This is a genomic window from Rhodococcus sp. AQ5-07, assembly GCF_009707305.1.
GTDB lineage: Bacteria > Actinomycetota > Actinomycetes > Mycobacteriales > Mycobacteriaceae > Rhodococcus_F > Rhodococcus_F erythropolis.
On the sequence record NZ_CP046099.1, the window covers coordinates 3435700 to 3492744 of the forward strand.

The window sequence follows — 57045 nt, forward strand, 5'->3', positions numbered from 1 at the left end:
AGCGCCCGACTCGGTGGCCCTGCGAGACATCGGCGATGCGCGAACACTGACGTGGCGCGAGTACGCCGAACAGGTCCGCGAGGTTGCCGCGGGATTGGCCGGAATCGGCGTGGGACACGGCGATACGGTTGCCCTGATGATGAGTAACCGCATCGAGTTCTATCCGATCGACGTCGGTGCCCAACATCTCGGCGCGACGTCCTTCTCCATCTACAACACGTCGGCACCCGAAGCCATCCGTTACATCCTCGCCAATTCGGGTGCACGGGTTCTCGTCTGCGAAGACCGGTACGTGGATACGGTCCGCCGCTCGGGCGCCACACTCGAGACGATCGTCGTCGTCGACGCGCAATCGCATGTCCACCAGCCCGGCACTGTGACCCTGGAGCAGATGAAGGATTCTGCCGCATCGGATTTCGATTTCGAGGGCACCTGGCGTGCGGTGAAACCGAACGACGTCGCCACGTTGATCTACACCTCCGGCACGACCGGCAACCCCAAGGGCGTCGAGACGACTCATGCATGCCTGTTGTTCGAAACCAACGCCGTAAGCGCTGTACTCCCCGTCGAATTCGGTGACCGCATCACCTCGTACATGCCGTCGGCGCACATAGCCGATCGGCTCACCTGCCTGTACATGCAAATGGTGTTCGGCACCCAGATCACTGTCGTGCCGGATCCGAGCCAGGTAGCGGCCGCGCTTCCGGACTGTCGCCCCACGATCTGGGGCAGCGTCCCCCGTGTGTGGGAAAAGCTGAAAGTTGCAGTCGAATCGGCTGTCGCCAACGAACCGGACGACGCGCGGCGAGCGGCGTTGCAGTGGGCACTCGACGTCGGTCGCACTCGTCTCGCACACTTGCGAGCCGGTGAAACAGTCCCCGCCGAACTGGAAGCGGACTACGCCCGAGCCGATACGATGGTCCTGTCCGCTCTGCGTGCGAAACTCGGCTTTGCCGAACTGAAGTGGGCCATCTCTGGCGCCGCACCGATTCCGCCGGAAACCTTGGCATTCTTTGCGGCCCTGGGAGTTCCGATCTCGGAGATCTGGGGAATGTCCGAGCTGACATGCATCGCGAGCACCGCGCCGGCCGAGCCGACCAAGCTCGGAACGGTCGGAAAGTTGCTCCCAGGCATGGAAATGCGCATCGAGGCGGACGGCGAGCTACTGGTTCGAGGACCGTTGGTCATGAAGGGGTACCGCGGCGAACCCGCAAAAACGGCCGAAGCGATCAGTGCAGACGGGTGGCTCTCGACCGGAGATGTCGTCACCGCCGACGCCGACGGCTACCTCACGGTGATCGATCGCAAGAAGGAGTTGATCATCAACGCGTCGGGAAAGAACATGTCACCGGCTGCCATCGAGACGGCAGTGAAGACGTCGTCGTCGTTGATCGGTGAGGTCGTGACGATCGGAGACGGCCGAAAGTTCAACACAGCGTTGATCACTCTCAGCGCCGACGCCGCGGTCGGAGCGGCACGCTCACTGGGACTTGCGGCCGAGGCCGCGGTACTCGCCAAGGACGCTCGGATCGTCGACGTCGTTGCAACTGCTGTCGCCGAGGGAAACTCGCGTCTGTCGAGGGCCGAGCAGATCAAGCGGTTTCACGTACTCACCATGTTCTGGGAGCCAGGCGGCGACGAGCTGACACCGACGATGAAGCTCAGGCGCAAGCCGATAGCCGAGAAGTACGCGTCCGAAATTGCAGCCCTCTATGCGGATTCGGTCGTTGAGGACGTCTACGAGCCTGCACCCTGCGCATAGATCAGCGTCTCGGTGGCCTTGACCACAAACGTAGCGGCCGATCCCGGAACCAGATCGAGTTCGGCCGCTGCGCTCGCCGTGATGTCGGCAGACAAGCCGGGCTGGCCGGCTTCGTCCTCCGCTCGCACTCGGACGACATCGCCTCGGTTTTCGATCTCCGCGATCGTAACCGCAAACGCATTTCGTGGGCTGCCGTGCGGCGGATCCAGGAAGACCGACACTGCTCGCGGCTCGAAGACCGCCACGGCGGCACTGCCGGCCGGTAGGTCGGTCTCCGTCTGGCCCGCGATATCCACCCCGACCGGACTTCTGAGCACTCCGTCTCCGGCCATCGTGCCGCTGCGCAAGTTGATTCCGGCGATGCGTGCTGCGAATGCACTACGCGGGCGGGTCAGAACTGTTCGTACGTCACCACGTTCGACGACCCGGCCACCGTCCATGACGACAACCGTGTCGGCCAGCGCCAGTGCGTCCAGAGCGTCGTGCGTGACGAGTACGGCAGTGCGATCGCCGGTCCTGAGCACTCGGCGCAGTAACGACCGCAGCGCGGGGGCGGAGGCGACATCGAGCGCGGACATCGGTTCGTCGAGTAGAAGCAGTTCGGGTTCAGCAGCCAATGCCCTCGCCACTGCAACCCGTTGCGCTTGGCCACCGGAGAGTTGTGAAGGCTTGCGGTCAGCCAAATCGCCGGCGTCGACTGCGTCCAGCCAATGGCGCGCGGACTCGGCGGAATCGCGACGCGACCGCCCTGCACTGCGCGGCGCGAACGCCACGTTCGCAGCCGCACTGAGATGGGGAAAGAGAAGTGCCTCTTGCGCGAGTAGGGCAGTGCCGCGCCGATGGGGTGCCAACACGACTCCCCTACGGGTATCGGTGAGAACGCGGGAATTGAGTTCGATCAACCCGCGCTGCGGATGATGCAGTCCGGCAACCGCCGCCAGTACCGTCGACTTGCCGGCGCCGTTCGGCCCGAGGATGGCGGTCACCTCGCCCGCCGCTACGTCGAACGTCGCAACGACGTCGCGCTCCGGAATCTCGATGTCGACGTGGAGGCCACTCACAACGAACCCGCCGATCCGCGTCCACGCACCGCAACCACGATGACCACCGCGACTACGACCAGCACCAGCGAAAGCGCCACCGCTGCATCCGGATCGGTCTCACGCTGGAGATAGATTTCCAGCGGCAGGGTACGCGTCACCCCTTGCAGACTTCCCGCGAAGGTCAGCGTCGCACCGAATTCCCCCAGCGCTCGAGCGAAAGCCAGAACTGCCCCTGACACCAGACCGGGAAGCACCAGCGGCAGAGTCACCCGGCGAAGCACAGTGGTCGGGCGGGCTCCGAGCGTCGAGGCAACGGCCTCGTATCTTGTACCCGCAGTGCGTAGTGCACCTTCGAGGCTGACGACGAGGAACGGTAGCGCAACAAACGTCTGCGCCAGGACCACCGCGGTTGTCGAGAATGCTATCTGGATGCCGAGCACTTCCAACTGCTCACCGATCAACCCTTTGCGCCCGAACGTGTACAGCAACGCGATACCGCCCACCACGGGCGGCAGAACCAGCGGGAGCAGAATCAAGGATCGAAGAACGGACAGTCCCCGAAAATGACTGCGCGCCAACACCGCGGCCATCGGTACCCCGAACAGGATGCACAGCAGCGTGCTCATTGCCGCTGTCTTCAAACTCAGTTTCAACGCGGCAACCGACGATTCGGAAGTCACGAGTTCCCAGAACTGCGACCACTGCACGGTGGCCAGCATCGCCGCCAAGGGCGCGATGACAAACGCTCCGCCGATCAGCGCCGGAAGGTAAATCCATACCGGCAACCCGAGCGGAGCCCGGACTGCCGGTCTTAGGTGTGTCACGGGGCAGCGAATCCCGCGTCACTCAGAACTGCCAGGCCCTTGGGCCCCTTGACGAGATCGACGAACTTGGTTGCCGTTTCCGAATTCTTCGAATCCTTCAGCACCGCAATCCGGTACAGGTTGACCACCGTGGTGGCTTCCGGGAACGCGACCGTCTGCACCTTGTCACCCGCGGACTTCGCGTCGGTGACGTAAACGATGCCGGCATCGGCCTGCCCGGACGTCACCTTGTTGAGAACGTCGGTCACCGACGATTCCTCACTGACGGGCGAGAGGGTCTCACCTGTGGCCGTCTCGACCTTCTTCGTAGCCGCGCCACACGGGACCTGCGGAGCGCAGATCACCAGTTGTGTCCCCTCCTTTGCCAGATCGGCGAAGGACGCGATGCCCTTCGGATTGCCAGGCGGTACAACGATCGTCAAGGTATTGCTCGCGAAATCCGAGGGCGACCCCGCGACGACACCGGCATCGGTGGCCTTGGTCATGTTGGCGGCGTCAGCCGAGGCGAACACGTCAGCCGGTGCGCCCTGGGTGATCTGGGCGACGAGATCCGAGGACCCGGCAAAGCTGAATGTGACCGATGAACCGGGGTTCTCGGACTCGAACTCCTTGCCGAGTTCGGTGAAGCTGTTCTTGAGTGACGCCGCCGCGAAGACGGTGATGCTTCCCGTGGCACTGTCACTGGAAGTGGTCGTGGTCGGAGCGGCCGACGACGTCTCCGACGACGAATTGTCGGAGGAACTACAACCGGTCACCAGGGCAAGCGAAAAGGCACCTGCTGCAACAAGTCCGACTACACGCTTCACGAATTTCCTCCAGTATGTTCAGAACTACGGCGTTTCCACGATGACCGTGGTGGCCTTCACGATTGCGACTCCGATACTCCCGACCTCGAGTCCGAGCTCCCGAACCGCGTCGGTACTCATCAACGAGACGACAGTGAAGGGCCCACACTGCATTTCGACCTGGGCCATCACCTTGTCGGTGACGACCTTGGTGACGAGGCCGGCGAACCGGTTGCGGGCCGAACTCGCACCCGCGAGCGGATCGGCCGGTGCGGGTCCGGCGTTGGACCGGGCGAAGCCCGCCAACTCGGCACCGTCGATGACCTTGCGGCCGGAGTCGTCCGTCCTCGCGGTGAGAAGCCCACCGTCGACCCACCGTCGAACGGTGTCGTCACTGACACCGAGCAGACCGGCAGCTTCGCGGATTCGAATGTTGGGCACCAGGTGATCGTAGGTCGCAAGTGCGGACCTAACAAGCCGAAATACTCCGCAGATGCGTGAACTAGTCAATCATGATCACGTATCTGCGGAGCATTGTCGATAGTTGCCGTAGACGAGTCAGCGCATCATTCTTCGGCCCAGGGCACGCGGCAGGAGTCGGTGCTGAACCCTTGCTCGGTGATCCCCAACGCCGAATACATCCGGGCGCGCATGTTTTCGAGCCCGATCTGATAGGTCAGTTCCACGACGCCCGCTCGCCCGAACCTGCGCTCGAGATCCGCGACCTGCTCGTCCGTCACCCCGTTCTCCCCGTGCGGGTCACCGGTCATGGCATCGGCGTAGGCGATCGCGGCCCGCTCGTCCTCGCTGTACTTCGGTGAATCCCGGTAATTCGCGATCCCTTTCAGCTTGTCGATGTCCAAACCGTCCAGGCGCGAGAGCATCGTCCCGAAGTCGACACACCACGAGCAGCCGACAGTCCAGGCGACGCGATAGACGGCCAGTTCACGAATGTTCGACGGCAGCACCTTCGACGCCTTCTGCACGGCCATCTCGTGACGGGCAGCCGCGACGAACAATTTCCGATGGTTGGCCAGGACGGCAAAGGGCTCGGGGACTTCGTCGTACTGCCTGGCGGCGAATTTGTATGCCACTTTGATCAACGGACTGGCTTCTGACGGTGTCACTGCGGGAATGCGAGTCATGGCAAGCCTCCGTATGTTCTGGGGCACCGGATTCGATGCTCTCTACAGAGTTGGACGATGGCGGCGATTCAAACGTGACAAGCACCGCGTCCGAGCGGATGTGAGGATGCGGTGTCAGCCGACTAAGCTGCAAAGATGCCTTCGACGCCCCGCAACCGCACCGTCTCGCGTCTGCAGCCGTTCGCATCCACGATCTTCGCCGAGATGACAGCGTTGGCCACACTTCACGACGCGGTCAACCTCGGTCAGGGCTTTCCGGATACCGACGGTCCTGCGGCCATGCTCGAAGTAGCGCGCCGAGCCATCGCCGAGGGCGTCAATCAATACCCGCCCGGTCCGGGCATGCCCGTCTTGCGTCAGGCCATCGCGGAGGATCGGCGCGTCCGTTACGGACTCGACAGTGATCCCGACTCCGAAGTTCTAGTCACCGTCGGCGCCACCGAGGCGATCAGTGCTGCGATTCTCGGACTGGTCGAACCCGGCGAAGAAGTAGTGCTGATCGAGCCGTACTACGACTCCTACGCTGCATCCGTCGCATTGGCAGGCGCTGTGCGTCGCACAGTTCCGCTGGTTGCCGCGGGAGACGGATTCGCGGTCGATCTCGATGCATTGCGCGGCGCGATCACCGCCAAGACGAAGATGCTGATCGTCAACAGTCCTCACAACCCCACCGGCACCGTATTCACCGATCACGAACTTCGAGCGATCGCCGAACTCGCGTGCGAACGCGACCTGATCGTGTTGAGTGACGAGGTCTACGAGCACTTGGTCTTCGACGGCCTCACCCACACACCGATGGCGTCGCTCCCGGGCATGCGTGAGCGCACCGTCACTGTGTCCAGTGCCGCAAAGACTTTCAATGTCACCGGCTGGAAGACCGGCTGGGCGATCGCCCCCCGAGAACTCATCGACGGAGTCCGTGCCGCCAAGCAGTTCATGTCATTTGTTGCCGGTGCACCATTCCAACCGGCCGTTGCCTACGCGCTGACCAACGAACAGCCGTGGGTCGTCGAACTTCGACAGAGCTTGCAGGGCAAACGGGACGTACTCGGAAAAGCTCTGACCGAGGCCGGTTTCACGGTGCATTCCGGCGGCGGCACGTACTTCCTCCTTGCCGACATCAGACCGTTGGGTGAAACCGACGCGGGAGATTTCTGTCGCGCCCTACCCGAGCGTATCGGCGTCGCGGCCGTACCGGTCGACGTGTTCGCGGACAACCGCGACGATTGGAAGCACCTGGTGCGCTTCGCCTTCTGCAAGCAGGACCACATTCTTTCCAAAGCTGCACGCCGTCTCCACCTGCTCCAAGGAACAGCGCACCCATGACAGCGCGGACCATCCCGACCGCATTCGTCCACCGCTACCTCGCGTTCTCGCCGGACAACGACGTCGATTTGTCTGGTGCACTGCGAGCTGCTGGGATCGACCTGGAGACATTGTCGGACGCTCGCGCGCGGCTGACCCCAACTCAGGTCACCACCTTCATTCAAACCACCTGGCAGATCACCGACGACGAATTGTTCGGCCTCGGATCCGCCCCGGTCCCCCGTGGCACTTTCCGATTGATCTGCCTGACGTTGATCCATTGCCCTGACCTCGGATCAGCGTTCGCTCGAATGTCCGACGTGATCCGTGCGCTACCGGCTCTGGCCCCACTGGCGATCGAAAAGGGCGAGGAAAGCACGCGGGTGAGCTTCGCAGTCCGCGCTCGCGAAGGCGTCGCCGAACCTGATGTCGCAGAACGTGTCACAACCGATTTTGTCCTGATCTTGCTGCACCGATTTTCCGCGTGGTTGATCGGAAAGCGCGTCCGACTTCGGGCAGTCGAATTTCCGTACTCGGCACCGGATGCGCGGTTGGCGCAGGACTACGACTACATCTTCGGAGCGCCGGTCACCTTCGGCACGCAGCGAGCGGCACTGGAGTTCGACAACTCGGCCATGCGCGCACCGATCATCCAAACCGAGGAGACGTTGGAGGAGTACCTCCGAGAATCTCCGATTCAGCTCATGTCCGAACGCGATTACGACAGCACTGCGTCGGCGCAGGTGCGACGGGTCCTGGAACTCGGGGTGAAGGGGCGAACCTCCACGGCCGAGGAGATCGCCGAGATGCTCTCGATCAGCGTTCCCCATCTGCGTCGACTGCTGCGGCGTGACGGAACATCACTGAATCAACTACGCGAGGAAGTGCTCCGCGACGTAGCCATCGCTGGTTTGCGGCGCGGAGAATCCGTCGAAGTACTCTCGGCGCGATTGGGGTTCTCCGAGCCCAGCGCGTTCCGTCGGGCCTTCAAACGATGGACCGGCGACACTCCGAGTTCGTACCGCTAGCTGACGCAGAACTCGTTTCCTTCGGGATCGGTCATCGTGATCCACACGCTCGGCCCCTGCGCTCCCCGGTGCAGGATCGTCGCCCCCACCGTCTCGAGGTGCGCTGCGACATCCTCGCGCTTGTCGCCCACTCGTATGTCGAAATGGAGCCGGTTCTTCACCGTCTTCGATTCCGGAACCAGTTGGAACAGAACGCGGGGACGTTCGGGATGCTCCGGATCGCTGATGGCTGCACCTTCGCGCCAGACGAGAACTCCCTCGAAGGTCGTGGTGTCAGATTCCTTGGCGTGACCAGCAGCGACGAGGCCCCTGATGAAGTCTTCGTCGCTGGGCTCCGCTGCCCACCCGAGTGCTGCGGCCCACCACTTCGCCTGTTCGTGCGGGTGTGCCGAATCTACTGTGACTTGAAATTCGTATCCCATGTTCCGACGTTAACGCCGACCACCGACACCTAGTGAAGGTTCAGCCGAGCCCGGGCATCAGTCGACACTCTTGATGGTCTTCATGGTGATCAGCGATGTCACCCGCGAGACAGCCGGAAGCCCGCTGAGCTTGGTGACCATGAAGTTCTCGTACGTCGCGAGATCTTTCACCGCGACCCGAATGAAGTAGTCGGGAATTCCGAACAACCGCCGACATTCGATCACTTCGTCGAAGGCGGCGACCTGGGATTCGAAGTCCTCGATGGTCGCCTGGTCGTTGACTCCGATCTCGGCGGTGACGATCACTTGAAATCCTCGGCCAAGCGCTTCCTGACTGACGATCGCGCGGTACCCGGTGATGATTCCGTCGGCTTCGAGCTTTTTCACGCGGCGCAGGCAAGGGGACGGTGTCAGACCCACCAGATCCGCCAATTCCGTGTTCGTCAGACTCGAGTCCTGACGGAGGTGAAACAAAATTGCGTCATCCATGGCATCCATCGCACTATTATTGCGCACTGTTCAATATGTGGGCATTCTGAGCAATCGATCACCTCGATCTTTGTTATAGATTTGCGTCGTGATCGAACCAGCATCGTCGACGGCCGCGCCTGCCGTCGAACTCTCGCCGCGAACCCCGGCGTGGCGGCATGCCTTCCAACTGTCGCTGCCGGTCGGATTCGGCCTGCTCCCACTCGGGATAGCCCTGGGCGTTCTTGTGGTCCAACAGGGCCTCAACCCTTGGTGGGCAGTCGCTTTCACCTCGCTGATCTACGCCGGATCGCTGGAGTTTCTCGCCGTCGGAATGGTCGCGGCCATGACACCACTGCCGTACGTCGCTCTGACCGCACTGCTGGTCAACTTTCGACATGTGTTCTACGCCTTGAGTTTTCCGCTGGAAAAGATTCGCAACCCCTTCGCCCGCTTCTACAGCATGTTCGCGCTGACCGACGAGGCCTATGCGATGTCGGTAACTGCCGATCCCAAGGCACTCACCGGACGCGTCATCGTCTACTCCCAGCTGTACCTCCACGGCTACTGGATCGGTGGCGCGATCCTGGGCGCGACGGCAGGACAGTGGATTCCAGATTCGATAGTCGGTCTCGACTTCGCTCTGACCGCACTGTTCGTCGTCCTCTCGATCGAGGCAATTCGCGCACAAAACGGATTCGCGGTGCCGGTCGCTGCGGTCACCTGCGCTCTGGTCGCCCGGCTCGCAGCCCCGGATCACATGCTGCCAATTGCAATGGGCGCCTTCGTGCTCTTCCTGATCGGCCGCTTTGTCTACGACTCACGAAAGGCGAAGATCGATGCCTGACACCTCGTACATCTTTGCGGCGGTCGCAGTCATGGCCGTGGTCACCTTCGCGCTGCGCGCAATCCCCTTCGCCGCGCTCATGCCGCTGCGCTCCTCCGCCCTGGTCGGCTACCTCGGCATCTACATGCCGGCCGGCGTCATGCTGATCCTCGTGATGTATTCACTCAAAGGGGTGTCGATCACCGCCCCGTCTCACGGCCTCCCCGAACTGATTGCAGTGTGTGCCACAATCGCCGCGCACCTGTGGCGAAAGAATGCCGTCCTGAGCATCGTTGTCGGAACGACGATCTACGTCGCGCTGGTCAATACCGTGTTTGCCTGAGCGTTTCCCATCCGGGAGCAAAGCAGTTTTACTACCGGATGGGTGATTTGTAACCTCCAGGCGCTTATCTGAACAGTTGAACACTTATACGATTTCAGTAGGGTGGCCGCCGGCCGCGACTGAAAGATCGGTGAGGTTCGATGTCCACGACAATGACCACGACGGGCACCCGAATCGCCGGCGCTTGGCACAGTCTGGATCGAGGCCAGCGTCGAAGCATCATCGGAATGACCGTCACCGTCGTAGCACTCAACGTCGTCGGGTGGGCAGTTCTGCTCGGTCTGGTTGTCCCCGGCCACTACACGATCGAAGGCAGTGTCTTCGGCATCGGACTCGGTGTCACGGCGTACACGCTCGGCATGCGCCATGCTTTCGACGCCGATCACATCGCCGCCATCGACAACACCACTCGGAAGTTGGTGGCGGACGGCAAGAAACCGATGTCCGTCGGTTTCTGGTTTTCACTCGGGCACTCCACCATCGTCTTTGTTCTCGTCGCACTTCTGGCGTTGGGTGTGCGGCAACTTGCCACCAGCCTTTCCGACGACAACTCCGATCTGGAAAAGTGGACCGGCTTGTTCGGCACAACCATTTCCGGAACGTTCCTGATCTTGATCGGCCTCCTGAATCTTTTCTCTCTCATCGGGATTCATCGGGTGTACACGAAGTACAAGGCCGGAACCTTCGACGAGGAGCAACTCGAGAAGGAACTCGACAGCCGCGGCGCCCTCAACAAGATCCTGGGCCCGGTGATGAAGATGGTTCGCAAGCCCTGGCACGTGTACCCGGTCGGCCTACTGTTCGGACTGGGATTCGACACCGTCACCGAAGTGGGACTGTTGGTGATCGCCGGCGGCGCGGCAGCGACAGGGCTCCCGTGGTATTCGATCCTCGTTCTACCGATACTCTTCTGCGCCGGGATGTCTCTGTTCGACTCGATCGACGGATCGTTCATGAACTTCGCTTACGGTTGGGCATTTGCCCAGCCGGTACGAAAGATCTACTACAACATGGTGATTACCGGACTCTCGGTGGCAGTGGCACTGCTGATCGGGACCCAAGAAATCATCTCGATCTTCACCGACAAACTCGACATCCACGACGGGATTCTCGGCGCCATCGGGAACTTGGATCTCGGCGCGATGGGCTTCATCATCGTCGGACTCTTCGTTGTCACCTGGCTGATCGCCCTCCTCGTGTGGCGGTACGGCCGCATCGAGGAACGGTGGCAGGCACAATCCGTTGCCGCCGCACCTCGATCGACCGCTGAATAGTTTGGCAATCCGAGTCTTCTACGCACATTCAGTGCGTTTCCCACATTTATCGAAAGACGCATCCCGCGGAGTTGGCGAGATGCAATAGTGGAGTTCGAACGGGGTCAGCCCAGGCTAGGAGAAAACAGTGCGGATACGTCATGCGGTAGTGGGTGTGGCAATCACGGGACTTGTTCTTGCAGTGGCAGGCTGCGGTAGCGGCGACGGCGAAGCTGCCGAAGGACCAGGCATCGCCGTGGCGGCGGAAACCAAGCAAGTTCCCGACCGGGTGACCGTGCATCGACCTGGCCTCATCGACACCAGCATTTCCCCGTTCGACGTGCCTGAATGGCCAGGGCCGCACCCCTCCGAATTCCTCGAGCCCAACCCGCCGTCGGGCGAGAGCGGTGAGATCGCCGGCGACCAAGCTGCGGCAACGTACGCGGCCTCGCTCGACAACCCCGATGCACTATGGAATGTCGGTGGCACGGTGCAGTGGCTGGTTGTCGATCCGTTCCGTGAAGGTCTTCCACCGAAGTCTCCGCACTGACCGGATCCAAACGATCGTTGCGAATTCAGTTCGGCCCCAATGCATCACAGAACTCGCCGGGTTGATCGACATGCAAACGCAGCCCACCGATCGTGGTGGGACTGGCCTTCGAGAGCCGTTTCGGGAGCGTGACCGAGAGCGGCTGATCGAAGTCGACATCCACGACAGTGCCGTCGGGCCCCGGCAGAACCAAGCGATCGTCGACAATCACATTTGCTGTCTCACCGAACCTTCGGACCATGCTCGCCCGCGAAATCCGTGATCGGTCCACTTCGACTCGAATGCCCCTGCCGGATCGAAACACTACCGTTCGAGCCGAGACGAGGTGCGGGTGCACGACGCGTCCGGCAAGCCAACCGCCAATCGCAATCAGCGACAACACCGTTGCAACGAGCAGCACGACGCGAAGCCACTGCCACGGCACCAGGAAGTGAATCGCTACGGCCTCGATCACACTCGCCGCAACAAATGCCACCGGTATCGACATGGTCCCCCGCGCGTAGCCGAAAGTCGCTGTATCACTGGAACCTCCGTCTCTCCGACCCGTCGAGAGCAACCACAGTGATCGGATCACGCCGTACCGCCTGACATGAGACGTGTTGAGACGCGCGCGACCACTTCACGTTGCGCTGGATCGGGCACCAGGTCCGCGATCCCTACCGAGAATCCCACACCTGCGGAGTCTCCGTCTGAGTACACATCGCCGAGCACCCCGCCCAGTGATTCCTCCAGTTCGTCCGACAAGTACGCGATCTCGTCTGCAACCTCGGCTACCTCGCGCCCAGCCAGAGCGGCGAAACGACGGTACAGATCCACAATTCTCTTCCGGTCGCCCTCGTCGGACAGCAATCGCGCAGCCGTGGAGAACAGTTCGTGTGGCGCTGCTCCCGAGATCGCCACCAATTCCCACATGTCGCGTTCGCGCTCGAACAGACGCCGAACCGAATCCGTCGGGGACGACGCGATCAACTCGTCGAACGCAGACAGCAACTCCACCGGAAGCGGCGAGACCACCCGGCCAGCACCTCGCGCCGTGAGCATTTCCTGGAGGCGCACTCGCTGGTCTGCGAGGACGCGCTGTTTCCGGTCTATCTCCGCGATCAGGGAGGAAAGATCTTCGGCGAAGTCGTCCGGTTCTCGTGCATCGATCGGCGTCGGTTCGATCATCGCGGCAATGGATCCGAGTGGAATGCCGGCGGCGGTGACCAACGAATGCGCATCAGCCTGACCAGATCGGGAAGTTCGTAAGTTCTGTAACCGTTGGACAGTCGTCTCGGCTCGGCCAGCAGCCCCAGTCGGTGATAGTGCCGAACGGTCCGCGGAGTGGTGCCTGCCGCACTGGCCACGTCGCTGATTCGCATACGAACAGCATCAACTATGACGCTACGTCATAGTCAAGGCCGGCATGCCGGCCTTGAGGCCTAAGGTCCTGTTCTGCCTGCCAATAGTTTCGCAGACGAATTTCGCGGGTATTGATCACTTGCGGCGGCGATTTCCAGAGCGAGGGGTCAGCCGCGCAAGGTCTGCCCCCGGCTGTCACTCGCCGGGTGGCGGGCCGCCAAAACCAGCGGGCCGCCGAAAACAATCTGTGCCAGGCGATGATTTCGATGCAAACGACACGACTCGACACCATCCTGATTCTGATCGTCGGGACGGCAATCGGACTGAGCGTCTGGCTGGCCACGCAGGAACCATTCGCGTCGATCGGACTCGGAATCGCAACGGTGGTGATCTGCTGGATCTCTTGCTCGATGATCCACGGCTTCCCACACCGATCGACGAAGGACATGCGTCCGCGCGAAAACCAGGATCGCGAGTCACCGAAACGGCGCTGACGCCGCGTAGGGATGAGGCCAACCGTGGAGGCCCGGACACAGCGAAGTGAGTGGTTCACCTGTCGCAGGTGAACCACTCACTTCGGTCAGAGGATCACACCTCGTCAGGTCGCCAGGTCGCGACGGCCCAGATCACGGCGACGTCGAGGGCGATGATCACGATCGACCACAGCGGGTAGTACGGCATCCACAGGAAATTCGCCACGATCGAGAGCGCCGCGATCACAAAGGCCATGCCGCGGGCCCACGTCATGCCGACGAACAATCCCAGCGACACCGCGATGCCGATGATTCCGAGCACGATGTGGATCCAACCCCATGTCGTGACATCGAATTCGAAGGTGTAGTTGACTCCGACGATCAGCAGGTCGTTGTCTGCGAGAGCCGCGATGCCCTGGAGCAACGCGACGATTCCCGCGACGAAGAGCAGGCAGGCTGCCGCCACCGTGGTCCCGATGGCAAAGCCTTGTCGGACAGGATGGTTCGCATGAGATTGGTGCGGAGCAGTCATGACGTCCCCTTCTTCGGCGAAATAGCGTGAGAACAGTATTCAAAGGTTCACGCCGACGGACATCACCCAGCAAGGATGAACAGCCGTCCAGCACTGCAATCAAAATTCATGGGAACATATGTTCGATTTCGGTGTACGGTGGAGCCTATGACCGCCACGATGCAACCGTCTCTGTTCGACAACGGTGACCTCGGCGTTTCTTTGGCCGATCTCGACGGCACGGTGCAGCGACGTATTCTCACCGCCGGCGCATGGGTCGACCATCGCCCGGCCTGGCTGACCGGATCGGAGGCCGTGTTCGACAATCTGGAGGCTACGGTGCCGTGGCGTTCCGAACGGCGTCAGATGTACGACCGCGTTGTCGACGTCCCTCGTCTGGTGTGTTTCTACGCAGAGAATCAACCACTGCCGGACGCGCTTCTCACCGAAGCCAAAGACGCGCTGAGCAGTCACTACTTCGACGAACTCGGTGAACCATTCGCCACGTCGGGTCTGTGTTTCTATCGCGACGGTTCCGACAGCGTTGCCTGGCACGGGGACGACACGGGACGAAGTCGCACCGAGGACACGATGGTGGCCATCCTGTCTCTCGGTGCGGCTCGCCCGCTCCTACTGCGCCCTCGTGGGGGCGGCGAATCCATCCGCTTCAATCTCGGACACGGAGATCTACTCGTCATGGGCGGATCCTGCCAACGCACGTGGGAACACTGTGTCCCGAAGAGTGCGCGGGCCCTCGGGCCGAGAATCAGCGTTCAATTCCGCACTCGCGGAGTTAGATAGCGTCGCGGAGTTCGTCTCGCAGCGCCTTCCGATTGAGCTTGCCGACGGCCGTCTTCGGTATGGATTCTGCGAAAACAACCCGACGCGGCTTCTTGTACGACGCCAGTCGCTCGCCGACGTGCGCGACCAATGATCCTTGGAGCGCGTCATTTTCGACGGTCCCGTCCTCGAGTACCACCACAGCCGTGACCGCCTCCACCCACTTGGCGTCGGCGGTACCCACCACGGCGACCTCACGGACAGACGGATGCGTCAGGAGTGCATCCTCGACTTCACGGGGGTAGACGTTGTATCCGCCGCTGATGATCATGTCCGAAGCTCGGTCCTTCAAGAACAAGAATCCTTCGGCGTCGAACTGACCGATGTCACGGGTGTGAACCCAGCCGTCTTCGGTGAAGGTGTCCGCATTCAGTTCCGGTGCATTGAAGTATCCGGCGATCGCCGATGGCGAGCGGATCACGATTTCACCCGGTTCTCCCTCGGGCACTTCGTTTCCCTCGCCGTCGAGCAGCCTGATCTCGACGTCGATGGCGGGCTGACCACAGGACAGCAGGCGATCTTCCGTGTGATCTTCGGGCCGTAAGACTGCGATACACAGCGGTGCCTCGGTCTGCCCGTAGTACTGGAGAAAACGGTGTTGCCCCCACGCCTGCATTGCACGTTCGATGGTGGCCAGCGGCATCGGCGACGCACCGTAGATCACGGATTTCAGACTCGAGATGTCTGCGCTCGCAAAATCAGGGCGTTCGAGGAGCATCTGAATCATCGTCGGCACCAGATTGATTGCCGTAGCCCGATGCTCGGTTATCGAGTCCAAGAAGGTCGACGGGTCGAATCCGGGAAGGATGACGGTCTTGCCGCCACGCAGCCAGAACGGAAGCACGAAGACACCGCTGGCATGAATCAGTGATGCCGCGTGCAGCATCGTGTCGTCCTGAGTCGCCGGAAGCAGATTGAGCAGAACATTGCGGCAGATGCCGGCGTAGCTGCGCTGAGTGTGCTGCGCGGCCTTCAATGTTCCCGTGGTCCCGGAGGTGAACAGCGTCAGGATCACATCGTCGGGAGCTAACTCGACGTCCGGAGTGTCCGAAGGCATGCTCTGTGCTTGGTCGAGCAGCGAACGCTGCCGCGCCGAACCTGTTTCCAGCCCGATGAACGTACGTTCGGGGAACCTGGCGGACAGTTCAGCGGCGCGGTCCGCGAGGTCACTACCGAAGACGACGTGCGAGGTGTCGGTATCCTCGAGCATTCTCGCGTGCTCGTCGAGCGAGAGACGCGAGTTGAGCGGAACCCTGTTGATGCCGGCTTTGACACAGGCAAAATCGACGGGGACGCTGGCAAGAGAGTTGTTGACCAGCAACGCAACCCGTACACCACGCCCGATACCGAGGGCGATGAATGTGTGCGCCAATCGGCTGCTGAGTTCGTCCACTTCCGTGAACGTCATCGATCGATCGCCGAAAACGACGGCTGTTCGCGATCCGTGCTGTCGCGCACCACGGGCGATCAGGTCTCTGGTTATGGGCATCATGGTTCAGTTTCCTCGTTCGAATTCGGGTTGTTCTCGAACCGGCCGTGCCGACCGGCGCCCGCGGCGAACGCAGCAGCGCCGCGCACACCTTCAGCGATGACAATGGGATTTCCCGCGACGCCCTCGGCCCGCAGTGCTTCGGCAAGTGGTAGATCAAAAGATCGGTAGGCCGACGCGCGATCCGCGACCACGCAGAGTTGAGGGAAAGCGGACAACTGGTGCGCAAGCTCCTTGGCTGCCTGGAGTGACTGCCCCACTCGAACAACACGATTGGCCAGTCCGAAGGCCAGCGCCTCCGGAGCGTCGACCGGGCGACCGGTCAAGATCATGTCGAGCGCTCGCCCCTGCCCGACGATTCGCGGCAGTCGCACGGTCCCACCATCGATGAGAGGAACTCCCCAGCGCCGGCAGAAGACTCCGAACACGGAATCCTCCTCGCAGATCCTCAGGTCCGCGAGCAATGAAAGCTCGAGCCCTCCTGCAACCGCGTATCCGCTGACGGCGGCGATCAATGGCTTGGACAACACCAACCGACTCGGCCCCATCGGGCCGGTGCCGCCGCCTTCCGGATGCAACTCATGCACGCGGGCGGGGTCGGAGACTGCGGTCAAATCCGCACCGGCACAAAATGTGCCGCCCGCGCCCCACAGAATCGCCACCTTCTGACTCTCGTCCGATTCGAACTCCAGGAAGGCATCACGCAACTGCGCCGCCATCGGCCCGTCCACCGCATTCTTGCGATCAGGGCGATTCATCACGATGACGGTGACGCCACCGTCACGCTCCACATAGACATCGCCACCTGGTCGATCGGAGTCGGTCACGATATTTCCTCACTGCTCGCGGATAAGGTTTCCCGGTACCCACCATGCCACTTGTAACAGAATTTGTCAGGAGTTGTTCAAAAGTTGTTACAAACTGATCGAGGAATGTCCGCAACCCGAGTTGTGCTGGACCTCGCAACGGCGAGTCCGGACACCGAGTTCAGCACTGCAGTGCTGACCCGGGCCGGCGAGATCGTCGGTGTCAGCGCATCGAGCGTTCGCGTGGCAACGGGCCGCCTGTGCCGCGAGAACAAACTGCGTCGCACCGCTCGTGGAACGTACGTCCTCAACCCGGACGGTATCCCCACCTACAGCGAGGTCGAGGGGTGGCGAACTCGTACCGATCGCATACGCCCCTGGGACGGCACGTGGATAGCCGTCGAGCACTCAGCGCTCAAACGAAGCGACCGCACTGCCGCCCGAAGACACGATCAGGCGCTGCGCCTGGCGGGCTACGAGGAGTGGAAGCCCACACTCGCCGTCCGCCCGAACAATCTGCTCGGCGGCACGGACAGCGCCCGCCGCACTCTCCGCCGACTCGGCGCCGCCCCCGAATCGGCTGTCATGGAAATCGCTCACCTTGCCCCCGAGGATGATTCGACAATCCGCACACTCTGGAACTCGGAAGCACTGTTGGTCGACATCGCCGAGGCCCGTGAAGCACTCACACAGGCGCAAACACGCCTGGCGACAATCAGCCGCGAGGAGGCTGCCCGTGAATCACTTGCCTTGGGCAGCGCGGTGATCGCGGTCATCGTGCGCAATCCGCTCCTTCCGGAAGAACTCGAACCGACGCAGCCACTGCGTGAACTGATCTCGCACATGCTCGAGTACCAGGACGCATCTCGCGAACTGTGGCAGTCACTGCTCCAGTTCTGATCGACTTCTTCCAGAAGGTAATTCAGTACGTTGCGCGGCCACCGCTGGCGTCGTACACAGCACCCGTCGAGTAACTCACCGCCGACGACGACAGCCAGGAGATCAGTTCGGCGATCTCGTCGGCCCGCCCCATCCGTGCCATCGGCGTCAAAGACTGCGAACGAGCGAGGATGGCCGGATCGGTGCCGGCATTCATAGGACTTTCCACGGCCGCGGGAGCAATCGCGTTGACCAGCACACCGGTGGTGGCGACCTCTTTGCCGAGCGACTTCGTCAGCGCGACGACTGCCGCTTTGGACGCGGAATATGCACTCTGATTCGGGTTTCCGTCCTTGGCCGCAATACTCGCGAGATTGACGACCCTCCCCCACCCCGACGCAACCATCCCCGGCACGAACGCCCGGCACATCAGGAATGTTCCTTCGACGTTGATGCGGAACGTACGCCGCCAAGCCGTGAGGTCGACGTCGACGAGTGGCGCTGATGGTCCGACGATTCCCGCACTGTTGATCAAGATGTCGACCCTGCCGAGTCTGGTCCGAAGCGCATCGACTGCTGTCGGATCACTCACGTCGAGTTGTTCGTCCGCACCCTGGGCAAGATCTGCCGTTACCACCCGAACTCCCCTCTCCGTCAACATCTTTGCACTGGCGGCGCCGATTCCGCTCGCACCGCCGGTAACGAGCGCGGTGACACCCTCTGGATAGCCCTGCATCATCTTCACTCCCGAGTTTCTGTGCGCTACGCACTCAATTTATGTTGCAAACAGGCATAATTGCCGTCACACTGTGTAGAAATTCTGAATATATGGCGCTTGTTGTCAACGTCAAATACCTGGAGGCCTTGGCGATGGAAACCCGCTGGTTGCACGCGTTTGTCGCGGTTGCGGAAGAACTTCACTTCGGGCGGGCCGCATCACGGCTCCAGATGGCCCAGTCGCCGCTCAGCCAGATGATCCGAAAGCTCGAAAAGGACATCGGCGTCAAGTTGTTCGAACGAAGCACTCGCAGCGTCGCACTCACGTCCGGCGGACATGCCTTTCTCCCCCACGCCTATCGCGTCATCGAGAACATGGAGACGGCACGACACGCTACGCGTGCGTCGTCGGGAGGCGTCTACGGACGAGTCACGATCGGGTTCACCGGAGTGCTCAACTATCAAGCACTTCCGCCGCTCACCCGCGCGTTGCGTCAGCGCTATCCGGAAGTCGAACTGACACTCCTCGGCCGGATCATGACGCGCGACGCGGTCATTCAACTCGAGAGCGGCGCCCTCGACCTCGCCTTCGTCGGACTACCGGTGGAATCCGCATCACTGTCTACCCGGCTGATCCGACGGGAGGCGTTCGGCGCCGTACTTCCGATCGACCATCCCCTTGCCGAGAGGGACGCGATCGATCTCCGCGAATTGGCCGACGACGGATTCGTGACCACCCCGCTCTCAGCCGGCTCGGCCCTCCAGGAAACCGCGATGCGCGCCTGCATGAACGCAGACTTCAGGCCTCGCGTCGTCCAGGAGATCACCGATCCGTACATGATCCTCATGCTCGTTGCCGCCGGCGTCGGCGTAGCGCTGATGACGTCGGGCATGGCTGCGATCACCCCACCTGGCAGTGTGTTCGTCCCACTCACCGGCGAGCCGACGTTCATGAACCACGGAATTGCCTGGTCACCCCGGCATATGACCGATGCACTCGCCGTCGCACTGGAGACATCCGAGGAGATTCTGCCGACGCCGGAGATTGAGACCAAAAACGTCATTATCTGAGACTCATTTAGTGTTGGACGCGCCATAGTCCTTCGTGGCACTGTCGTCTCAGCCGCCGAAAGGTGAGGGACGTCACCGATGCGTGGTGCATCACCAAACGTGCCGCCACGGCCGGCCCATCGGGACGAAAGGACTTCACATGGCACCACCGATCACCTCCACCGGTTCCACACACTCCACCGAAGAGCATCCGAATTCGAACGCGCGCCGCGCCGCCGTTTCGGGCTTCCTCGGCAGCACCCTCGAGTACTACGACTTCTTCATCTACGGCTCCGCAGCCGCGCTCGTGTTCCCCAAGATCTTCTTTCCTGGCGGCGGCTCGACGGCAACGCTGCTCTCGATCAGCACCCTGGGCGTGGCCTACGTCGCCCGCCCACTCGGCGCAGTGCTGTGGGGACACCTCGGCGATCGGTACGGACGCAAGAACGCGCTTCTCGCCTGCCTGCTCCTCATGGGTGTTGCGACGGTCATCGTCGGTTGCCTGCCGACCTACGACCAGATCGGCATCGCCGCGCCGATCATTCTCGTCTTGCTTCGCCTTCTTCAAGGGCTCTCTGCCGGCGGTGAATCACCCGGCTCTTCGGCACTGACTCTCGAACACGCACCTGATCACCGTCGTTCGTTCTTCACCTCGTTCACCATGAGCGGGATCATGTTCGGCATCGTCGTCTCCAGCCTGGTATTCATCCCAGTGGCGAGCCTGCCCGACGAAGACCTCTACTCGTGGGGTTGGCGAGTTCCCTTCTGGCTCAGCATCATCGTGACCGTCGTTGCGCTGTGGCTACGTCGCGCCCTGGATGAGCCCGAGGTATTCGAAGAACTCAAGGAACAGGACGAGACGGCCGGAATTCCCGTCGTCGAGATGTTCCGCTCGCACTGGCGCACCGTGATCCGTATCAGCATGAGCTCGACCTTCGCGATGATCAACACCATCGTCAACGTCTTCGCCCTGGCGTACGCCGTCGAATCCGGCTTCGAACGCTCCACGATGCTGTGGGCCATCGCGACCGCCAATTTTGTTGCCGTACTGACTCAGCCGCTGTTCGGCATTCTCTCGGATCGCTACGGACGTAAGCCCATCTTCGTCGTCGGCGCCATCGGAGCCGGCCTGATGATCTTCGTGTTCTTCCATTCGATCGGAACCCAAAGCGTCCCCATGGTCTTCGCTTCGGGAATCGTCATGATCGGAATCTTCTACGCGATGCCCAACGGCACGTACCCGGCATACTTCCCGGAGCAGTTCCCCGCGAAGGTCCGATACACCGGAATGGCCGTCAGCCTCATGCTCGGACTCCTTGTCGCCGGCTTCACGCCGGCTATCGCCCAGGCGATCTCGGCCGGAGACAAGAGCAACTGGACACCGGTTGCATGGATGTGCCTGGGCTTCGCCGTCATCTCCGCCATCGCGGCAATGACCGGACCGGAAACGTACCGCACGCCCACAGCAGAACTGGGCCAACCGAAGCCGAGCCTGCCGATCAAGCAGGACTCAGAGCTCACCAGCAACAACGCTTGACCGGACCGGCCCCTCGCGATGAATTGCCGCGAGGGGCCGTCCCCACTTATGCAGGAGAATGTCATGACTTCCGAATACACACGTCACCGTATCGGCCTTGTCGGGTCGGGTATCGCCACCTCACTCTCGCCCGCGTTGCACGCACACGAAGCAGCAGCACTCGGACTCGACGATTACAGCTACGAACTGATCGATCTCGAGAACCTGAACATCTCGGTCGAGAAAACCGGTGAGGTGGTGCGTGGCGCCGTCGCGGGCGATTTCACCGGACTGAACATCACCCACCCGTGCAAGCAGGTTGTCGTGGACGCGCTCGACGAGCTGTCCGGCAACGCGCGGTTGCTCGGTGCCGTCAACACGGTTGTGGTCGACAACGGCCGTTTGATCGGCCACAACACTGACCACAGCGGATTCCTCACAGCACTGCAGCGCGGTTTGCCCGACGCCGCCTTGGACCGAGTGGTGCTTGCCGGGGCAGGAGGGGCGGGTTCCGCTGTGGCATACGCACTCGCCGCCGCCGGCACCACGGATCTTCGCATCGCAGATATTGATCCCGATCGCGCTGCCGATGTGTGTTCTCGCGTCACCTCGGCCTTCCCTGGCACGCGCACAACGGCTTTGGCGATCGGTGAGATCGCCGTCAACCTGACGACGTGCGACGGCGTCGTCAACGCATCTCCGATCGGCATGGTGGGTCACCCCGGAACTCCCTTCGACCCTGCGGCGTTGCATTCCGGATTGTGGGTCGCTGACATCGTTTATCGACCGATGCACACCGAATTGCTCGACGCTGCAGCTGCTCTCGGATGCGCGGTTCTCGACGGTGGGCAGATGCTGGTGGCTCAAGCCTCTGACACCTTCACACTCCTGACCGGTGTCGAAGCCGATACGGATCGCATGCGCAGCCATCTGAGCGAGCTGCTCTCCGAGACGGCATGCGCATGAGCACAACCGAACACCTACTTTCTCGCGAAGTACCAGGAGCACTGATGAATGTGACTGCGCCTTTCGCCGAACCTCTCGACATGGGCAGCGTCCGCCTCCGGAACCGGTTCGTGTCCGCCCCGATGGAACGCAACTACTGCGAAGTCGACGGCACCATGACGGACGAGTACATTGCGTACCTCGCCCGCCGCGCCGAAGGTGGTGCTGCACTGATCTTCACCGAAGCGAGCTACGTGCGTGCCGACGGCAAGGGACGCATCCGGCAGATGGGCGTCGACGTCGACGAACGGATTCCCGGCATCAAGAAGATGGCCGACGCGATCCACGCTCACGGCGCCCTCGTCGGAGTCGAACTCAACCACGGTGGACGCACGGCGCAGGGGTCGGTCAGTGGATTTGTTCCCGTTGCCCCGACACCGATTCCGTGTTTGGTTGTCGGCGGCGAAATGCCAGAACAACTCGACGGCGACGACATCGAGCACATCATCGAATGCTTCGGTGAAGCTGCGGCGCGCTGCCAGCAGGCCGGCGTCGACGTCATCTCCCTGCACGGTGGCCACGGGTACTTGATCCACCAGTTCCTCTCCCCTGCTTACAATCACCGCGACGACGAGTGGGCCGACCCCACCTTGTTCGTCAACAAGGTCATCGCCTCCGTCCACGAGCATGCTCCGGGAATCACTCTGGGACTTCGATTCTCAGCCTTCGAAGGCATTGACGGCGGACTCGACGCCGAGACGACCCGCTCTCGCATCGACGCCATCGACACTGACCGACTCGATTTTCTCGACGTCTCGGCCGGCAACTACGAAGCGGGACAGTGGATCATCCAGCCCGGTGAATGGTCCCGCGGACTCCTCGCACCGTACTCCGAGCAGTACCAGCGCGACTTCGACATCCCGGTGGGTGTGGCCGGACGCATCACGTCGCCGGAGATCGCCGCGCAGATCATCGAATCCGGTCAGGCGAACTTCGTCAGCATGGCCCGTACGTTGCACGCCGACCCGGACTTTCCGAATCGCGCTGTCGACGGTGGCCGCTACCGCCCCTGCATCGCCTGCAACTACTGCATCGACAACCTGGCCGCCGGCCCCATTCCCTGTTCCGTCAACCCGTGGGTCGGACGTGAACTGGATCAGCCCACGAAGCCGGCTGATGCCACCGTACGCGTCGCCGTAATCGGTGCCGGTCCGTCCGGAATGGCCGCTGCCCGCGACCTCGCAATTTCCGGTCATCGCGTCGACCTGTACGACGAACGCCCCAGTCTCGGTGGCGACTTCGCTCTGGCATCGAAGCTGCACGAATATCCCGAATACGGGCGGATCGTGGACTGGTACCTCGCGGAACTGGCCGAACTCGGGGTGCAGTGCCACACTTCGACCAGAGCTGACGCAGCATTGCTCGCAAACAGTGACTTCGACGCGATCGTCCTTGCTGCCGGTGGGCACGGTCCCGTGACTGACCTCCCCGGAGCAGCAACCCGTACCGTCCGTGATGTCCGCGAGTTCCTCGCCTCCGGAGATCCTGCCCCCGAAGCAATCACCATTTTCGGCGCCGACCGCGAGGCTGCCGCTGTTGCCGACGATCTGCTCCAGAAGGGCACCCAGGTCGTCATGATCGGGCCGCAGGAAACCATCGCACACGACGTCGGCCGACGCGGCAAGATTGTGCTGCTGCCGCGCCTAGCCGCAAGTGAGAACCTCACGACCTACCTGAGCTCGATCGTCACGAAGGTCGACGCTAAGTCGGTCACGATCTCGACAGGCGGTGTACTGAGCGAAGTCGACGCCCCCGGCGAGCTGCTGATCTCACAGGGCGTCGAGCCGCGCTCGGAGCTTCTGACCGAACTCCGTTCACTGGCACCACGACTCGGGGTCCATACCGTCGGAGACGCGAGCGGTGACGGCGGATCCATCCATGCCGCACTCGTGACCGCAGCCGACGTTGCCGTCGCCATCACTGCCGCCGCCATCACAGCCGCCGCTGCGGCCCGTCAGGAGGTTCACGCATGAGCGCACACACAGCCGCACCGGTGGCAACTGCGTTGCCACCCATCGGACTCGGAACCTGGCCACTGGTCGGTGCCGACGCCACGAAGTCGGTACTCTCCGGAATCGAGGCCGGGTACCGCCTCATCGACACCGCCGCGATCTACGGCAACGAGGACGCCGTCGGCGTAGCGTTGGCGGAGTCTGCTCTTCCGCGAGAAGAACTGTTTGTCACCACCAAACTTCGTGGAAACGACCAGGTTTCCGGTGACATCCGCGGAGCGCTCGAGCAGAGCCTGGAACGACTGGGACTGGATCAACTCGATCTGTTCCTGATCCACTGGCCGCTCCCGCGAATCGATCGTTACGTTGCGTCGTTCGAGGCGATGCTGGCCTGCCGCGACGCCGGACTGGTTCGGTACGTGGGTGTGTCGAACTTCCTGGAGCACCACGTGCGCCGCGTCGTCGCCGAAACCGGCGAAGCACCGGCAGTCAACCAGATTCAGATGGACCCGTCGCTCGCTCGGATCCCGGTTCGCCGCGCCAACGACGAACTTGGCATCTTCACTCAGTCGTGGAGTCCGCTCGGCCGGGGTGACGTGCTCGACAACGCCGTTGTGAGCGAGATCGCCGGTCGAATCGGTTGCACACCAGCTCAAGTGGTCCTCGCTTGGCACGTCGCGCAGGGTGTGGTTCCGGTCGCGCGATCAGCGAACCCGACGCGTCAGGCCGAAAACCTGGCAGCACTCGACGTGACCCTCTCCGGCGAAGACATCGAAGCACTGAACAGTCTCGACCGCGGCGAGTCTGCGGCGCGGGACGTCGAAGCAGAGGAACATTTCTGATGACATTGAAAGTCGGAATCGTCGGCTGCGGCAAGATCGCCGGCAACCATGCCCGAGCCCTGCAACAAGTCCCCGGCGTCGAGGTAATCGGCTGCTGCGATCCCGATCTCGGACGCGCCCAGGAGTTCGCGGCAGCGCACGGCATTCCCGCAGCCGTGAGTTCAGTGGAGCAACTTCTCGCCCTCGGACTCGACGCCTGCACCGTTTGCACGCCGCACCCGGTACATGAAGAGGTAGTCGTGGCCGCTGCCGAAGCGGGTGTACATGTGTTGTGCGAGAAGCCCATCGCGGTCGATGTTGCTGCCGCCGACCGCATGATCGAGGCCGCCGACCGCGCCGGTATCACCTTCGGCGTCCTCTTCCAACGCCGCTTCTGGCCGGCCGCGCGTCGTATCCGGGACGCCATCGACGACGGCCGGATCGGACTGCCCACGCTCGGCGAGGCGTCGGTGATCCTCCACCGCCCATCGAGTTACTACTCGGCCGACGCGTGGCGCGGACGCTGGGACACTGACGGCGGTGGCGTGCTCATGACGCAGGCGGTGCACCAGATCGACATGCTGGCCTGGTTCATGGGCGAGGCCGTCTCGGTCAGCGGCTTCATCCGCACCCACACCCACGGTGAGCACATCGAGACCGAAGACAGCGCGTCAGCTGTAATTTCCTTTGCCTCGGGCGGCACCGCCACCGTCACCGCGACTACCGGCGCCAATCACAACCTGGGCAACCGTGTCTCGGTGATCGGGCGCACCGGCGCCATCGCCAGCGTCCTCGAATTTCCTGAAGGGCACGAGGGTGTCAACGAAATCTGGACCGTGCCGGGCGAAGTCGAGTTCCAGTCGCCGTATTCCGCCGACATCGACGCCAATCTCGATGTGGGAGCGGTCAATGCGGCACTGACCGACTTCCACACCCTGCAGGTTCAGGACTTCGCCGACGCGGTCCTGACCGGGCGCGAACCCGCCGTCACCGGACGAGACGCCCGCGCGTCACTTGCCATCATCGCCGCAATCTACGAATCGTCACGAACCGGGAAGGTTGTCGAGTTGACATCGACACCGACCCTCGCAACAACTGCCAAGGAGCAGAAATGAGTAGCAGTACCCCCCTCACCTACGACGTAGTTGTCGTGGGCTCCGGCGCAGGCGGGCTTTCCACAGCAATTGCCGCAGCACATGGCGGCGCGTCGGTACTCGTTGTCGAGAAGGCCGACACCTGCGGCGGCGCAACGGCCTGGTCGGGCGGGTGGATGTGGACCCCACGCAACATGTTTGCCATCGCCGACGGGGTTGTCGAGGATCGTTCGGCGCCGCGGACATATCTGGAGAACCGACTCGGCGACAACTTCGACGCCGCCAAAGTGGATGCTCTTCTCGACGGCGCACCGGAGATGGTCGAGTTCTTCGAACGCAAGACTGCGCTGAAGTTTGTTCCCGGAGCCAAGATCGCCGACATTCACGGCGACACACCGGGAGCCGGCACGGGTCATCGTTCCGTCGGACCGAAACCGGTGAGCTTGCGAAAGCTCGGCCCCGACGTCGCGGCGCTGCTACGTCGACAGTTGTACGAGACGTCATTCCTCGGCATGGGCATCATGGCCGGCCCCGACCTGCAGGCATTCCTGCATTCGACTCGATCGCCGAAAGCATTTGTGCACTGTGGTGTTCGCGTGACAAAGCACATGTTCGATCTCGCCACCAAGCGTCGTGGCCAGCAACTCGTCAACGGCACTGCGCTTGTCGGCATGATGCTTCGCTCAGCGCTCGATCTCGGCGTCGAGATTCGGGTGAAAACGTCGGCAACATCGCTGCAGACTGACGATGACGGTTGCGTTGTCGGTGTCCGCCTCGAAGGCCCGGATGGTGCGTACTCGGTAACTGCCACGCGCGGCGTCGTACTGGCCACCGGCGGCTTCGCCCAGGACATCGACCGCCGACGTGAACTGTTCCCCCGTACCCCCACCGGAAACGAGCACTGGTCACTCACTCCGAAGACAACCACCGGCGACGGCATCACCCTCGGCGAATCCGCGGGTGGTCGCCTCGACCGCACTCTTGCCTCCCCCGTCGCGTACTGCCCCGTCTCCATCGTTCGCTACCGCAACGGCAAGGAAGGGGTGTTCCCGCACATCCTCGACCGCGGAAAGCCCGGTGTCATCGGAGTTCTCGCGAACGGCAAGCGTTTTGTCAACGAGGCACTCGGCTACCACGACTACACCCTCGCGATGGTCGAGCAGGTTCCTGAGGGCGAAGAAGTGTGCTCGTGGTTGATCGCCGATCAGCAGTATGTGCGCTACCTCCCGCTGGGCATGGCCAAGCCCCTGCCGATCCCGATCCAGCCGTACCTGCGCTCGGGATACCTGACACGGGGTCGCACTGTTCGCGAACTGGCGGAGAAGATCGGCGTTGATCCGACGCAGTTGGAAAAGACAATCGAGGCATTCAATGTCGGGGCCGTGGCCGGTGAAGACCCCGAGTTCGGTCGCGGCACAACACCGTTCAACCGGGGATCCGGCGATACCGCCAACCCCTGGCCGAACCCGTCGCTCGCGCCCTTGCAGAAGGGTCCGTACTACGCGGTGAAGGTGGTGCCGGGCAGTTTCGGTACCTTCGCCGGGCTTGTCACCGACTCGTCGTCGCAGGTTCTCGATGACAACGACCGCCCCATCGAGGGATTGCTCGCCGTCGGCGTCGATCAGGCCAGCGTGATGGGCGGGCACTACCCGTCCGGCGGCATCAACCTCGGCCCGGCGATGACGTTCGGTTACCTGGCAGGTCGGGAACTGGCCGGAGCCAAGACAGTTGGAGCGCACGCATGACACTCTCACTCGGGCTTGCAGCCCTCACGGTGCTGGACACTGCTCCGATGCAGCACGTCGACTTGGCCGAAAAGCACGGCTTCGACACCATCGGCATCCGCCTGATGCCTGCGGCACCAGGTACGACGGCCTACCCGCTGCACGAGGACAAGCAGTCGTTGGACGAACTGGTGCGTCGACTGGATGATTCACCCGTTGAGGTATTCGACCTCGAAATCATCCGCCTTGCAGCCGACTTCGACCCCGCCGACTACGTTCCGCTTCTCGAAGCGGGTGCACAGCTCGGAGCCAAAGCCGTTCTGGTGGGCGGCGACGACCGCGACCGCGCTCGGCTCACGAACTCCTATGCCCGCCTCGCTGAACTGTGCGCGAACTACGGCATCGTCGCCTCGCTCGAATTCATGCCGTGGACTGCGGTGCCCGATGCGCGTGCGGCCATCGAGATCGTCTCGGCGGCAGACGGTCCGGCTCGTAGTGTCCTGGTCGACGCACTCCACACCGACCGCTCGGCGACCACGCTGGAGGATCTTGCGTCCATCCCGCGCGAGTGGCTTCACTACGCCCAGATGTGCGACGGTTCGACCCCCGCTCCTACGGAGGACGCAGAACTGATCCGTCACGCCCGCGAAGAGCGTCTGGTGCCCGGCACCGGCGGCATCGCCCTGGCCGACATCTGGTCGACCCTGCCTGCCGGACTGCCGGTCAGCATCGAATTGCCCAACGAGCCGCTGCGTCAGGCAGTCGGCACCGACGCCTGGCTGGAGCGCCTGGTCGAGGCCACGCGAGCAGTGTTGGCCTAGCGGCCCTGTGCGCGTTTAGCGAGTCCAGGCACTCCCTAAACGCGCACGGGGGCGTCAGCCCCTCCGAGCCGCAACGGCCTGCGCCAGACGGTCCAACTGCGCTGCGGTGGTGGACCAGTCGATGCACGCGTCGGTGATCGACTGACCGTAGGTGAGCTCGTCCGCCTTACCCAAGGTCAGGTCCTGACGGCCGGCCTCGATGAAACTCTCCAACATGACGCCGGCGATTCCCTGCTCACCCTCGGTCAGACGTCGGGCAATGTCGTCCAGCACGACGACCTGACGCTCGTGGTCCTTGCTGCTGTTACCGTGACTCGCGTCGATGACCACGCGCTCGGGCAGGTTCGACTTACGCAGGCGAGCAAGGGTATCCGCGACGGTCTCGGCATCGTAGTTCGGTCCGTCGCTGCCGCCACGAAGAATGACATGGCAGTCCGGGTTGCCCGCGGTCCGAATCAAGGCAGCCTGGCCGTCGAGATCCGTTCCGGGGAACACATGGCTCGCCGCCGCGGCGCGGGTACCGTCGACGGCTACCTGCACATCACCTTCGGTGGAATTCTTGATGCCGACGGGCATGGACAGCGCGCTGCACAGCTGACGGTGAACCTGACTGGCGGCGGTCCGGGCGCCGATTGCACCGTAGCTGACCAGGTCGGCGATGTACTGCGGCATGATCGGATCAAGGAACTCGCAGCCGACAGGCAGGCCCAGACTCGACACGTCGAGAAGCAACTTGCGGCCGATACCGAGCCCGGTGTTGATGTCGAACGTGCCGTCGAGGTGGGGGTCGTTGAGCAGGCCCTTCCAACCCAGCGTGGTGCGCGGCTTTTCGAAGTAGACCCGCATCACGATGTGCAGGTCGTCCCGCAGTTCTTCGGCCTTGGCAGCCAACCGACGGGCGTAGTCCATCGCAGCTTCCGGATCGTGTACCGAGCACGGTCCGACAACAACGATCAAACGGTCGTCGTCACCGTTGAGGATGTTGATCGTGTCGGCACGGCCGGTCCGCACGGTTGCGGCCGCGACCTCGTCCGGAGCGTGCTGAGCACGAACAGTCGCCGGTGACACGAGCGGACTGATACTCACAGTGCGCTGATCGTCGAGGCTGTCCGAAGCTGCGGTGGTGTCGATGGTGACAGTCATGGGGTTTTCGGTTTCCTGTTCTCAGGCCGACCCCAGAGATGAAGAGAAACTCCAGCGAGCCGGTCTGTAGTCCGGCTCTTGGGTGGAGGTTGTCAGCGCGTGGTTACGCCGGCAGGCCCACCCGGGGCCGGCCTGCTAAACCAGAAATAGACGCGCTGCATGACGGCCACGATACCTCGAGTTCGGATCAGATGGGCGCGCCCCTCCACAACAAGCCGAATCCGAGGGGCGAGTCCCGTGGCACGAGTCCGTGAAGAATGGCCAAATCCGCTGAGCGGTTGGCGCTTTCGAGTAAGGATCCGGCTGCGAAGTTCGAATACGTTGGTTAGGCACCTGCCAATGCCCGGAACATCAGATGGAGCTGCGCCTTCTCATGCCTGTGATCGAATCGACCAAAACCTTCCACCCGACGGTGTCCCCTTCTGCGACCGAAACCCCCTTGCAGTCGACAAAAGATGTGGACGACGAATTCACCCGTCTGATCGATTCCTTGACACGACGCGGGTTCCTGACCAGTGCGGCGGCGCTCGGTGCACTGGGCGCGCTGTCTGCATGTTCGAGCGAATCCAGCGGCACCGAAGCCTCGGACGAGTGGGTCGACATCGTCGTCGCGGACCAGACCTACCGCCTCCCGCGGGACCCCAAGCGTGTCGTGGTGCTCGAAGCCCGAGGCGCCCTCGATTTTGCACTACTGGCCGAGTACCCGATCGTCGCGACCAATTGGGATCCGAAGTCTCAACTCATGCAGAAGGTACCCGCCGGCGCAGCTCGCCTCGGTGGGACGAACAACGAACCGAATGCCGAATCGATACTGAGCTACGACCCCGATCTGTTGGTTGTCGGGAAAGGCTGGTGGGATTACTACCAGGACAAGGGCCTGCTCGGCACTGACATCGCCCCGGTGCTCGTCGTTGACGAGGGCACGACGGGCTCGTCCTGGAAACAGGCCATGACCGCGCAGCTCACGGCGCTCGATCGCCGCGAAGTCGCCGAACGCGTCATCGCCCGATACAACGCCGAACTTGCTCAAGCGCGGGCCAAGATCGGTGGTCTCCTCGAAGGCAAGTCGATTGCGATCGCCGGTGCAGACAGCGGTCAGATCTGGCTGCAGAACAACACGTTCGCCGTGTCGGTTGCACAGGACCTCGGCCTGAACGTCTTGACTGACGCCGCCCATGCCGCACCCGATCGGAAGGATTCGACGTTCTACAGCCTCGAGGAGCTCGCGATCTTCGACCAGGCCGACTTCGTACTGCTACAGAACCCCGACGCCGTCGAAGCCGAGTCGCCCACGTGGAAACGAGTTCGCGCTGTCCAGGACGGCCATGTCGGACAACTGCGATACGACCTCAACAACGGCCTCGCTCTGACTGCGATGGCCCTGGCCGCTGATATCGCCGAACAGGTACAGGTCATGCGCTGACATCCGTGCGGGCATTGGATCGGTACTGGAGTGACCCCACCACACCTGGTGGGGTCACTCACGCCTCCAAGCGGAATTCGCCTCGCACCTGGCGTACACCGTTGATCTGCACTTCGACGGCATGGTCGCCGGCATAGTACTTCCGGGTACTGATCGGTTTGAAGGAATGCCTCTTCGCGATGCGGGCCGGCACCCCAGGCTCGAGCGTTCGTGTTGTCAGTTTGAAGACCTTCGGCGTCGTGGTCCCGTTGGCCTTCACGTGGTGGACGATGTAATCGATCACGACGGTGACGGACTCGCTGCCGTTGTTCGTGACGGCGAAGTCGAAAGTGAGTTCTCCACCCGCATCGACTATTTCGCGGTCGATGACGAACCCTTCGACCACGACGTCGGTGGGCGGCGAGAACCCCAGAAGAGACAGAGCATCCGGGTCGCCGGCCTTGATCAACGTCCGCAATGCATGTTTGACGATTTTAAGTGTGTTGGAATCCGGTGTCTGTAACCAACGCTTCGCAGTCGACACGGCGAGCGCTGCGTCAGCACGACTGAGATCGTTGAGATGGTTTGCGACCGAACGTCGTACGTATTCCGAATCATCCTGATACAGCTCGTCGAGAATGGCGATTGTCGACTCGGGGCACGCCGTCAATTCTTTCACTCGTCTTCCCCAGGGCAAACGAGTACGAGTGCCTTCGGTCGCCAAGCGCCGGACGTGTTCGTCTTCATGACCGGTCCAGGTGAGTGCGATCGCCAGCGAACGGTCAAGGTCCGTCTCGAGAAATGTGCGAATTGCGAATTCGGCCGTCAGACGCGACGTCAGCTCGGCAAGCAGAGCCATTCCCTCGTCGAAATCCGACTCGGAGCCACTTCGTGTCGCCGTGACGGCGACAGCTTCGGTCACCGGCCAGATCATCCAACCAGTGAAGGTCTCCGCTGAAAGCGCACGGCGGATGATCTCGGCGAAGGCCGGAAGATCCTGAGGCAGTTCGGCAGTCATCGCGTCCCGCACAACGCGGGTACGTTCGCCGAGACTCATACCGTCGAATTCGGATGTACTACCCCGAACGAGGGCGAGGCGTGTCTGACCGGAGGCTCGCTCGAGACAGCCTGCCAGATCGGCGACGACGGATTTCCCGAGCAGTTCGTCAGCGGTGGGCATCAGGGGCACACCGTGAGAGCGGAAATCCGATCACCGTCGAGAGAAAAATGGTGATGCAACTGGACGGGGCTTCCGGGAAAATCACCCTCGACCTTCACCGACACGACAACGGCCGAGCCTGGGGTGTTGACCGACTCGATCTTCTGGGTAAAGGTGAACGCCGTCGACACGGCGGACTTCCACGCCACGATTTCTTCGATGCCGACATACGTCCGGCCGTCGTCACGCACCACCGCGTCTTCGGTGAACACGTCACGGACGTCTCCGCCGTCGAAATATGCGCGCGCTGCGCCTGGCACCTTCGCTGAGTCGATCATTCGCGAAGAGTACTGCTGGGGTCCGACAGGTTCGGCGAACTCACTGCGCGAGCGGACGCCGCCAACTGAATCTCCATCAACAGCCTCGTCGAGGGCTCGGACAGGTCGGTATCTGTTATCTCCTCGACCCTTTTGATCCGATACCTGAGTGTGTTCGGGTGAATGCGAAGCTGCTCGGACGCGCGTCGGACATCGCCCGAATGCGCGAGGTAAACGGAGACGCTTTCACGCATGTTCGACCCGTTACGCCTGTCGTAGACGTCGAGCGCGTCGATTCTCGGATCGTGCAGTTGCTCGTCGGCCGCAATCGCGTCCATGATTTCGCCCAGCAGCACCGGAGTGCGCGAGTCCGCGAGGGTGGTCACACGAACATCCCCCGACGTTCCGTCCAAGACCCGATCCACTTCGGCGCGAGCCCTAGCCACCTCAGTGAGCGTCGAAACCGGCGACGAGACTGCGGCCCGTAAACCCGAGGGCGACAACTTGTCCAAACGCGCGACAACTTCACGGGTCCACGAGACTGTGGATTTCACGGATTGGGTTCGCGGAAACAGCACATAGATCCGGGCGCCGAATGCACTCACCAGCGATTCACGATGAAAGGCACTGGCGTGCAGGCGCAACGACGACACGAGCTCACCCGAAGCCGACAACACGCTGCCCCCGACACTCGCCACGCCGATCACCATCGCGGGTCCGGACATCGGGATGGACAACGAGGCCGCCAGAGAAGGAACATCGACGCCGCCGCCGCGAACCCCGAGCAAGCGCTGAACCTGTATCGCCTCGTTACTCGGCGCGTCTCGGATGCGCGAAATCAGCCGAGCTGCAATGGCCGCGGCACCGCGGAGTACTCTGTCGGCATCGCCGGCGATGGGAAGCGGGCCTTCCTGAACCCAGATCGTGCCGAGTAGATCAGAACTGAAACCGCTCTCCCCCTTGACGTTCTCGGAAATTCTGCGAATGGGAACCACCAACCGTCGCCTGATCGCGAGGTCTTCGTGCGCAGGCACCTCCACTACGTCGTCACTTCGCCGCAAGCTTTCGAAGACGCCCCACTCCTGCAGCTTCCGGAGGTATTCCCGAGGTCCTTCACGGCCGAGGATCGATTGCCGGCGGAGCTCGTCCGCAGCATCCCCTGATGCCGAATAAGCCATGACGTGGGAACGCTCGTCCTCGATGCTGACCATCCCCCGGGTGAGTGACGCGACGTTCTGCGCCAGCTCGAACAAGTCTGTGTCACTGCCGAATACAACGTCCTCCGAATCCTGACGAGATACCGAATGATCGAGCACGCCCCGGATCGTAGTGAACAATCGATCCCAACGAGCGTCCGGATGGACTGCCATCAAGGCGATCCCGGCGCGCTGTGCCGCCGCGCGCACCGACGTGTCCGAGGCCTCCTTCGACATGACGGCCCGAGGCGCTGATCCCTTCTGATCGACGCGGTTCAGCCAGGCTGCCAATTCGGCTGCACCGATACCGACAGCGAGCCAGAGTTCAGAGGATTCGACGTCCGCGGTTCCGGGGCGTGTGAGGTCCCCGACCTCCGCGAACACCACGGAGTCGACGAAGACGTCATCACCTGACGGCGCGAAGACGAGCTCGACAAAGGCTCCGCCCAGCGCCCGAAGGACCGCGTCGAGCCTGACCTCACGGATAGCCACGTACCACCCACTTTCCGGACCGTTCCAACGCCTCAATTTCGAGAATAGTGCATTTTCCTGCGGAAATGGTTCAGCCGATCGAACAAACAGCGTCCGAGAAGTTTGGCCGATCAGCGGATTACTCGCCGACTCCTTTCGGCTTGACTGATGACGACACGACAACTGCCCCACCCATCAGTCTGCCGAAGGATCGTCATGGACGCCGTCACCAATGTCCCCCACCCAGCCAACGAACCGGTCAACAATTACGGGCCGGGAAGCCCGGAACGATCACGCCTACGCACCAAACTGACCGAACTGGCCGAGACACCCACCGACATCCGACAGGTCATCGGGGGCGTCCACCGAACTGCGGAAGGCAAGCGGGAGAACGTAGTTCAACCACACCGTCACAGCTCGGTCATCGGATCGTTTGCGGGCGCAACGCACTCGGATGTTCGTGATGCCATCGACGCCGCTACGCTCGCCGCCCCGGCCTGGCGCGACCTCTCGTTCGACGACCGCGCGGCGGTCTTCCTCCGCGCCGCCGATCTACTCTCCGGCCCGTGGCGCGAAACCATCGCCGCCGCAACAATGCTCGGTCAGTCGAAGACCGCATATCAGGCCGAGATCGATGCCCCGTGCGAACTGATCGACTTCTGGCGTTTCAACGTCGCGTTCGCACGCCAGATACTCGCCGACCAACCCGTTTCCGCTCCGGGAGTCTGGAATCGCGTCGAATATCGACCACTCGAAGGTTTTGTCTACGCGATCACCCCCTTCAATTTCACCGCCATCGCCGGAAATCTCCCCACCGCACCGGCCCTGATGGGCAACACCGTGATCTGGAAGCCGTCACCGACGCAGGCCGTCGCGGCGTACCTGACGATGCAACTACTCGAAGCCGCCGGCCTCCCACCCGGGGTGATCAATCTTGTTCTCGGCGACGGCCCCACGGTGTCCGAGGTCGCGCTGGCCGACCCTCGCCTGGCGGGCATCCACTTCACCGGATCGACCGCAACGTTCCAGCGTTTGTGGCGTGAGGTCGGAGCCAACATCTCGAACTACCGGACGTATCCGCGTCTCGTCGGCGAAACCGGCGGCAAAGATTTTGTACTCGCACACAGTTCAGCAGACCCCGACGTACTCACGACGGCATTGATCCGCGGGGCCTTCGACTATCAGGGACAGAAATGCTCGGCCGCGTCACGGGCATTCGTCCCGAAATCGGTGTGGGCCAAGATGGGCGACACGTTCATCGACACAGTGTCGTCACTGAAGTACGGCGACGTCACCGACCTGACGAACTTCGGCGGCGCCGTCATCGACCAGCGTTCCTTCGACCGCAATGCCGCCGCGATCGTCCGAGCCAAGTCGACCGGCAGCCTCACCATCGCAGCAGGCGGCGACTACGACGACCGCGAAGGATTCTTCATCTCGCCGACGGTCCTGCTCGGTGACGACCCCAGTGACGAGGCCTTCAGCACCGAGTACTTCGGCCCCATACTCTCCCTGCACGTCTACGACGACTCCGCACCGAATGCCTACGCCGACATCCTCGCTCGTATCGACAGCGGATCCGCGTACGCCCTGACCGGTGCCGTGATCGCCACCGACCGTGCGGCCGTCGATCAAGCTCACCACGGTCTGCGGTTCGCCGCCGGAAACTTCTACGTCAACGACAAGCCGACGGGCGCGGTAGTCGGACAACAACCCTTCGGCGGCGCTCGAGCTTCCGGTACCAACGACAAGGCCGGTTCACCGCAGAACCTGCTCCGTTGGACGTCGACACGCACCGTCAAGGAAACCTTCGTTCCTCCCACCGATCATCGCTACCCCCACCAGGACGTCGATCCAGCCGAGAGCGAGAACCGTTGATGAGTGCCGTCTCGCTGAGCAACCCGCTGCGCCCGGTACTCCTCGCGGCGGCACGCTCGTCGCGGCTGGAGAAGACAGTCTCCGGGATGACCTTGACCCGCAAGCTGGTAGACAGGTTCGTCGCCGGGGACGCGGAACCCGCAGCGGTGTCAGCCGTACGCGACATCCTCACCAGTGGCCGGTTCGTGACGGTCGACTACCTCGGCGAGGACACTACCGATCCAGCTCAGGCAACAGCTACCGTCGACGCCTATCTCTCCCTTCTCCGCTCGTACGCAACGCTTTCCGAAGCGGCTGGGACGCAACACACTCTCGAGGTTTCGCTCAAGCTCTCCGCGTTAGGGCAGTCACTTCCCGGCGACGGCGAGAAGATCGCCCTGGCGAACGCTCACCGAATCGTCACAGCGGCAGACGAAGTGGGCGCGTGGGTCACCGTCGATGCGGAGGATCACACCACCACCGACTCGACACTGTCCATCGTCGAAGAGTTGCGCCGCGACTTCCCGACGCTCGGCACGGTCCTGCAGGCGTATCTGCACCGCACCGAGGCCGACTGCCGGCACTTCTCCGGATCAGGTTCACGAATTCGGCTGTGCAAGGGTGCATACAAGGAACCGGCCGACGTTGCGTTCCAAAAGCCCGGCGAAGTCGACGCGTCGTACCTGCGTTGCCTGAAGGTCTTGATGGAAGGTGACGGGTACCCGATGGTCGCCTCCCACGATCCCACCATGATCGACGCCGCCCTCGAACTCGCCACATTGACCGAACGGACAGCCGAGGATTTCGAGTTTCAGATGCTCTACGGCATCCGCGACGGCGAACAACGCAGATTGGTAGCCGAAGGCAATCACCTGCGGGTCTACGTTCCCTACGGCAGCCAGTGGTACGGCTACTTCATGCGTCGCCTGGCGGAACGGCCGGCCAACCTCATGTTCTTCATGCGCTCACTCGCCTCCAACAACTAGGTGCTGGAAACCGGTGGTAGCGGTGGCAACTCGAGGTTCTCACGGAAGGTACCCCCGACGTAATCTGTTCCCACGATTCTGCGCTTGCGTAGTTCCGGCAGCAGTCCGTTCGTGACGAAATCGCGTGTACGCGGATCGGCAAGGTCACCGAGCGTGATGACGTCGAGTACGCCCGCGTCGTATCGTTCCTCGATCGCGTCCGCGAGCTGTTCCGGGGTGCCCGCCGCTGCCCAGTGGCCGGTGTCCTTGGACGCGATGATCAACTCACGCAGAGTCTTTCCTTGTGATGCGAGCTTGCCGAAGATCTCGACCCGGCCCCGTCGTCGATTCACCGACGACGGGTCCGGCAACAACGACTCCGGGATCGGCCGATCCAGCGGCAATTCCGAGAAATCCACGTCACCGCCGAACATGTCGGCAAGCCTCGTGCGACCGGCGTCGAAGTCCGTCGATTCCTCGGCTTCTCTGACCAATCGTTCGACTTCGGTTTCGGTAGCGCCGTACGTTGCGTGGAACGAGCTGAAAATCAGTGGCAGTTCGTCCCCACGCCCCAACTCTGCCGCCCGGGCGCGGATCGTCTTCGTGTAGGTGACCGCGTCCTCGAAGGTTGCGAGAGAAGTGAATACGACCTCCGCGAAGCGAGCACCCAGTTCGATACCTCCGGCAGATTGGCCGGCCTGGAATTGGACCGGACGACGCTGCGGCAGGGAGGGGATGTTCAGCGGCCCCTGCACCGTGAAGTACTTGCCTCGATGCTCGATGGGGACCACCCTCGACGGATCGAGCACCGCTGAGCCCTCTCCCCGGGTCAGGGCGCCGGGCTTCCAGCTGTCGAAGAGTGCGTTGACCACCTCGAGCGATTCGGCCGCTCGGGCGTACCGCTCCTCCGGACTCGGCAGGTCCAGGTCGCTGTAGTTCTCTTCTCCGAGTGAGGAAGTGACGGCATTCCATGCGGCTCGACCATTGCTGACGTGGTCCAGGGTGCCGAACAACCGTGCCAGGTTGAAAGGGTGATGAAATGTTGTCGTGACGGTGGCGATCAGCCCCACATGGGTGGTGACCGCACTCAGCGCGGCAAGGAAGATCAACGGCTCCTGCGCGCCGATCGCGCCCTGCGCGCCGAAACTCAGCAGGTCGGCGGCAAACAGTCCGTCGATCTTGTTCGCCTCGGCCGTCTTTGCGACGTCGATCGCGGACGCGACCGTCGAAGTCGTCGGATCGATCGCGGCGTCGTAGATACTCACCGCCCCGCTGACACCGGTCACCGTCTTGAGTGGACGCCTACGATCGGCCACCGACCATCCTCCTGGCTTCGCGAAATCTGTTCCGAATTCACAACGCTAGACCGATCCTGGCTCCCGACAAGGTATTCACTCAGCCTGGTTCTATCCCTCCGAGCACCGCTTGGTCACGCACCGGATTTACGGGCCCGATAGGCGGCGACGTGCGCCCTGTTCCCACAGTTTCCGGTGTCGCAGTATCGCTTCGAACGATTGCGCGACAAATCCACGAAGACCGCTTCGCAGTCCGGGGCCTCGCACCATCGCAACCGCGAGAATTCGTCGGTTCGGATCAGATCGAGCACACCCATCGCCGCTTCTGCGGCCATCCGGTCCACCAGTGGCGAATCGTCAGCGGTGACGTGCAGATGCCAGCCGAGGTCGTCGTGCCTGGTGAGCCGCGGCCTCGCGCCGGATTCGAGTAGCAGCGTGTTCACCACCTCGACGGCGTCGTCCACTCCCGCGGCTTCCCAGAACTTTCGCAGTCGTGGACGCAGCGCACGAACCGCCGTCAATTCCTCCCGCGTGCCGTCCCGCCTGCCGGTCCAATGATCCGCGTCGAGAAACCGTGTCAGCTCCTCTTGATCCGGAAGCAGTTCAGCCCCGCCGCGGGCCGTGTTGACCAACGACGCGGCGAAGACGAGCGCCGATTCCGTGTCACCAGCAAAATGCACTTTGACTCCTGAGCTCTATCAACCTAATGTCAGCATCGTAATCGCTTTTACTCCTGACGGGTGACGACGTGAACTCTCGCAACGGCTTGATCTTCGCTCTGCTGTCCGCGGCAACGTTCGGCGTCTCGGGCCCGTTCGCGAAGTCTCTCATCGAATCGGGGTGGTCCCCCGGCGGCGCAGTGTTCGCGCGCGTTGCCGGCGGCGCACTGGTGATGATGGCGATCGCCGTAGCCACCCAATGGCCTCGCCTACGACAGGTGAGCGCCCACACGCGAACGGTACTGCTGTACGGGGTGTTCGCGATCTCGGGCGTTCAACTGTGCTTCTTCAATGCCGTGCAACATCTTTCGGTCGGCGTCGCATTGCTTCTCGAGTACCTTGCACCGATCATCGTCATCGGATGGGTGTGGATAACCAAGGGCGCGCGTCCGAGCGTGCAGACGCTTCTCGGTGCGGCGGTTGCCATGATCGGCGCCGCCGTGGTGATCGACGTCTTCGGATCGGCAGAGATCAGTGCCGTCGGAGTCGCCTGGGGACTGGCCGCCGCGGCATGCCTTGCAGTCTATTTCGTCATTTCCGAACGTGCGGACGGTGATCTCCATCCTGTTGTGCTCGCGGCATCGGGGCTCACGGTCAGTGCAGTGGTCATCGGCGCGCTCGGACTCGTCGGCGTCCTCCCCCTCCAGTTCTCGGCCTCGAACGCCGTCGTGGCAGACCATTCGGTGAACGTATGGCTGCCGGTGGTGGTCCTGGTCCTGGTCAGCACTGTCATTGCCTATCTCACCGGCATCGCCGCAATCACGCTGCTGGGGCCGACAATCGGATCTCTCGTAGCGCTGACCGAAGTGCTGTGCGCGGTCCTCGCCGCGTGGATCCTGGTCGGGGAATCCGTCACTGCACTCCAAGCTGTGGGTGGCGCAGCAATCATCGCGGGGTTGGTCCTCGCGCGCCTCGGCCAGGTTGCACCGAATCAGATACCGGCCGACCCGATGACAAATGTCATGGCAGAAGAATGACGGACGGACGAGGGATTACGACCTCGAAGCGAGCAGATTCTATGTATGACCTCAGCACAGGCACAGCATTCACCACAGGCACTGCACACACTCACTGAAGGATCGGCACACGACGCCGTCCGGTTGACCGGACTTCGCAAGAGTTTCGGAACCGTCGACGCCGTCAAGGGTATCGACCTGAGCATCCGCCCCGGCGAGATCGTCGCGTTCCTCGGCCCGAACGGCGCAGGCAAGACGACAACCATCGACATGATCCTCGGCCTGTCCCGGCCGACGTCGGGCGACGTGAGCGTCTTCGGAATGTCACCGCGATCGGCGATCGCCCGCGGACTCGTCTCCGCAGTCATGCAGACCGGCGGACTACTGAAAGAGCTGACGGTTGCCGAGACGGTGCAGCTGACCGCCAGCCTGTACGCCCAATCCCGTCCGGTCGACGAAGTGCTGGGGAGAGCCGGAATCCTCGACATCTCCGATCGCCTGGTCAGCAAATGCTCAGGCGGACAACAACAGCGGTTGCGATTTGCGATGGCGTTGCTGTCGAACCCGCAATTGCTCATTCTCGACGAGCCCACCACCGGCATGGACGTCGAAGGGCGTCGGGACTTTTGGTCCGCCATCCGCGCCGACGCAGATCACGGTCGCACTGTGCTTTTTGCGACGCACTACCTCGAAGAGGCCGATGTCTACGCCGACCGCATCATCCTGGTCAGGCAAGGCACCGTGGTCGCAGACGGGACCACCGCCGAGGTCAAGGCGATGGCGTCCGGGCGCACCCTGCGCGCGACTGTTCCAGGCATCACCGACGAACTTCTGCGAGCCATACCGAACTCCGACGCCGTCGAGGTGCGCGGTGAGTCACTGCTCGTGCACTCGGGTGACACCGATGCCGTTGCACGGTTCCTGTTGACCAATACCCAGGCTCGCGATCTCGAAATCGTCTCGCGTGGCCTCGAAGACGCATTCATCGCACTCACGTCGAACAACTCCGAAGGACAGAAATGATGACCACTGCAACCGAAGCGAACACCTACGGAGCCGAGCGAACCGTCGTACCTCTCGGCGGATTCAACACGACGCTACTGCGACTGGAATTTCGTCGCCTGACCCGCAATCGGCGCACGATGATCTTCACGCTCGTCATGCCGGTTGTCTTCTTCCTCGTCTTCGGTCTCGGTCAAGGCGACGACGACCACGGGATCGGACACGGCAATGTCGCCGCGTACATCATGATCAGCATGGCCCTGTACGGCGCGATGCTTGCAACTACCAGTGGCGGAGCGATGGTCTCGATCGAGCGAGCGTCGGGATGGAGCCGTCAACTTCGGCTGACTCCCCTGACCCCGGTCGCCTACATCGCCGTCAAACTGATCATGGCGATGCTGCTCGGTCTCGTCTCGATCCTTGTCGTCTACGTCGTCGGCGCGTTCACCTCGGCGCAGATGGACGGATCACTCTGGTTCACAACGGCATTGATCGCCTGGTTGGGATCGTCGATCTTCGCGGCCTTCGGCCTGTTCATGGGGTATCTACTCCCCAGTGAGAACGTCATGCAGTTGCTCGGACCGGGACTGGCTCTGCTCGCCTTCGGCGGCGGACTCTTCGTGCCGCTCACCGACGGTTCCGTATGGGCGACCATCGCACAGTTCACCCCGATGTTCGGCATCAACGCCCTCGCCCACGCACCGTTGACGGGCAATAGCATTCACTGGACCTGGATCGTCAATATCCTGGTGTGGTTCGCCATCTTCGCCGGCGGAGCGATCTGGCGGTTCCAACGAGATACGGAGCGTGTGTAGTTGTCGCAAACGACTGACCGAGAAGATTCCGTCGCGCTCCCGCGGCGGAATCGTTTCGGCGTTCTCTTCGCGGCGGTCTGGATGGTATTTCTCGGCGGGCCACTGATCGAGGGATGGAATCTGCGCGACGAACTGCGCGGCTGGACAGGGATTCTCGCGACGGTCGCCTTCGGTGCGCTCTATCTCTACACGTTCGCCACAACGCAGCAGCGGCGTCGAATGACAATGACTCGGCCGACGATTCGCGAAGCTGCACTGGCTTTGGCCGCCTTGACCGCGTTGGCCGCCGTGATGATCGTCAGCGTCGGGCCGACTGGTTTGGCAGCCGCACCGTATCTCGCGGTGACAGCGGTGACGCTGCTGCCGACCGTCGCGGGCGGCATTCTCGCCTTGGTGTTCGCGGCCTCCGTGGAGATAGTGAGCCTCTCGTCCGGGTGGGGGAACTACTCCGGACTCTCGCTCGGAGTCTGCGCGGCCGCATTCGCGACCTGGGGCATCATGTCCCTGATCAGCCGCAACTTCGCCATGCTCCATGAACGCGAAGAGCAGGAGCAGCGGGCAATCATGGAGGAGCGAACGAGGATGGCGCGCGATCTGCACGACATCCTCGGGCACTCGCTGACCGTCATCACGATCAAAGCCGAACTGGCCAATCGCCTACTCGATGTCGATATCGAACGTGCGCGCAACGAACTCGACGACCTCGAAAGACTTTCGCGTGACGCGTTGGCAGACGTGCGTTCAGCCGTCGAAGGATTTCGTGGGATTTCTCTTCCCGTCGAGATAGCCCGAGCACGAGAGGCATTGCGTGCGGCTGGTATCGAGGACGAGGTGCCGAGCAGTACCGACATGGTTCCCACGCGTCTTCGCGAACTCTTTGCATGGACGATCCGTGAGGGCGTCACCAACGTCGTTCGACACAGCGGTGCGACCCACTGCCGGATCACGGTCGACGAAAATAGTGCGTCGGTCGTCGACGACGGGCAAGGGGCCGGGTCGACGTCTTCCGGCAACGGTCTGATCGGATTACGCGAGCGCGCCGGAGCGTCGGGCGCACGAGTGATCATCACTCATCCCCAGCCGCAGGGGTTTGCACTTCAGGTAGTCGAACAGGAGACAGAGTGAACAGCCAGGGCGATCGAGCAACCATACGGCTGCTCTTGGCGGACGACCAGGCGCTCGTGCGAGGAGCGTTGGCCGCACTACTCGATCTGGAATCCGACCTCTCCGTGGTGGCCGAGGTCGGTCGCGGCGACGAGGTTGTGGCCGCTGTTCTCGAACACCGCCCAGATGTCGCGCTTCTGGACGTCGAGATGCCCGGCATGGACGGAATCGCCGCGACGGCGGCCCTTCGCGAGGCCGCACCAGACACCCGAGTCCTGATCGTCACCACGTTCGGACGTCCCGGATTTCTTCGCAAGGCCCTGCACGCCGGGGCCGGCGGGTTCGTCGTCAAGGACACACCCGCCAGGCAGTTGGCCGACGCAGTCAGGCGTGTCCACGCCGGACTGCGCGTCGTCGATCCCACCCTTGCGGCCGACAGCCTCGTCAGCGGCGAGTCGCCTCTGACGGAGCGTGAGACCCAAGTACTGCGCGCCGCTCACGACGGCGCACCCGTGGCAGCCATCGCAGGGGCGCTCTTCTTGTCCGCAGGGACAGTTCGAAATCATCTGTCATCCGCGATGGGCAAGACAGGTGCGTCGACGCGCGCGGAAGCCGTCAGAATCGCCGAGTCGAACGGCTGGCTCTGATCCGCATGGCCGGAATCCACTTCCCCGGCAAATAGTTCGCCGTGCGATTCTTGACGGCGATTTGTCCAGATCACTCAAAGTAGGGACCTTCTACCCTAGGGATTTTCCCTGCAAACGACCCCCTTCGCGAGAATCCAAAACAGCTAATCGTTCGATAACTGGCTATGATGCAGTTAATTGAATCGACGGAGCCTGTGCGTAACGGGGGAAGGGACGTCTCATGTCGAACCAGTTCAACGATCGCTTGAACTCGCTGTTCGAGACTGCCGACTTTCACGTCACCAACGCGATGGTCGTTCGCGGCATGACCGAGTTCGGCTGCCGCATCTCGACGCCGTACCTGTCCCAACTGCGCACCGGCGTCCGAACCAACCCGTCACCCGAAGTGGTTGCCGCCCTCGCCCACTTCTTCAACGTCCATCCGGACTACTTCTACGCCCCGTCCGATCAAACTCCGCCCGCGATCTCGGGCGGCGAGGCGGACCTCTCTCTCCTCGAACAGCTGCACAACGTGCGCCTGCGAAACCTCACCTCTCGCGTCGTCGATCTATCGCCGTCTTCGCAGGATCTGCTTGTCGAAATGGCGGAGAATCTACGTTCCTCCGAGAATCTTCCGCGCGTACCACCGGACTCGAATTCCTACATGTCACGCGCGTAGCGCCCTTCGCCGACTCTCCTTGACTGCTCAGGGAGGGTTGGCCTTATGCTGGTCGATGCAGCTGGTTCGCCCGGCGCGGTCATGAGGAGCCCCGAAGACCGTTCCCGGCGTCGAAGCCCCGTCAGCGCAAGCTGTCGGAGTGAGAGGGAACCCGGTGAAAATCCGGGACTGTCCCGCAGCGGTAAGCAGGAACGACCGCCGTTTATGTGCACTGGGCATCCGCCTGGGAAGCGACGGCCAGTAGGTTCGATCCAACTCGATCGAGTGCCCGCGAGTCCGAAGACCTGCCGACTGTGTCGGGCACGCCGTGCCCGACGGTCCACCGCCTCGTGGAATGGGCGTGTAGATCTCCATCGGACCTCGTGTGCGGTGCGGGCAGTACTGTCCGCCGAAACTCGAGGTCTCGTGAGGTGTACCCGTCTGCCGGCAGTGGCCATCAATGCATTGGCAATCTGGAGAAACTCCGTGACAACAACATTCACTTCGACCGTGCTGGGCTCACCGCGCATCGGTCCTCATCGAGAACTCAAGCGGGCAACCGAAAGCTACTGGGCAGGGCGCATCGACGCCGACGCCCTGCAGGCTGTCGCCCGTGACCTCCGTCGGCAGGGCTTGGCCGACCTCCGTGACCTGGGCCTCGACTCCATCCCGGTCAATACCTTCTCCTTCTACGACCAGATGCTCGACACCGCAGTTCTTCTCGGCGCGCTGCCCGACCGCGTCGCGTCGGTCGCCGATCCGTTGGACCGCTACTTTGCCGCTGCCCGTGGGACGGACACCATCGCGCCGCTCGAAATGACGAAGTGGTTCGACACCAACTACCACTACCTGGTGCCGGAGATTTCACCGTCCACCACGTTCGCACTCGACCCGTCCAAGGTCTTGTCCGAACTGGCAGAAGCACTTTCCGACGGCATTGCAGCCCGCCCGGTCGTCATCGGACCGGTCACCTTCCTGCTGCTCTCGAAGGCTGTCGGCACAGACGAGCCGCTGCTCTCGCGGCTCGACGAACTACTCCCCCTCTACGCGGATCTACTCGGTCGGCTCGCGAAGGCCGGTGCGAGCTGGGTTCAGCTCGACGAACCCGCCCTCGTGGGCGATCGCACCGATGAGGAAATCGAAGCGGCACGCGCTGCGTACGAACAGCTTTCAGCGCTGTCCGAGCGGCCGTCGATCCTGTTGGCGTCGTACTTCGGTTCGCTGCGTGACGCGTTGCCCGCGCTTGCGTCCACCGGCGTCGAAGGATTTGCCGTCGACCTGGTGGCCGGTCAGGATTCGATCGGCTCCGTACCTGAACTCGCCCGCAAACTAATCGTCGCCGGAGTGGTCGACGGACGAAACATCTGGCGGTCCGATCTGGACTCGGCACTGAGCACTTTGGGTGCCTTGCTCGGCAGCGTCGACACGCTTGCCGTCTCCACGTCGTGCTCCCTGCTGCACGTTCCGTACACACTCGACGCTGAGTCCGATGTCGACAAGGCCCTGCGCTCGTGGCTCGCGTTCGGCACCGAGAAGGTCAAGGAAGTAGTAACTCTCGCAACCGCTCTCACACAGGGCCGAGAGTCGGTGGAGGACGAGTTCGCTCTGGCACGAGCGGCCTCGTCGACCCGCAAGGACGATCGCAGACTCAATGATGCGAGTGTTCGAGGCCGTCTGGACGCGGTGCTGAACTCGGCGACCGGTCGCGCGCCCGCCGTCGAACGTCGCGCTGCCCAGGACGAGCTGCTTTCTCTGCCGCCGCTGCCCACGACGACCATCGGTTCGTACCCGCAAACCTCGAAGATCCGCATCGCTCGCGCAGCACTGCGCAAAGGTGAGATCGACGAAGCCGAGTACGTCAACCGTATGCGCGCCGAGATCGCCGAAGTTGTTGCGCTCCAGGAAAAGCTGGACCTGGACGTGCTTGTTCACGGTGAGCCGGAACGCAACGACATGGTCCAGTACTTCGCGGAGCAGTTGGACGGATTCTTCGCCACCGCCAACGGTTGGGTCCAGTCGTACGGCACCCGCTGCGTGCGTCCGCCGATTCTGTACGGCGACGTCTCGCGCCCGAAGCAGATGACCGTCGACTGGATCACGTACGCACAGTCCCTGACCGACAAGCCGGTCAAGGGCATGCTCACCGGACCCGTCACCATTCTGGCCTGGTCGTTCGTCCGTGACGACCAACCCCTCGCCGACTCGGCAAATCAAGTCGCACTGGCAATTCGAGACGAGACCGTCGATCTGCAGGCCGCCGGAATCGGAATCATCCAGGTCGACGAACCGGCTCTGCGAGAACTGCTCCCACTGCGTGCCGAGGATCAGCGCGCCTACCTGGACTGGTCGGTCGGCGCCTTCCGGTTGGCCACCTCGGGCGTCGCGGATTCCACTGCGATCCACACGCACCTGTGCTACTCCGAGTTCGGAGCGGTGATCGGCGCCATCGCCGGCCTCGACGCGGACGTCACGTCCATCGAGGCGGCACGCTCACACATGGAGGTCCTCGACGATCTCAGTTCGGTCGGGTTCGATCTCGGCGTCGGCCCCGGTGTCTACGACATCCACTCGCCGCGGGTGCCGAGCGTCGACGAGATCGCGGAGTCGCTACGCGAAGCACTCAAAGCTGTTCCAGTCGAACGATTGTGGGTCAATCCGGACTGCGGATTGAAGACACGGGGGCCGATCGAGGTCGAAGCGTCGCTTCGTAACCTCGTCGAGGCCACGAAGTTGGTACGAGCGGAGCTTTAGGGGCAAAGCCCCGGTGCGCCTTTTTGGTAGTGGGCACTACCAAAAAGGCGCACGGGGGTCAGCTCAACCACGTGTTGCCGAAGAGCAGAATCCCGTCCGCACTCGGCATCACTCCGTGCACGTTCTCGCGCCACGGGATGAAAACCTTGCCGGAGTTGACCACGGCCATCGGCGCCGTCTCGTTGACCACGGTCTGAATATCGTCGATGACGGCTCGCCGCTCATCCTCGCCCGACGCTGTTTGCAGCTTGCCGAGCAACTCGTCCATCCGAGCGTTCTTGTAGCCGAGAATGTTCGACGGCGATTCGCTGAACAGGTTGCCGTACATACGCACGAACGGTGACTCTTCCAGCACGTTGAACGCGAAGTAGGACACGTCGTAGTCATGCTTCGCGTACAGCATGGAAATCAGATCGTTGATGCTGGTTGCGTAGGTGATGTCGACCGTGAAACCCACTGCCTGCAAGAGCGACTGAAACGTCAGTGCGCTGCGCTGCGTCGCCGGATCGTTCATACCGACGTACGTCAGTTTTCCGTCGTAACCGTCGGCCTTCGCCTCGGCGAGATACTTCTTCGCCGCCTCGGGGTCGAAGCCGTTCCCGGCCACCGATCCGTGCCACTGCGACCACGACGCGAACATGTCGGTGCCGGGTTCGCCGAAGCCGCCCTGAACTCGCTCGTTGAACGTAGTCGGGTCCACCGCAGCGACAATCGCCTTACGCACGCGCTCGTCCTTCGCTGCCCGATCGTCGCGCTGATTGATTGCCAGAACGCCGGCCATGCTGGCCGAGTACACAAATCCTGGATCACCGGCTTCGAAAGCCTCGTGTATGAAATCGGGAGACTTCAGATAGGCGACCTGAATTCCGTCGGTGTGCAATCCCTCGAGTTTGCTCTTCTCGTTGACGATTGCCGGAAAGCGCAACTTCTCGAGGTACGGTGCCCCGTCCCAGTACGTCGGACGGGCAGCGAGCACCAATTCGTCCTGGGAGGCGAACTTCTCGACGGTGAACGGACCTGCCCCGATCGGGGTGAACGTGCCGGTAGCCATCGACGAGGGCGCGACGATCATGCCGGGACCGGTGGTGAACATGATCGGGAACTCGTCCCACGGCTGCGCCAATGTGAAGACGACCGTACTCGGATCCGGTGAATTCGTCTCGCGCACAGTGGTCTTCCACACCAGCGCGTGAGTTCCCTTCTTCTGCAGATAGTGATCGATACTCCACAGGACTGCCGCACTGTCCATCGGAGTGCCGTCGCTGAAGGTGACGCCGTCGCGCAATTTCAGTGTCCACACCGTGTTGTCGCCGTTGGCCGACAAAGACTGCGCCAAGTGGGGAACGTATTCGCCCGCCGCCGTATCGAAGCGCATCAGAAGGTCGTAGATGGCCGCCATTTCGCTACCACCGGTAGCGCCGCCGTCCTGACGGTCAGCCGGATCGAGACTGCTGATCCCGTTGTAGGTGGCAAACGACACGGTGCCACCCGAGCGCGGCTCTCCCCCGTTGTTCTGGTCACCGACAACTCCGACCGTCACGTCCGATGCATCCGTGGTCGTACCTTGGCTGCTACCGGCGCACCCCGTCACCACCAGTGTCGCCGACGCCAGGACAACCATCCAGATTCGAGAGCGAGCTCGGTACGAGCGCTTCATTGCGACTCACTTTCACAGTTCACGGACACGTCGATCCCTGGATCGGACATCCCGGCAGTTTTGTAAGTGAATTCTAGGTAAGGACGCTCCCTGCGTCTTCGTTTTCACAAAGCTGCAGCGATGATTCGCATTCACAGCGACAGAAACAAGAACTGAATTCTAGAGTGACACCGTTCAGCGAAGTACCAGTCCGATGACGTCTTCGACGTTCCGCTGGGCCTCTGCGAATCCGATCCGGCCACTGGTCCACAGTGCAAGGGCCGTCAACATCGTGCCGCCCATTGCCACGGCCGCAACCCGCGCCGTCTCGGCCGGAATACCGTCCATCAATTCGAACAGCATTCTCCGATGTGCAGCCGCGCGCTGATCCAACGACTCGATCACGAACTGATCCGAGGACGAATGGAGTTCGATCTCGAGTCGAGCGAAGTGAGGCCTACGCTCGAATGCCTTCATCTCGCGGCGATGAAGTGCCAGAACCCGTTCGTACGCATTGCTCTCTTCGCCGCCTGTTCGCGGCTCCTCAGGACGACGAGCGGATTCGAGCCCGCTCCACGCCGTCATCGCCGCAGCAAGAAGTTGCTGTTTGGTCGGAAAGTAGCGATAGAGAGTGCCTAGCGCCACGCCTGAACGCTCCGACACTTCTTTCATCTGGATTCGATCCGACGGCATCGCTGCAAGCATCTCGACCACCGCCGTGGTCAATCGTCGTCTCCGCTCGAGTTGCCCCACCGACATGAGGTCGGTATCCAGGGGAAACTCGTCGCTGCGCACAGTCACGCGCGTCACGATAGTTCAGAACCTCGACCGCAGTGCCAGGTTGCGAAGTTTCATCAGAACCCCGAAATCTAGTACATAGATTAATCACCTGCCGATCGCGCTAGGGTTAGTCCATGAATGACCGGACAACCGATGACCAGTCAACCGTCGGCGAACTCAATTTCTGGTCGTTCATCGAACTGGCCAACAAAAAGCTGGCCACCGAACACGGCTTTCGCGATCAGCTCGCCACCGAGGTTCTCCTGACGCTCAACCGAGCCTCCAACGTCGTCACGTACGATCTCGAGTCGTCGATCCACCGCCCTCGAGGCTGGTCATGGTCCTCCTTCCGACTGTTGTTCGTCACCTGGCTGGCCGGTCCGATCGAGCCGAAGGCTGCCGCCGAGCTCACCGGAATGAGTAGGGCAGCGGTCTCCAATCTGTCCAAGTCGCTGCTGGCAGACGGATTGATCGATCGTCGGCCCACCGAGAACGACGGCCGTTCGGTCCAGCTGTACCTGACCGACAAAGGCCGAGAAGCCATGGTCGAAGCGTTTCGCGAGCAGAACGAACGCGAACACGCCTGGGTCAGCGTCCTGAGCGAGGCCGAACAGCGAATTCTTGTCATGCTCCTGGACAAACTGATCACCAACCGCAGCCAGTTCGACGTACGCGGACGTAACTGACATAGACCCGAACCCCCTTGGAGGGTTGCGCCCATCACATCATTTTAGTTAATGTATTTACTATCTGGTGGAGGTGAGCCAGGCAGAACAGCACAGAAGGAGCCCCGTCATGGCGTTCTATCGACAACTCGGCAACATCCCACCGAAGCGTCACACCCAACACCGTGACGAGTCCGGCAACCTCTACTACGAAGAGCTGATGGGCGAGGAAGGTTTCTCCTCGGATTCTTCGTTGCTCTACCACCGCGAGATCCCGTCGGCCATCGTCGACGCAACGGTCTGGGAACTGCGCGATCAGAGCACAACCCCCAACCATCCCCTCAAACCGCGCCATCTGAAACTCCACACGCTGTTTCCCGAAAGCACCTGGAACGAGACCGACGTGGTAACCGGCCGTCGTCTCATCCTCGGAAATGCCGACGTGCGACTGTCCTACGTCGTTGCGGCGGCGCCATCTCCCCTGTACCGCAATGCAATCGGCGACGAGATGGTCTACATCGAATCTGGCGAGGCGACCGTCGAGACTGTCTTCGGCACACTCGAGGCCTGTGAAGGTGACTACGTCCTGATCCCGATGTCAACAACGCATCGATGGATCCCCAAGGGTGACAAACCACTTCGTGCCTACGCCATCGAAGCGAACAGTCACATCGTCCCGCCCAAGCGCTATCTTTCCCGCTTCGGCCAGCTACTCGAGAACGCACCGTTCTGTGAACGAGACCTGCACGGACCGACCGCGCCCATGATCGCCGAAGGCGCCGACATCGAGGTACTGGTCAAGCACCGCACGTCGGCGGGCATCGTCGGCACCCGAATGGTTTATCCCACGCACCCTTTCGATGTCGTCGGTTGGGACGGATGCTTGTACCCGTACACCTTCAACATCTCCGACTACGAGCCGATCACGGGCCGTGTTCACCAGCCGCCGCCCGCGCACCAGGCATTCGAGGGGAACAACTTCGTGATCTGCAACTTCGTGCCCCGCAAGGTCGACTACCACCCCCTGTCGATCCCCGTGCCGTACTACCACTCGAACGTCGACTCGGACGAGATCATGTTCTACTGCGGCGGTGACTACGAGGCACGCAAGGGTTCCGGCATCGGGCAGGGTTCGATATCGATTCATCCCGGCGGCCACGCCCACGGCCCACAACCCGGCGCGTACGAGCGAAGCATCGGCGCCGAGTTCTTCGACGAGCTGGCCGTGATGGTCGATACGTTCCGGCCCCTCGAATTGGGTGAGGGAGCCTTGGCCTGTGAAGACGAAGCGTACGCCTGGAGTTGGGCAGGGCGGGGGCCTCAGCAATGACGATCATCTCCCCACTCCTGCGCGGCCTGTGCGACGACGCAGCACTCTTCCCACCCGGCAATGCTCCTCTCGCCGAGGCAGTTCCGGCCCACGCGGCCTACCAGCAGGCGGACTATGACGCACTGGTCGGGCCCTTCGTCTTTCCCGCGCCGCGATTGAGCGAACTGGCCGCGTACGTTTCAGCTGACAACCCGGTGACGCTGAGTCTGACTGTGCCGGCCGGTCCAGCCGATACGGCGGCGGCACTGTCGAACGCGCTCGCTATCCCCGGTGTCAGCGTCGCCGCCGTCGAAGTGGGAATTCCTGACGGGTTGGACGCCGAAGCCGCCTTCGAGGAACTCGCTCCCGTCCATGCCGCTCATCCCGACCTGGACATTTTTGTCGAGGTACCCCGCGGTGATCGACGCGTAGACTTTCTGACGGCGCTCGAAACCGCCGGGTACTCCGCGAAGTTTCGCACCGGAGGAATTGTCGCCGAAGCGTACCCGGACGAGGACGAGCTCGCCGATGCCGTGATATCCGTTGTCCGAGCGGGTATCCCGTTTAAGGCGACCGCGGGACTGCATCACGGCGTGCGCAATACCGATCCGGAGACAGGTTTCGAGCAGCACGGCTTCCTCAACATCATGGTGGCCGTCAACGCTGTGAGGCGGGGCGCCGACCGCTCGGAAGTTGTTGCTGCTCTGGCGCAACGCGATGGCGAATCGATCGCGCAAGCCCTGGCCGAACTGACCGCGGACGAGGCCGGCGAGGTGCGTCGCCGCTTCCTCTCGTTCGGGACCTGTAGCATTTCGGACCCTCTCACCGAGCTCGAAGGTCTCGGATTGATCGTCCGCTCCGACAAAACCGAAGGAACACTCGTATGACCGTCACGACCATCGACATTCCCGCCGACTCGTTGTTCGGGATCGACAATCTGCCATACGGCATCTTCTCCCCCGCCGGAGGATCACCGCGTGTTGGTGTTCGGGTCGCCGACTCGGTGGTCGATCTCGCAGCGACACTGGGAGATTCCGTCTTCGCCGAACCGACTCTGAATGCGTTCATGGCGCTGGGCCGAGATCAGTGGGTATCGGTGCGTAATCGGATCACGGATCTAGTGACCGGCGAAATAGACTCGGAAGCAGTGTTTCCCGTCGACTCAGTCACAATGCACTTGCCGATCGCGGTGGCCGACTACGTGGATTTCTACGCGTCGGAAAATCATGCGACCAACCTCGGACGCCTGTTCCGACCCGACGCTGCCCCCTTGATGCCGAACTGGAAGCACCTTCCGGTCGGATACCACGGGCGCTCGAGCACCATCGTCGTCTCCGGCACCGATATCGTTCGCCCCTGCGGACAGCGCAAGTCACCCGATCAGGAGAACCCGGATTTCGGACCGTCCCGCCGCCTCGACATCGAGGCCGAAATGGGCTTCATCGTCGGAACTCCCTCGAAGATGGGCGATTCCATCAACCCGGACGACTTTGCCGAGCACGTCTTCGGCGCCGTCGTCGTGAACGACTGGTCCGCCCGGGACATCCAGGCGTGGGAATACGTCCCTCTCGGCCCGAATCTCGGGAAGAGCTTCGCGACGTCCATCTCTGCGTGGGTTGTCCCGTTGCTCGCGCTCGAAGCTGCCCGAATCGATACGCCGGTGCAGGACCCCGAACCTCTCTCTTACCTGCGCGGCGAGGAGAAGTGGGGGTTGGACATCGACCTGGCCGTCGAATGGAACGGTCACGTCGTCTCCCGGCCGCCCTACGCCCAGATGTACTGGTCGCCGGCGCAGATGCTCGCGCACACCACTATCAACGGCGCAGCAGCGAGCACCGGCGATCTCTTTGCATCCGGAACCATTTCCGGACCGGACAAGGATCAGCGCGGCGCCTTCATCGAACTGACCTGGGGTGGCAAGGAACCCGTGACCGTGGGCTCCGAGACTCGAACCTTTCTCGAAGACGGCGACACCATCGCCATCTCGGCCACCGCTCCCGGCGTCGGGGGATCACGAATCGGCTTCGGGGATGTTCACGCTCGGATCCTGCCGGCAACGCAAACCGAAAGATAACGATTGACAACTGTTTGATTCACGCTGATCTGATGTCCGGAATTCCTTGCCTCACGATTCTCCGAAGATAAGCTGGACTAACCATCCAGAGCGATCGAGAGTCCTGGCTCCGTGACGTCGCAGCAACCCCCTCTGCTGAGGTGCGGGTGCTTTCTGCCAGGTCCGATGGAGGACTCGTGCCAGGCGATCGACCCCGTACCTCAGTGGGGACAGCAGCTGTCGTCGTGATCGTGGGCGGTGGCCCCCGCGGGACCGGCGTACTCGAGCGAATCCTCGCTCACGAATCGGTGAACGCCGATCCCGTACCGATCGACATTCACGTCGTGGACCCGTATCCGGCAGGCGCCGGCCGCATTTGGCGAGGCAGCCAGGCGCCGCTTCTGTGGATGAATTCGACAACCGCGGACGTCACGATGTTCACCGACGAGACCACCGCCGTGACCGGCCCAGTGCTGCCGGGTCCGACCCTCGCGGAATGGGTCGCCGAGCACTCGGCTGAACTTGCCGAATTCCCCGAAATCGCGGCAGAAGTCCCGATGATCACCCCGTCGTCGTTTGCATCGAGGTCACTGCAGAGCCGATACCTGAACTGGGTGTTCCAGACTGCGGTCGACTCTGCACCAGCGCACGTCGACGTTCGGGTTCATCGACGATCCGTGGTCGACATCGTGAACGTCGGCGAGATACAGACGGTTCATCTGGACGACGGAGTTGTCATCGAAGCGACGGCCGTCCTTCTCGCGCAAGGGCACCCCGATGCGTTGGCTGCCCCGCGTGAAACCGCGCTGACCAGCTTCGCGTCCGAGCACGGGTTGACCTACGTAGGTCCGGGATACACCGCCGACCTCGACGCCGATGTCATTCCCGAACGCGAACCGGTTCTGATCGCCGGACTCGGGCTGGCTTTCATCGACTGGATGGTTCTCCTCGCCGAGAGCCGCGGCGGCGTCTTCGAACGCGGTGAGGACGGCACCCTCACTTACACTCCCTCGGGTCGGGAACCTCTGTTGTACGCCGGATCTCGTCGAGGCGTGCCGTACCACTCCAAGATTTCGTACTCGATCGCCGACGCGCGGCCACCGCTACCTCGGTTCTTCACCGCTGATCTTGTGCCCGGCGACGGGCCGTTGGATTTCCGAAACGACATCTGGCCGCTGGCGTCGAAAGAATTGGCAGGCGCCCACTATCACGAACTGTTCGCGTCGCACCCGGATCGGACGGTGGGCACCTGGGAGGAGTTCGACGCCGAATTCGCCTCGCTGGCTTGGGGATCGTCTCGATTGCAGGAACTGGTCGAGAACGCAGTTCCGAAGCCGGAAGACCGTATCGATCTCGAGCGACTGAACCGCCCACTCGGCGGTGAGCGCTACGACGGACTTGCCGAGGTCCAATCCCGGATCAACGAGTACATCTCGGCAGACGTCGCGCGGAGGTCGGACCCGTATTTCAGCGCCGACGCGGCTGTCTTCTCAGCGCTGCTGTCGACGTACATGACTGTCGGAGAATTGCTGCGGCGCGGCAGAATCCCGGCCGAATCCGTCGCCAAGGACGTCGAGGGTTGGCTTCATTCGTTCTTCAGCTTCATCGCCAGTGGTCCGCCACCCGAGCGACTGGAACAGTTGATCGCGCTCAACGAGGCCGGCATCGTCCAGTTCCTCGGGCCGGATTCAGCGTTCTCCACCGAAATCGACCCGGCAACGGGGGCTGGGATCTTTGTCGCTCGCAGTGCGTCGCACACCGACATCGTGGCCGCGAACACCCTCGTCGAAGCACGCTTGCCGGTTGCGTCCATCAGCGCGAGCGGTGACTCGCTCCTGCGGACGCTTCACGGTCGGGGCGAGGCAGTCGAACTTCGTGCGACCGTGGACAGTTCGGCGAAGCTCGCCGTCGACGGTACTTCACGAATTCTCGACCAGGACAACACAGCTCATCCTCGCCGCTTCGCGGCCGGGCCGTGGGTTGCAGGCCACAACTGGTCGGCGGCTTTCCCTCGTCCCCGTACCAATGCGGGGTTTTTCCGGCACAACGACGCCCTGGCGGCGGAGATTTTGGGCGCTGCGCGCCTGTGAGCGGTTAGGGAGTCCAGAGACTCCCTAACCGCTCACGGGGGCTGTGCCCCTCCTAGCTGAACACCAACTCACCCTCGTCAACCGCGACGGTGATACTGCCGCCCTCTTCGAGGAGATCGTCGAGCAGCATGTCGGCGATCTTGTCGTCGACCACACGCTGAATCGAACGACGCAACGGGCGAGCCCCGAACTCGGGTTGATGCCCGTGCTCGGCAATCCAGTCCACTGCGTCGGCGGTGAACTCGATGTCGATGCCCTTGGACTGCAACCGCTTCCGGCTGTCGTCGAGCAACAGATCAGTGATCCGGTGCAGTTGCTCGGTGTCGAGCTTGCGGAAGATCACTATCTCGTCGATGCGGTTGAGGAACTCCGGCCGCATCGATTCGCGCAACCTGGCCATCACGCGGTCGCGCAGTGGCTTCTCCGCCGACTCTGCATCACCTGTGGTGAAGCCCAGTCCACCGGACTTGCTCGAAATGATGTCCGAGCCGAGGTTGCTGGTCATGATCACGACGGTGTTCTTGAAGTCCACCGTCCGACCCTGGCCGTCGGTCAGACGCCCGTCGTCGAGCACCTGGAGCAAGGTGTTGAACACGTCCGGGTGTGCCTTTTCGATCTCGTCGAGCAGGATCACCGAGTACGGGTTACGACGCACCTGTTCCGTGAGCTGTCCGGCCTCGCCGTAGCCGACATATCCGGGAGGAGCACCGACCAATCGGCTTACCGTATGCCTCTCACCGAACTCACTCATGTCGAAGCGCAGCATCTTGTTCTCGTCACCGAAGAGTGTGGCAGCCAGAGCTTTTGCGAGCTCCGTCTTGCCGACACCGGTAGGTCCGAGGAACAGGAAGCTACCGACGGGACGATCCGGATCGCTCATACCGGTCCGGCTACGACGCACCGCACGCGCGATTGCGCGAACGGCGTCATCTTGCCCGATGACACGACCGTGCAGTTCCTCTTCCAGACGGCGCAGGCGATCTTTCTCTGCTTGAGTCATCTGGCTGGCCGGAATACCCGTGGCACGGGCGACAACCTGGGCGATCTGTTCAGCAGTCACATCCGGAGTTTCCTCGGAAGGAACCGAGGATCCTGCCTTCTCGAGACGCTTTGCGACGCCGTTGATCTCGTCACGCAGGGTCGACGCCTTCTCGTACAATTCGTCGGCGACGGCTTTCTCCTTGTCGCTCTCGAGCTGCTCGAGACGTTGCTGCAGAGCAGCGGTGTCTACCGTGGCAGTCTTCAAACGAAGCCTGGCGCCGGCCTGGTCGATCAAGTCGATT

Annotated in this window: 56 protein-coding genes and 2 riboswitches (2 of these 58 cut by a window edge); of the genes, 33 read left to right on the forward strand and 23 right to left on the reverse strand. The window is 62.4% G+C overall.

Annotated features, from left to right (window positions below; all coding sequences use genetic code 11):
• Positions 1-1762, forward strand: the 3' portion of a protein-coding gene (gene fadD11 / locus GJB56_RS15800; RefSeq protein ID WP_113683302.1) for a fatty acid--CoA ligase FadD11. It extends 41 nt beyond the left edge of the window; only the last 1762 of its 1803 coding nucleotides appear in the window; its start codon lies beyond the left edge, outside the window; the stop codon is at positions 1760-1762.
• Here the strand turns inward: fadD11 and GJB56_RS15805 are convergent.
• The 5 genes from GJB56_RS15805 to GJB56_RS15825 all read right to left on the reverse strand — a co-directional run bounded on the left by GJB56_RS15805 (position 1738) and on the right by GJB56_RS15825 (position 5559).
• Entirely contained in the window at positions 1738-2823 is a 1086-nt protein-coding gene (locus GJB56_RS15805; RefSeq protein WP_020908824.1) for a sulfate/molybdate ABC transporter ATP-binding protein, read from the reverse strand. The two genes, fadD11 and GJB56_RS15805, sit on opposite strands and share 25 nt — an antisense overlap.
• Positions 2820-3629, reverse strand: coding sequence for an ABC transporter permease (locus GJB56_RS15810; RefSeq protein WP_020970514.1), 810 nt, complete (start codon positions 3627-3629; stop codon positions 2820-2822). The genes GJB56_RS15805 and GJB56_RS15810 overlap by 4 nt, the downstream gene beginning before the upstream one ends.
• The gene (modA, locus tag GJB56_RS15815; protein WP_113683303.1) at positions 3626-4435 is read right to left on the reverse strand and encodes a molybdate ABC transporter substrate-binding protein; all 810 of its coding nucleotides are present in this window, start codon (positions 4433-4435) and stop codon (positions 3626-3628) included. Before modA ends, GJB56_RS15810 begins: the two co-directional genes overlap by 4 nt.
• Before the next feature lie 24 nt (positions 4436-4459).
• A complete protein-coding gene (locus GJB56_RS15820; protein ID WP_020908827.1) occupies positions 4460-4855 on the reverse strand; it encodes a TOBE domain-containing protein in 396 nt (131 codons plus the stop codon).
• A gap of 125 nt (positions 4856-4980) precedes the next feature.
• Positions 4981-5559: a carboxymuconolactone decarboxylase family protein gene (locus tag GJB56_RS15825; protein ID WP_020908828.1), complete on the reverse strand. Its 579-nt coding sequence runs from the start codon at positions 5557-5559 to the stop codon at positions 4981-4983.
• A 135-nt stretch (positions 5560-5694) separates the two neighbouring features.
• Between GJB56_RS15825 and GJB56_RS15830 the strand changes: the two genes are divergently transcribed.
• Together GJB56_RS15830 and GJB56_RS15835 are read left to right on the forward strand one after the other, a co-directional pair.
• Complete coding sequence (locus GJB56_RS15830) at positions 5695-6885, forward strand: pyridoxal phosphate-dependent aminotransferase (RefSeq protein ID WP_113683304.1); 1191 nt, start codon at positions 5695-5697, stop codon at positions 6883-6885.
• The gene (locus tag GJB56_RS15835; protein ID WP_113683305.1) at positions 6882-7892 is read left to right on the forward strand and encodes an AraC family transcriptional regulator; all 1011 of its coding nucleotides are present in this window, start codon (positions 6882-6884) and stop codon (positions 7890-7892) included. The genes GJB56_RS15830 and GJB56_RS15835 overlap by 4 nt, the downstream gene beginning before the upstream one ends.
• Here GJB56_RS15835 and GJB56_RS15840 read toward each other — a convergent pair.
• Positions 7889-8314: a VOC family protein gene (locus tag GJB56_RS15840; protein ID WP_003940409.1), complete on the reverse strand. Its 426-nt coding sequence runs from the start codon at positions 8312-8314 to the stop codon at positions 7889-7891. The genes GJB56_RS15835 and GJB56_RS15840 overlap by 4 nt on opposite strands.
• Before the next feature lie 57 nt (positions 8315-8371).
• The gene (locus GJB56_RS15845; protein WP_020970517.1) at positions 8372-8812 is read right to left on the reverse strand and encodes an Lrp/AsnC family transcriptional regulator; all 441 of its coding nucleotides are present in this window, start codon (positions 8810-8812) and stop codon (positions 8372-8374) included.
• A gap of 79 nt (positions 8813-8891) precedes the next feature.
• Here GJB56_RS15845 and GJB56_RS15850 point away from each other — a divergent pair, with 79 nt between their 5' ends.
• The 4 genes from GJB56_RS15850 (at position 8892) to GJB56_RS15865 (ending at position 11754) form a co-directional block, all read left to right on the forward strand.
• Complete coding sequence (locus tag GJB56_RS15850) at positions 8892-9629, forward strand: AzlC family ABC transporter permease (protein WP_020970518.1); 738 nt, start codon at positions 8892-8894, stop codon at positions 9627-9629.
• A complete protein-coding gene (locus GJB56_RS15855; protein ID WP_003940007.1) occupies positions 9622-9951 on the forward strand; it encodes a branched-chain amino acid transporter permease in 330 nt (109 codons plus the stop codon). Before GJB56_RS15850 ends, GJB56_RS15855 begins: the two co-directional genes overlap by 8 nt.
• 140 nt (positions 9952-10091) lie before the next feature.
• Positions 10092-11225, forward strand: coding sequence for a HoxN/HupN/NixA family nickel/cobalt transporter (locus tag GJB56_RS15860; RefSeq protein WP_113683306.1), 1134 nt, complete (start codon positions 10092-10094; stop codon positions 11223-11225).
• A 127-nt stretch (positions 11226-11352) separates the two neighbouring features.
• The gene (locus tag GJB56_RS15865) at positions 11353-11754 is read left to right on the forward strand and encodes a hypothetical protein (RefSeq protein WP_113683307.1); all 402 of its coding nucleotides are present in this window, start codon (positions 11353-11355) and stop codon (positions 11752-11754) included.
• A gap of 25 nt (positions 11755-11779) precedes the next feature.
• On the opposite strand, the gene GJB56_RS15870 is transcribed toward GJB56_RS15865, so the two are convergent.
• Genes GJB56_RS15870 through GJB56_RS31645 form a run of 3 tightly spaced genes read right to left on the reverse strand, consistent with a single transcriptional unit; the run spans position 11780 to position 13115 of the window.
• The gene (locus GJB56_RS15870) at positions 11780-12328 is read right to left on the reverse strand and encodes a hypothetical protein (RefSeq protein WP_230090987.1); all 549 of its coding nucleotides are present in this window, start codon (positions 12326-12328) and stop codon (positions 11780-11782) included.
• Positions 12325-12921, reverse strand: coding sequence for a MerR family transcriptional regulator (locus tag GJB56_RS15875; RefSeq protein ID WP_230090988.1), 597 nt, complete (start codon positions 12919-12921; stop codon positions 12325-12327). Before GJB56_RS15875 ends, GJB56_RS15870 begins: the two co-directional genes overlap by 4 nt.
• The gene (locus GJB56_RS31645) at positions 12918-13115 is read right to left on the reverse strand and encodes a MerR family DNA-binding transcriptional regulator (protein ID WP_230090989.1); all 198 of its coding nucleotides are present in this window, start codon (positions 13113-13115) and stop codon (positions 12918-12920) included. The genes GJB56_RS15875 and GJB56_RS31645 overlap by 4 nt, the downstream gene beginning before the upstream one ends.
• 246 nt (positions 13116-13361) lie before the next feature.
• Here GJB56_RS31645 and GJB56_RS15880 point away from each other — a divergent pair, with 246 nt between their 5' ends.
• Positions 13362-13589 carry a hypothetical protein gene (locus GJB56_RS15880; protein WP_020970523.1) on the forward strand — a complete coding sequence of 76 codons (228 nt, stop codon included), beginning with the start codon at positions 13362-13364 and terminating at the stop codon, positions 13587-13589.
• Positions 13590-13683: 94 nt separating this feature from the next.
• On the opposite strand, the gene GJB56_RS15885 is transcribed toward GJB56_RS15880, so the two are convergent.
• Positions 13684-14100: a DUF7144 family membrane protein gene (locus GJB56_RS15885; RefSeq protein WP_003940106.1), complete on the reverse strand. Its 417-nt coding sequence runs from the start codon at positions 14098-14100 to the stop codon at positions 13684-13686.
• Positions 14101-14247: 147 nt separating this feature from the next.
• Between GJB56_RS15885 and GJB56_RS15890 the strand changes: the two genes are divergently transcribed.
• A complete protein-coding gene (locus tag GJB56_RS15890) occupies positions 14248-14880 on the forward strand; it encodes an alpha-ketoglutarate-dependent dioxygenase AlkB (protein ID WP_029256052.1) in 633 nt (210 codons plus the stop codon).
• Here GJB56_RS15890 and GJB56_RS15895 read toward each other — a convergent pair.
• Both GJB56_RS15895 and GJB56_RS15900 read right to left on the reverse strand, forming a co-directional pair.
• Positions 14873-16411, reverse strand: coding sequence for an AMP-binding protein (locus GJB56_RS15895; RefSeq protein ID WP_113683309.1), 1539 nt, complete (start codon positions 16409-16411; stop codon positions 14873-14875). The genes GJB56_RS15890 and GJB56_RS15895 overlap by 8 nt on opposite strands.
• A complete protein-coding gene (locus GJB56_RS15900; RefSeq protein ID WP_230091221.1) occupies positions 16408-17166 on the reverse strand; it encodes a crotonase/enoyl-CoA hydratase family protein in 759 nt (252 codons plus the stop codon). Before GJB56_RS15900 ends, GJB56_RS15895 begins: the two co-directional genes overlap by 4 nt.
• 174 nt (positions 17167-17340) lie before the next feature.
• Between GJB56_RS15900 and GJB56_RS15905 the strand changes: the two genes are divergently transcribed.
• The gene (locus GJB56_RS15905) at positions 17341-18114 is read left to right on the forward strand and encodes a hypothetical protein (RefSeq protein WP_019744985.1); all 774 of its coding nucleotides are present in this window, start codon (positions 17341-17343) and stop codon (positions 18112-18114) included.
• Positions 18115-18136: 22 nt separating this feature from the next.
• Here GJB56_RS15905 and GJB56_RS15910 read toward each other — a convergent pair whose 3' ends face one another.
• Complete coding sequence (locus tag GJB56_RS15910; protein ID WP_113683351.1) at positions 18137-18829, reverse strand: SDR family NAD(P)-dependent oxidoreductase; 693 nt, start codon at positions 18827-18829, stop codon at positions 18137-18139.
• A 134-nt stretch (positions 18830-18963) separates the two neighbouring features.
• Between GJB56_RS15910 and GJB56_RS15915 the strand changes: the two genes are divergently transcribed.
• The 8 genes from GJB56_RS15915 to GJB56_RS15950 all read left to right on the forward strand — a co-directional run bounded on the left by GJB56_RS15915 (position 18964) and on the right by GJB56_RS15950 (position 28793).
• Positions 18964-19881, forward strand: coding sequence for a LysR family transcriptional regulator (locus tag GJB56_RS15915; RefSeq protein ID WP_020970528.1), 918 nt, complete (start codon positions 18964-18966; stop codon positions 19879-19881).
• 139 nt (positions 19882-20020) lie between these two features.
• On the forward strand, positions 20021-21397 hold the full coding sequence (locus tag GJB56_RS15920) for an MFS transporter (RefSeq protein WP_021345319.1): 1377 nt from the start codon (positions 20021-20023) through the stop codon (positions 21395-21397).
• A 63-nt stretch (positions 21398-21460) separates the two neighbouring features.
• Positions 21461-22342, forward strand: coding sequence for a shikimate dehydrogenase (locus tag GJB56_RS15925; protein WP_113683352.1), 882 nt, complete (start codon positions 21461-21463; stop codon positions 22340-22342).
• A 44-nt stretch (positions 22343-22386) separates the two neighbouring features.
• The gene (locus GJB56_RS15930; RefSeq protein WP_195849548.1) at positions 22387-24354 is read left to right on the forward strand and encodes an oxidoreductase; all 1968 of its coding nucleotides are present in this window, start codon (positions 22387-22389) and stop codon (positions 24352-24354) included.
• On the forward strand, positions 24351-25175 hold the full coding sequence (locus GJB56_RS15935) for an aldo/keto reductase (protein WP_113683312.1): 825 nt from the start codon (positions 24351-24353) through the stop codon (positions 25173-25175). The genes GJB56_RS15930 and GJB56_RS15935 overlap by 4 nt, the downstream gene beginning before the upstream one ends.
• Positions 25175-26269, forward strand: a complete 1095-nt coding sequence (locus GJB56_RS15940) for a Gfo/Idh/MocA family protein (RefSeq protein WP_060938136.1) — start codon at positions 25175-25177, stop codon at positions 26267-26269. Before GJB56_RS15935 ends, GJB56_RS15940 begins: the two co-directional genes overlap by 1 nt.
• On the forward strand, positions 26266-27993 hold the full coding sequence (locus GJB56_RS15945) for an FAD-dependent oxidoreductase (protein WP_113683313.1): 1728 nt from the start codon (positions 26266-26268) through the stop codon (positions 27991-27993). Before GJB56_RS15940 ends, GJB56_RS15945 begins: the two co-directional genes overlap by 4 nt.
• On the forward strand, positions 27990-28793 hold the full coding sequence (locus GJB56_RS15950) for a sugar phosphate isomerase/epimerase family protein (protein ID WP_113683314.1): 804 nt from the start codon (positions 27990-27992) through the stop codon (positions 28791-28793). Before GJB56_RS15945 ends, GJB56_RS15950 begins: the two co-directional genes overlap by 4 nt.
• Before the next feature lie 54 nt (positions 28794-28847).
• Here the strand turns inward: GJB56_RS15950 and GJB56_RS15955 are convergent, their stop codons facing one another.
• Positions 28848-29936, reverse strand: coding sequence for a 3-deoxy-7-phosphoheptulonate synthase (locus GJB56_RS15955; RefSeq protein ID WP_020908849.1), 1089 nt, complete (start codon positions 29934-29936; stop codon positions 28848-28850).
• Between the two features lie 373 nt (positions 29937-30309).
• Between GJB56_RS15955 and GJB56_RS15960 the strand changes: the two genes are divergently transcribed.
• On the forward strand, positions 30310-31359 hold the full coding sequence (locus GJB56_RS15960; protein WP_230090990.1) for an ABC transporter substrate-binding protein: 1050 nt from the start codon (positions 30310-30312) through the stop codon (positions 31357-31359).
• Positions 31360-31417: 58 nt separating this feature from the next.
• Here the strand turns inward: GJB56_RS15960 and GJB56_RS15965 are convergent, their stop codons facing one another.
• The 3 genes from GJB56_RS15965 to GJB56_RS15975 are packed head-to-tail and all read right to left on the reverse strand — an operon-like array spanning position 31418 to position 34502.
• On the reverse strand, positions 31418-32518 hold the full coding sequence (locus GJB56_RS15965; protein ID WP_021345330.1) for a DNA alkylation repair protein: 1101 nt from the start codon (positions 32516-32518) through the stop codon (positions 31418-31420).
• Positions 32518-32835 carry a nuclear transport factor 2 family protein gene (locus tag GJB56_RS15970; RefSeq protein ID WP_020908852.1) on the reverse strand — a complete coding sequence of 106 codons (318 nt, stop codon included), beginning with the start codon at positions 32833-32835 and terminating at the stop codon, positions 32518-32520. The genes GJB56_RS15965 and GJB56_RS15970 overlap by 1 nt, the downstream gene beginning before the upstream one ends.
• Positions 32832-34502 carry a PucR family transcriptional regulator gene (locus GJB56_RS15975; protein WP_084325174.1) on the reverse strand — a complete coding sequence of 557 codons (1671 nt, stop codon included), beginning with the start codon at positions 34500-34502 and terminating at the stop codon, positions 32832-32834. Before GJB56_RS15975 ends, GJB56_RS15970 begins: the two co-directional genes overlap by 4 nt.
• Before the next feature lie 195 nt (positions 34503-34697).
• On the opposite strand from GJB56_RS15975, the gene pruA reads away from it, so the two are divergent.
• Together pruA and GJB56_RS15985 are read left to right on the forward strand one after the other, a co-directional pair.
• Entirely contained in the window at positions 34698-36359 is a 1662-nt protein-coding gene (gene pruA, locus GJB56_RS15980) for an L-glutamate gamma-semialdehyde dehydrogenase (protein WP_021345333.1), read from the forward strand.
• On the forward strand, positions 36359-37324 hold the full coding sequence (locus GJB56_RS15985; protein WP_019745000.1) for a proline dehydrogenase family protein: 966 nt from the start codon (positions 36359-36361) through the stop codon (positions 37322-37324). The genes pruA and GJB56_RS15985 overlap by 1 nt, the downstream gene beginning before the upstream one ends.
• Here the strand turns inward: GJB56_RS15985 and GJB56_RS15990 are convergent.
• Both GJB56_RS15990 and GJB56_RS15995 read right to left on the reverse strand, forming a co-directional pair.
• Positions 37321-38619 (reverse strand): NtaA/DmoA family FMN-dependent monooxygenase, encoded by a 1299-nt coding sequence (locus GJB56_RS15990; protein WP_020908855.1) that lies wholly within the window; start codon positions 38617-38619, stop codon positions 37321-37323. The two genes, GJB56_RS15985 and GJB56_RS15990, sit on opposite strands and share 4 nt — an antisense overlap.
• Before the next feature lie 113 nt (positions 38620-38732).
• Positions 38733-39278: a CGNR zinc finger domain-containing protein gene (locus tag GJB56_RS15995; protein WP_020908856.1), complete on the reverse strand. Its 546-nt coding sequence runs from the start codon at positions 39276-39278 to the stop codon at positions 38733-38735.
• Positions 39279-39346: 68 nt separating this feature from the next.
• Here GJB56_RS15995 and GJB56_RS16000 point away from each other — a divergent pair, with 68 nt between their 5' ends.
• The 7 genes from GJB56_RS16000 (at position 39347) to metE (ending at position 47229) form a co-directional block, all read left to right on the forward strand.
• A complete protein-coding gene (locus GJB56_RS16000) occupies positions 39347-40294 on the forward strand; it encodes an EamA family transporter (protein WP_021345335.1) in 948 nt (315 codons plus the stop codon).
• A 45-nt stretch (positions 40295-40339) separates the two neighbouring features.
• The gene (locus GJB56_RS16005) at positions 40340-41296 is read left to right on the forward strand and encodes an ABC transporter ATP-binding protein (RefSeq protein WP_020908858.1); all 957 of its coding nucleotides are present in this window, start codon (positions 40340-40342) and stop codon (positions 41294-41296) included.
• Positions 41296-42090 (forward strand): ABC transporter permease, encoded by a 795-nt coding sequence (locus GJB56_RS16010; RefSeq protein WP_019745005.1) that lies wholly within the window; start codon positions 41296-41298, stop codon positions 42088-42090. The genes GJB56_RS16005 and GJB56_RS16010 overlap by 1 nt, the downstream gene beginning before the upstream one ends.
• Positions 42091-43215, forward strand: a complete 1125-nt coding sequence (locus tag GJB56_RS16015; protein WP_021332163.1) for a sensor histidine kinase — start codon at positions 42091-42093, stop codon at positions 43213-43215.
• Positions 43212-43841 carry a response regulator transcription factor gene (locus GJB56_RS16020; protein WP_019745007.1) on the forward strand — a complete coding sequence of 210 codons (630 nt, stop codon included), beginning with the start codon at positions 43212-43214 and terminating at the stop codon, positions 43839-43841. Before GJB56_RS16015 ends, GJB56_RS16020 begins: the two co-directional genes overlap by 4 nt.
• Before the next feature lie 220 nt (positions 43842-44061).
• Positions 44062-44499, forward strand: a complete 438-nt coding sequence (locus tag GJB56_RS16025) for a helix-turn-helix domain-containing protein (RefSeq protein ID WP_019745008.1) — start codon at positions 44062-44064, stop codon at positions 44497-44499.
• 97 nt (positions 44500-44596) lie between these two features.
• Positions 44597-44805, forward strand: a riboswitch (cobalamin riboswitch).
• A gap of 159 nt (positions 44806-44964) precedes the next feature.
• Complete coding sequence (gene metE, locus GJB56_RS16030; protein WP_113683353.1) at positions 44965-47229, forward strand: 5-methyltetrahydropteroyltriglutamate--homocysteine S-methyltransferase; 2265 nt, start codon at positions 44965-44967, stop codon at positions 47227-47229.
• A gap of 58 nt (positions 47230-47287) precedes the next feature.
• Here metE and GJB56_RS16035 read toward each other — a convergent pair whose 3' ends face one another.
• Together GJB56_RS16035 and GJB56_RS16040 are read right to left on the reverse strand one after the other, a co-directional pair.
• Positions 47288-48886 carry an ABC transporter substrate-binding protein gene (locus GJB56_RS16035; RefSeq protein WP_020908860.1) on the reverse strand — a complete coding sequence of 533 codons (1599 nt, stop codon included), beginning with the start codon at positions 48884-48886 and terminating at the stop codon, positions 47288-47290.
• A gap of 174 nt (positions 48887-49060) precedes the next feature.
• Positions 49061-49675, reverse strand: a complete 615-nt coding sequence (locus GJB56_RS16040) for a TetR/AcrR family transcriptional regulator (RefSeq protein ID WP_113683316.1) — start codon at positions 49673-49675, stop codon at positions 49061-49063.
• 104 nt (positions 49676-49779) lie between these two features.
• Here GJB56_RS16040 and GJB56_RS16045 point away from each other — a divergent pair, with 104 nt between their 5' ends.
• The 5 genes from GJB56_RS16045 to GJB56_RS16065 all read left to right on the forward strand — a co-directional run bounded on the left by GJB56_RS16045 (position 49780) and on the right by GJB56_RS16065 (position 55762).
• Entirely contained in the window at positions 49780-50331 is a 552-nt protein-coding gene (locus GJB56_RS16045; protein ID WP_019745012.1) for a MarR family winged helix-turn-helix transcriptional regulator, read from the forward strand.
• Between the two features lie 109 nt (positions 50332-50440).
• Positions 50441-51640, forward strand: a complete 1200-nt coding sequence (locus GJB56_RS16050) for a homogentisate 1,2-dioxygenase (RefSeq protein ID WP_113683317.1) — start codon at positions 50441-50443, stop codon at positions 51638-51640.
• On the forward strand, positions 51637-52506 hold the full coding sequence (locus tag GJB56_RS16055; RefSeq protein ID WP_019745014.1) for a hypothetical protein: 870 nt from the start codon (positions 51637-51639) through the stop codon (positions 52504-52506). Before GJB56_RS16050 ends, GJB56_RS16055 begins: the two co-directional genes overlap by 4 nt.
• A complete protein-coding gene (fahA, locus tag GJB56_RS16060; RefSeq protein ID WP_113683318.1) occupies positions 52503-53693 on the forward strand; it encodes a fumarylacetoacetase in 1191 nt (396 codons plus the stop codon). Before GJB56_RS16055 ends, fahA begins: the two co-directional genes overlap by 4 nt.
• A 78-nt stretch (positions 53694-53771) precedes the next feature.
• Positions 53772-53865: riboswitch (SAM riboswitch) on the forward strand.
• 4 nt (positions 53866-53869) lie between these two features.
• Entirely contained in the window at positions 53870-55762 is a 1893-nt protein-coding gene (locus tag GJB56_RS16065; RefSeq protein WP_230090991.1) for an FAD/NAD(P)-binding protein, read from the forward strand.
• A 52-nt stretch (positions 55763-55814) separates the two neighbouring features.
• Here the strand turns inward: GJB56_RS16065 and GJB56_RS16070 are convergent, their stop codons facing one another.
• Positions 55815-57045: the 3' portion of an ATP-dependent Clp protease ATP-binding subunit gene (locus GJB56_RS16070; RefSeq protein ID WP_029256076.1), read on the reverse strand. The gene runs 1193 nt beyond the window's last position; the window shows 1231 of its 2424 coding nt (coding positions 1194-2424); its start codon lies off the right edge, out of view; its stop codon occupies positions 55815-55817.

Bases quoted from the DNA above. Each gene is read 5' to 3' on its own strand.
- GJB56_RS15960 (WP_230090990.1), top strand. From the start codon at position 30,310: ATGCCTGTGATCGAATCGACCAAAACCTTCCACCCGACGGTGTCCCCT.
- GJB56_RS15835 (WP_113683305.1), top strand. From the start codon at position 6,882: ATGACAGCGCGGACCATCCCGACCGCATTCGTCCACCGCTACCTCGCG.
- GJB56_RS15840 (WP_003940409.1), bottom strand. From the start codon at position 8,314: ATGGGATACGAATTTCAAGTCACAGTAGATTCGGCACACCCGCACGAA.
- GJB56_RS15895 (WP_113683309.1), bottom strand. From the start codon at position 16,411: ATGATGCCCATAACCAGAGACCTGATCGCCCGTGGTGCGCGACAGCAC.
- GJB56_RS15965 (WP_021345330.1), bottom strand. From the start codon at position 32,518: ATGCCCACCGCTGACGAACTGCTCGGGAAATCCGTCGTCGCCGATCTG.
- GJB56_RS16035 (WP_020908860.1), bottom strand. From the start codon at position 48,886: ATGAAGCGCTCGTACCGAGCTCGCTCTCGAATCTGGATGGTTGTCCTG.
- GJB56_RS15880 (WP_020970523.1), top strand. From the start codon at position 13,362: ATGCAAACGACACGACTCGACACCATCCTGATTCTGATCGTCGGGACG.
- GJB56_RS15905 (WP_019744985.1), top strand. From the start codon at position 17,341: ATGTCCGCAACCCGAGTTGTGCTGGACCTCGCAACGGCGAGTCCGGAC.
- GJB56_RS15855 (WP_003940007.1), top strand. From the start codon at position 9,622: ATGCCTGACACCTCGTACATCTTTGCGGCGGTCGCAGTCATGGCCGTG.
- GJB56_RS15885 (WP_003940106.1), bottom strand. From the start codon at position 14,100: ATGACTGCTCCGCACCAATCTCATGCGAACCATCCTGTCCGACAAGGC.
- GJB56_RS31645 (WP_230090989.1), bottom strand. From the start codon at position 13,115: ATGCGAATCAGCGACGTGGCCAGTGCGGCAGGCACCACTCCGCGGACC.
- GJB56_RS15940 (WP_060938136.1), top strand. From the start codon at position 25,175: ATGACATTGAAAGTCGGAATCGTCGGCTGCGGCAAGATCGCCGGCAAC.
- fahA (WP_113683318.1), top strand. From the start codon at position 52,503: ATGACCGTCACGACCATCGACATTCCCGCCGACTCGTTGTTCGGGATC.
- GJB56_RS15910 (WP_113683351.1), bottom strand. From the start codon at position 18,829: ATGCAGGGCTATCCAGAGGGTGTCACCGCGCTCGTTACCGGCGGTGCG.
- GJB56_RS16055 (WP_019745014.1), top strand. From the start codon at position 51,637: ATGACGATCATCTCCCCACTCCTGCGCGGCCTGTGCGACGACGCAGCA.
- GJB56_RS15920 (WP_021345319.1), top strand. From the start codon at position 20,021: ATGGCACCACCGATCACCTCCACCGGTTCCACACACTCCACCGAAGAG.
- GJB56_RS15985 (WP_019745000.1), top strand. From the start codon at position 36,359: ATGAGTGCCGTCTCGCTGAGCAACCCGCTGCGCCCGGTACTCCTCGCG.
- GJB56_RS15845 (WP_020970517.1), bottom strand. From the start codon at position 8,812: ATGGATGCCATGGATGACGCAATTTTGTTTCACCTCCGTCAGGACTCG.
- GJB56_RS15825 (WP_020908828.1), bottom strand. From the start codon at position 5,559: ATGACTCGCATTCCCGCAGTGACACCGTCAGAAGCCAGTCCGTTGATC.
- GJB56_RS15935 (WP_113683312.1), top strand. From the start codon at position 24,351: ATGAGCGCACACACAGCCGCACCGGTGGCAACTGCGTTGCCACCCATC.
- GJB56_RS15925 (WP_113683352.1), top strand. From the start codon at position 21,461: ATGACTTCCGAATACACACGTCACCGTATCGGCCTTGTCGGGTCGGGT.
- GJB56_RS15830 (WP_113683304.1), top strand. From the start codon at position 5,695: ATGCCTTCGACGCCCCGCAACCGCACCGTCTCGCGTCTGCAGCCGTTC.
- GJB56_RS16045 (WP_019745012.1), top strand. From the start codon at position 49,780: ATGAATGACCGGACAACCGATGACCAGTCAACCGTCGGCGAACTCAAT.
- GJB56_RS16005 (WP_020908858.1), top strand. From the start codon at position 40,340: ATGACCTCAGCACAGGCACAGCATTCACCACAGGCACTGCACACACTC.
- GJB56_RS15945 (WP_113683313.1), top strand. From the start codon at position 26,266: ATGAGTAGCAGTACCCCCCTCACCTACGACGTAGTTGTCGTGGGCTCC.
- GJB56_RS16050 (WP_113683317.1), top strand. From the start codon at position 50,441: ATGGCGTTCTATCGACAACTCGGCAACATCCCACCGAAGCGTCACACC.
- GJB56_RS15950 (WP_113683314.1), top strand. From the start codon at position 27,990: ATGACACTCTCACTCGGGCTTGCAGCCCTCACGGTGCTGGACACTGCT.
- GJB56_RS15955 (WP_020908849.1), bottom strand. From the start codon at position 29,936: ATGACTGTCACCATCGACACCACCGCAGCTTCGGACAGCCTCGACGAT.
- GJB56_RS16010 (WP_019745005.1), top strand. From the start codon at position 41,296: ATGACCACTGCAACCGAAGCGAACACCTACGGAGCCGAGCGAACCGTC.
- GJB56_RS15860 (WP_113683306.1), top strand. From the start codon at position 10,092: ATGTCCACGACAATGACCACGACGGGCACCCGAATCGCCGGCGCTTGG.
- GJB56_RS15915 (WP_020970528.1), top strand. From the start codon at position 18,964: ATGGAAACCCGCTGGTTGCACGCGTTTGTCGCGGTTGCGGAAGAACTT.
- GJB56_RS15900 (WP_230091221.1), bottom strand. From the start codon at position 17,166: ATGAATCGCCCTGATCGCAAGAATGCGGTGGACGGGCCGATGGCGGCG.
- GJB56_RS15875 (WP_230090988.1), bottom strand. From the start codon at position 12,921: ATGATCGAACCGACGCCGATCGATGCACGAGAACCGGACGACTTCGCC.
- GJB56_RS15970 (WP_020908852.1), bottom strand. From the start codon at position 32,835: ATGATCGACTCAGCGAAGGTGCCAGGCGCAGCGCGCGCATATTTCGAC.
- GJB56_RS15930 (WP_195849548.1), top strand. From the start codon at position 22,387: ATGAATGTGACTGCGCCTTTCGCCGAACCTCTCGACATGGGCAGCGTC.
- GJB56_RS15890 (WP_029256052.1), top strand. From the start codon at position 14,248: ATGACCGCCACGATGCAACCGTCTCTGTTCGACAACGGTGACCTCGGC.
- pruA (WP_021345333.1), top strand. From the start codon at position 34,698: ATGGACGCCGTCACCAATGTCCCCCACCCAGCCAACGAACCGGTCAAC.
- GJB56_RS16025 (WP_019745008.1), top strand. From the start codon at position 44,062: ATGTCGAACCAGTTCAACGATCGCTTGAACTCGCTGTTCGAGACTGCC.